Source organism: Haemophilus sp. UMB1048 (assembly GCF_030218125.1).
GTDB lineage: Bacteria > Pseudomonadota > Gammaproteobacteria > Enterobacterales > Pasteurellaceae > Haemophilus_D.
Genome location: NZ_JASOPB010000005.1, coordinates 115,343 through 173,013 on the forward strand (window position 1 = coordinate 115,343; position 57,671 = coordinate 173,013).

The following is a 57,671-nucleotide window of genomic DNA, read 5'->3' on the forward strand; positions in this document are numbered from 1 at the left end:
GAGACTGTGGCGACAATGGCTCGCGTATGTTTAGGTGCAGAAAAAATGCCAAGCATCAATATTTCTAAACACCGTTTAGATCGTGAGTTCAGAGATATTGAAGAATCTGTCGCGATGTCAGCAATGTACGCAGCAAACCACTTAAACGGTATCGCTGCAATCATTACATTAAGCCACTCTGGTCGTACACCATTATTAATGTCACGTATCAGCTCAGGTTTACCAATCTTTGCACTTTCTCGTGTTCAAGAAACATTAAACCGTTGTGCATTATACCGCGGTGTGACACCAGTTCATTTTGATGGTGAATCTCGTAGCTCTGCGGGTGCAAAAGCAGCGATTAACCTATTAAAAGAAAAAGGTTATTTAGTTTCAGGTGATGTTGTTTTATTAACACAAGGTGATGAATCAGAAGGTACAACTAACGTTTGTCGTACTTTAACTGTTGAATAATCAACATTCATGAATAAAAAAGAGCGGTGGATTTTTCTACCGTTTTTTTATATCTAAAATATTGAAAATATTGACCGCACTTTTTTCTTAAAACCACCTCGTATTTGCGGTATCATAAGCACAGTTTTTTAGTTTAAATTGAAATCCTTATGGCATCACAAAGACAAATCCAATCTCCTGATCAGAAAACTGAACAAGTTAGCATCCCGCCTCATTCCACTGAAGCTGAACAAGCCGTACTTGGCGGCATCATGTTGAGTAATCAACATTGGGACGGTATTGCAGAAAGAGTGATCGCTGAGGATTTTTATACTTTTGCACATAAAGCAATCTTCCAAACCATGGAAGAATTAATGCGTAACCAAACACCGATTGATTTAATCACCCTTGATCAAGCCCTTAAAGCAAAAGGCATTAGCGATTCTGTAGGCGGTTTTGCTTATCTCGCTGATCTTTCTAATAACACGCCAAATGCCATTAATATTTTGGCTTATGCTGAAATCGTGCGTGAAAAAGCGATTTTACGTGAGCTTATTGCAGTGGGAAATCGTATCGCAGAAAACAGCTATTCTCCGAAAGGCAAAGACATCAAAATGGTGTTGGATGAAGCTGAAAGAGAAGTGTTTGCTATCGCTGAAAAACGCAGTTCTTCAACTGAAGGGCCACAAAATGTGATCAGCGTGTTGGAAAGTACTATTGCTCGAATTGATACCTTAAGTAAGCTTGAAAATCATAGCGGTGTGACAGGTGTCACAACGGGCTTTGTTGACTTAGATAAGAAAACAGCAGGTTTACAGCCTTCAGACCTCATCATTGTTGCGGCACGTCCTTCTATGGGTAAAACCACGTTTGCGATGAACCTTTGTGAAAATGCCGCCATGGCAAGTGATAAGCCTGTGTTGGTATTCAGTTTAGAGATGCCTGCGGAACAAATCATGATGCGTATGATTGCCTCTCTTGCTCGCGTGGACCAAACCAAAATTCGTACTGGTCAAAATTTGGATGAAACGGAATGGAGCAAAATTGCCAGCGTGTTTGGGATGTTTAAACAAAAAAATAATCTTTATATTGATGATTCATCAGGTTTAACTCCAACAGAATTGCGCTCTCGAGCACGTCGTGTGTACCGCGAAAACAATGGTTTGAGCATGATTATGGTGGATTACCTTCAGTTAATGCGTGCACCGGCATTCTCAGACAACCGAACCTTAGAGATTGCTGAGATTTCCCGTTCGTTAAAAGCATTAGCGAAAGAATTAGAAGTCCCCGTTGTAGCTCTTTCCCAGCTTAACCGTACGTTGGAACAACGTGCAGATAAACGTCCAGTAAACTCAGACTTGCGTGAATCAGGCTCTATTGAGCAGGATGCTGACTTGATTATGTTCATTTATCGTGACGAAGTGTATAACGATAATTCTGAAGATAAAGGGGTTGCTGAAATCATTATCGGTAAACAACGTAACGGTCCGATTGGTCGTGTACGTTTAGCATTTAACGGTCAATTCTCACGCTTTGATAACCTTGCCGAACAGCGTGAATACAGAGATGATTATTAGGCAAGAGATAACGGATTAGAAAAATGAACGTAAAACCGGCAACAGCGAAAATCAGTTCGCTTGCCCTAAAACATAATTTACAAGTTATTAAAGAAAAAGCACCACACAGCAAAATTATTGCCGTGGTAAAAGCAAACGCATATGGTCACGGTGTGGTATTTGTCTCATCCGCTTTAGAAAGCATGGTGGATTGTTTTGCTGTAGCACGTTTGGAAGAGGCGTTATCTTTACGCTCTAACGGTATTATTAAACCGATCTTATTGCTAGAAGGCTTTTTTGATGAAAAAGATCTGCCTATTATTGCAGTAAATAATATTGAGACGGTGGTACATAACCGCGAACAGCTTGAAGCATTAAAACGAGCCGTGGTACCAAGTCCAATCAAAGTTTGGTTGAAGATTGATACCGGTATGCACCGTTTAGGTGTGTCACTTGATGAAGTGGATTATTTTTATCAAGAGCTGAAAAAACTTCCTCAAATTCAACCGCACTTAGGTTTTGTCAGTCATTTTAGCCGTGCTGATGAGTTAGATTCCGATTATACTCAAGTTCAGCTCGCTCGTTTCCTTCAAGCCACAAAAAATAAAGAGGGAGAGCGAACCATTGCTGCATCAGGTGGAATCCTATTCTGGCCAGAAGCGCATCTAGATTGTATTCGTCCAGGGATTATTATGTATGGTATTTCACCAACAGATACTGTAGGTGCTGAATTTGGTTTAACTCCTGTGATGAATTTAACGTCATCTTTGCTTTCTGTACGTGAGCATAAAAAAGGGGAGCCTGTTGGCTATGGCGGTATTTGGACGAGTCCGAAAGATACTAAAATTGGTGTCGTCGCTATTGGTTACGGTGATGGATATCCGCGTGATGTGCCAGAAGGTACGCCAGTTTATCTAAATGGTCGTATTGTTCCTATTGTTGGTCGTGTCTCAATGGATATGCTAACGGTGGATTTAGGTGCAGATAGCCAAGATAAAGTCGGTGATGAAGTGATTTTATGGGGTAAGGAATTACCAATTGAAACGGTAGCTAAATACAGTGGTATTTTAAGCTATGAATTGATTACAAAATTAACCCCTCGTGTTATAACAGAATATGTCGATTAATTGTTTTTGTAAGAAAGCAAAAATGTAAAGAATTCAATTTTTAAAAGGAAATATTCATGAAAAACATCAACCCAACCAATACACAAGCTTGGAAAGCACTTGAAGCTCATCAATCTCAGCTGGCTAATACCACGATTGCTGATTTGTTCAAACAAGAACAAAATCGTTTTAACGATTATTCTTTAAGTTTTGAAAATCAAATCTTAGTGGATTTTTCAAAAAATAAAATTAACCAAGAAACCCTCAAATTGCTTCGTCAATTAGCCAAAGAGTCTGCATTAGATGAAGCGATTAATGCTATGTTTACAGGCGAGAAAATTAATCGCACAGAAAATCGAGCTGTATTACATACCGCACTTCGTAACCGTTCAAATACACCTGTCTATGTAGATGGTAAGGATGTGATGCCGGAAGTAAATGCTGTATTAGCGAAAATGAGCGCGTTCTGTGATCGTGTGATTTCAGGTGAGTGGAAAGGTTATACCGGAAAAGCAATTACTGATGTGGTGAATATCGGTATCGGTGGTTCGGACTTAGGCCCTTATATGGTGACCGAAGCGCTTCGTCCTTATAAAAACCACTTGAATATGCACTTTGTTTCAAACGTAGATGGTACACATATCGCTGAAACATTGAAAAAAGTAAATCCTGAAACCACACTTTTCTTAGTCGCATCTAAAACCTTTACCACACAAGAAACTATGACCAATGCGAATTCTGCGCGTGATTGGTTATTAGCTGCAGCGAAAGATAACAGCGCAGTGGCAAAACACTTCGCCGCACTTTCAACCAATGGTAAAGCCGTAGCAGAATTTGGAATTGATACAAACAATATGTTTGAGTTCTGGGATTGGGTTGGTGGCCGTTATTCTTTATGGTCTGCAATCGGTCTTTCAATCGCACTTTCAATTGGCTTTGATAATTTTGAAGCACTATTAAGTGGTGCGCATGAAATGGATAAACATTTCCGTACTGCACCATTAGAAAAAAATATCCCAGCGACATTAGCGTTAGTAGGCTTATGGAATACTAACTTCCTTGGTGCACAAACTGAGGCAATTTTACCTTATGACCAATATTTACACCGTTTTGCGGCTTATTTCCAACAAGGCAATATGGAATCAAACGGTAAATATGTCGATCGTAATGGCAATGTTATCCGTGATTATCAAACTGGCCCAATTATTTGGGGGGAACCGGGTACAAATGGTCAGCATGCGTTCTATCAATTGATTCATCAAGGTACGATGTTAATCCCGTGTGACTTTATCGCGCCAGCACAAAGTCATAATCCATTAGGTGACCATCACAGCAAATTGTTATCCAACTTCTTTGCACAAACTGAAGCACTTGCTTTCGGTAAAACCAAAGAAGAAGTTGAAGCAGAGTTTGTGAAAGCCGGTAAATCGTTGGATGAGGTAAAAGACATTGTGCCATTTAAAGTCTTTACCGGTAACAAACCGACCAACTCTATTTTAGTGCAAAAAATGACACCATTTGTTCTTGGTGCATTAATTGCGATGTATGAACACAAAATTTTTGCGCAAGGTGTGATTTTCAATATCTTTAGCTTTGACCAATGGGGCGTGGAATTAGGTAAACAACTAGCGAATCGAATTCTTCCTGAATTGGCAGACAAAGAGAAAGTGACAAGCCATGATAGCTCAACCAATGGATTGATTAATCAATTCAAAGCGTGGCGTTAAGATAATGTAAAGTAAAAGAGCGGTCAAAATTGACTGCTCTTTTTCATTTTCACTAAACCGATTTGACTTTCCACATACAGCCTACGCTGATAAAAATTAGTGCCACAGCGATATAAAAAACAGAGTTGTAATGCCAAATTTCCGCAATAATACCCGCAATAGGTCCTCCGATAATCCAACTGCTTTTTGCTGCATTACTAAATAAGGTGGTGGCAGTGCCCATTTTAGTCGGCATTAAGTCTTGGAAATACACCATGCCAATCGTAGCGGTAATACCGATAAAAATTGCGTTAAGCATTTGTAATCCGATAAGCTGCCAAGTTTGCTCTGCGAATAATAAACTTGAATAGAAGGCGAGGCCTGAAATTAAAGCAATCATCATCAAGCGCTTTTTACTGAAATATTTGGTGAGATAGCCCGCAAAAATCATCACAGGAATTTCCAATCCCGCAGCTGTTCCCATTAATGTTCCCGCCAGTTCTTTGTTTAAATGTAATTCATTAATCACAAATAATGGCATATTAATGAGATACATGCTGTTACAGGTCCAAAGCAATAGATTAGCGATGAACAAGTAAATCACACTTTTTCTTGGTGGCGTATTGTCTAAAACCGCTTGATTTTTAACCGCACTTTGACGAGGAATTTTCGGCAATAATTTGCTGACGCCTGCACATAGTAAAAAGGCAGAACCTGCCACCAAATACATGTAATCAAAGCCCCAGTTTAACGCAATGAAAAAAGAAAGCGGTGGCCCAACAATCCAAGCCAATGAGATTTGAGTTCGCATAATTGTGGTGAACATCACCGCTTCACGATGACTACTTTCAGCATATTCTCGCGCTAAAGCAAAAGATTGCGGATTGGCAGATGAACCTAGTCCTAATAGCGTTGTGCCGATAATAATCAACACATAATAATTTCGGCTATAAGCAAAAATCAGACAGCCAAGCACAGCAATCAAACAGCAAACAATCATCACTTTGCGACGGTCATCTTGCTTATCAGAATATTTTGCGAGAATTTGGCTCAAGATAATGCCAATAATGGCATTGACTGAATAGAACAAGCCCACAAAAAAAGGTGAAACTTGAATCTCTTGAGAGAGATATAAACTCAGGGTCGGTGTTTGAAACGCAGATGCAATTCCCGTTAAAAAGGCAATCAATAGAAAATTGAACGCCACAATATTGGATGGCGTTGCGTTTTGTTGTTGAACAAACATAGTCATTAATTTTAATAAAAGAGCGTAGTTGGAAATAAAAGTGCGGTTAATTTTAACCGCACTTTCATGTTTTATTTTGTTGCGTTAGAACGTTTATCTAATTCAGCTTTGATCTTAGCCATATTTTCTTGCGTGAAGAAATTATCAATATTTTTCCAAACAGAATGATAGCCGTAAGGGCCTTGTTGCATTTCACGTTTGGCTTCATTGAGATCCCAATTTTGATAAATCACACGGTAGCTTGCAACAATTAAGCCAGTTCTGTCAGCGCCATGATAACAATGCACTAAAACCGCACCATTTTTTTGGTGTTGTTTGATTTGCCACAGAATATCAGCCACTTCATCTTGACTGATCGACCAAGTTAGTAATGGGGTATTAATCAAGTTGATCTTAGTATGACCAAATGCTTGTTTATCATCATTACGGTCAAAAAAGCGTAAATTCACAATTGTGTGAATATTCAACTTATTTAATAATGTTTCAGATTGCGGCTCTAATTGCTCACTACGGTAAAATTTATCATCAATCTGATATAAATTTTCTTGTTCGCTGATTAGCGTTGCCCAATGTTCTGTATTTTTTGGCGGTTCACTTGGTGTTGTCGTACAGGCGACCAATGAAAAAGCCGTTAAAGCAAAAAGGACATTTTTGCTCATCTTGTATAAATTGAAATGAGTTTGTTTCATAAAAACCTTTTAAATATATTGAATAGCCGGTAAATAACCGATCATTAAATCTAACGGACGATTGCTGGCTATTGTATTCTCTCTGTTCTCAATGAAAAATCTTGATGTCATGGCTTTTTCACCATGATTCAAGAAAATTTCAATAATCGAGCGATCAAAGAAGATCTCAACAGTCTGCAGATTTTCAATTTCGCAGAAACGTTTTGTATCGAATTTCTCCATTAATTCCGTTTGTTCGCTTTGACTGCGATCTAAGCAGATCAAGCCATTTTCGTAAGATAGATGCAGTGATTGTCCTTTTTCATTTTGGAAGAAGGTTAAGTCAAAGGCTTGGTTATTTACCTCAAATTTAAGATACGCACGATCTAAATTAGCAATATCCGCTTTTCCATTGAGATGAAACGCTGAAAGTGCGGTCAGATTTTCGTCTATTTTAGCAATCGGACGTTGATAAATTTTTGTCCCTTCTAAGCGCAATTCTCTTGGCAAGGTTAAAGCAGAATGCCATTTAAATTTATCTGTCGGATAGGTTAAATCTGGTAAACCAATCCAACCGAAAAGCACAGCATAAGTTTGATTATCTAAGCCACCAAACGTTTGTGGTGCGTAGAAATCAAAGCCTTGATCTAATTCGCCGATATATTCTGCTTCAAAGGTTAAATCCGTTAATTTGCCCACTGCATAAGTTGCATGATAATTATTTTGGAATTGATGAGCTTCTCGATCTTTACCTTGTGGCGACCAAATAAAGACATCTTTATCACCGATCTTCAATAGGTCAGGGCATTCCCACATAAACACGTTTTTATTGTCAAAAGCAGGCAAGGAAAGTTCGCCTAATAAACGAGGCGTATCTTCAAGATTGTCCATTTCAAAAATAATGGCTGTTCCTGTGAGGTTTTCTCGCTGTGCACCACAGATAAAACGGATTTTCCCGTCTTCAGTAAAATACGGTTTAGGATCACGAACATGTTCTGTATAACCTTCAGGCGCATTTTCAATTAACGGACGTTTGCTAAGCAATTTCCCATTAAGATTGAAAATTGCTAAATTTTGATAAGGTACGCGTTGATTATTACTTGGTCGACGAGTATTGCCGGTATAGAACATGGCCAATTTGTCACCAACTTTCAAAGCGCCACCAGAATAACAGCCGTGAGACTCAAAAAGCTCACAAGGAATCAGATCATCTGCTGATTGGTAATGTTGGAAGTCTTTCGTTATTAAATGCTTCCAATGTTTCATCCCGTGAATTGAATCGAATGGAAACCATTGGTAGAACAGATGATACTTTTCACCATCAAAGATCAAACCATTCGGATCATTCATTAAGCCAGTTGGTGGGGCAATATGAAAGTGCGGTCGAAAATCTTTGTCTTTTTGCACGGTTTCAGCAATTTCTGCGAGCTCGCCTTTTTCTGCGGCTAGGATGCTTTTGTATTTGCCATTATTGAAAATAATCATCGTGATCGTGCCTCGTTAATGTGATCGGGTATCAAAGGTGCAATAAATAATTTGCACCTTTAATCCTTAGTTGGCTAGGAACGCTGCTAATTGTGCTTTATTGGGTAGCGCAGACATCGCCCCTTTTGCTGTTGTAGCAAGGGCGCCACAAGCATTGGCTTGACGGATAATTTGCACAAGTACATCATTTTCTTTCCAGTTTGGATGCTGTGAAAGCCCCGCAAGCAGACCACCAACGAAGGCATCACCTGCGCCTGTTGTATCAACCGGTTGTAAGGCTTTTCCGGCAATTACATCTTTTTTACCTTCTAAGTGATAGAGTGCACCATCTTTGCCTAAGGTCACGATAATTAGTTTTTCAGGATAAAGTGCGGTCACCTTTTCAAAGGCTTTTTCAAGGCTATCAGTATTGGTTAAAAGCGTTAATTCTTCTTCAGAGAATTTCAATACATCAGCCAATGCAACGGCTTCCATTACCACGGTTTTCATTTCTTCTAGGCTAGACCAAAGTGATTCACGTAGATTTGGATCAAAAGAGAAGAAACCACCAGCAGCTTTAATACGACGAATTGCTTCAAAGGTGGCTTCGCGAGATGGATTATTAATCAGCGCAATAGAGCAGCAATGTAGCCATTCACCTTGTTGGAAAGGCGGTAAATCGCTTGCTTGTAAGAACTGATCCGCACTTGGGTTTACCATAAAGGTAAAGCTGCGTTCGCCATTATCTAAGCCGACTACAACCGTAGAGGTTCGATGTTGCGGATCTAAAATCATATGTTGTGTATTCACATTTTCCGCATTTAAGGTGTCTTGCATAAATTGGCCAAGGGGATCGTTACCTACGCGACCAATAAAGGCACTCGGGCTGCCTAATCGTGCCACTCCAACAGCCACATTTGCAGGGGCGCCACCGGCACAACGTAAATAATGATTTTCACCGTCAGGAATAAGATCGACAACCGCATCGCCTGTTACCCAGATTTTTTGGCTCATATTATTTTCCTTCTATTGTGGATATCAGTTAAAAAATAACCGCACTTAAAAAGAGCGGTCATTTTCATAGGTGTTTTATGCGATGGTCACGCGTGCAAACTTACGTTTACCGACTTGGTAAACATTCGTGCCTTTTGGTGCATTGGCTTTCATGTCTTCGACTTTTTCGCCATTGATTTTCACACCACCTTGCTTCGCTGAGCGAATCGCTTCAGAAGTAGAAGGAACCAGTCCTGCTTCTTTTAATAAGGTTGCTAAACCAATTTCGCCTTCAAAGGTGAATTCAGGCATTTCATCCGGCATCGCACCTTTTTGGAAACGGTTAATAAATTCTTGTTCAGCCGCCTCTGCCGCTGCTTCATCATGGAAACGTGCAATGATTTCTTTGGCTAGTAAAATCTTCACATCACGTGGGTTTTTACCATTTGCTACTTCTGCTTTTAATTCAGCAATCTCAGTGAGTGGACGGAAAGAAAGTAAGTTGTACCAATCCCACATTAAGTCATCCGAGATCGACATGATTTTACCGAACATATCGCTTGGTGCATCTGTCACGCCGATATAGTTGCCTAATGATTTAGACATTTTCTTCTCACCGTCTAAACCAACAAGTAATGGAAGTGTAATCGCTACCTGTGGTTTCTGACCGGCTGATTTTTGTAACTCGCGACCAACCAGTAAGTTAAATTTTTGGTCTGTACCACCAAGTTCCACGTCAGCTTCTAAAGCAACAGAGTCATGGCCTTGTAATAAAGGATAAATAAATTCGTGAATTGCGATAGGTTGGTTGTTACCAAAACGTTTTTTGAAGTCATCACGTTCTAGCATACGCGCTACGGTGTAGTTACTTGCTAAACGGATCATTCCTTCAGTACCCAATTTACCCAACCATTCAGAGTTGAATACGATTTTTGTTTTTTGAGGGTCTAGAATTTTGTAAATCTGTTCTTTATAGGTTTCCGCATTGCGAAGCACATCTTCGCGGCTAAGCGGTGGACGAGTGGTATTTTTACCAGATGGGTCACCGACCATACCCGTGAAATCACCGATTAAGAAATAGACTTCGTGACCTAATTGTTGGAATTGACGAAGTTTGTTTAATACCACGGTATGCCCTAAGTGAATATCCGGAGCAGTAGGGTCTGCACCAAGTTTAATTTTAAGAGGGCGATTTTCTTTCAGTTTTTCGATTAAATCCGCTTCAGAAAGAATCTCATCAGTACCGCGTTTTAGTTCTGCGAGAACGGTATTAATATCAGTCATTCTATTTCCTAATGTTATTTTAATATTAAAGGCTACATTATAGAGAATATGGCTGAAATGAAAAGATTGAGATGAAAAAAAACGCCTATTTGTGGGGAAATAGGCGTGAAGTTGGAGTGATTATCTGTTTGTTTTTGGAATGGCTAGATGATAACTATTATCAAAAACATTGTCAATAATAAAATGCAAATAATTCTCAATTATTTTTTAATCGATGTAAGGTACGCTTTCTGTGAGAGAAAGTGCGGTCGGAATTCCATCTGAGATTTCAAATTTTCCCGCATAAGCATAAGCTTCAACGCCCTGAGATTTGGCGTCTTTTAAAAGGCGATCATATTCAGGATCTACAAACTCAGCGATTTTAAAACGATCGAAACCATCATGTAATCCAGCAAAGAGGACAACCGCTCGATGTCCTTGTTTTTTCATCGCTAGAAGCTCACGAACATGTTTTTGACCACGAGTAGTCACCGCATCGGGAAACATTCCTAATGTACCTTTTACGAAGGTGATTGATTTCACTTCAACATAACAATCTGGCAATCCTTCACCTTTAAGTAAGAAGTCGATACGGCTATTTTCTTCACCATATTTCACTTCAGGATAAATTTCATCATACATAGCCAGTTCCTTGATTTGTTTATTTTGCAAGGCTTCAAAGACTAGCTGGTTGGATCTGTGCGTGTTAATACAAACAAGTTGGCCATTTTCTAGTTGTGTTAATTCCCAACTATGCGGATATTTGCGCGTTTGGCTATCAGAATGAGAGTACCAAACGGTATCACCCTTTTCACCACAGCCAGTCATTGCGCCAGTGTTTGCACAATGAATCGTGATCACTTCGCCATTTGGTAATTCAATATCAGTCAAAAAACGCTTATAGCGGCGAATTAATTTTGCAGATTGTAGGGTAGGGAGTAGCATGGTTGTTCCTCGTTAAAAGAAAATGCGGTCAAATTTAATGATGAAACTGACCGCACTTTATCTTTATGAATGTTTAGTAAATATTAATGATTATTCAATGGCATATTCAATGGTAACGACTAAGCGTGCTTTTTTCTCAATTGTGCTTGTGTCGTAGCTACCAGTGTAATCGCTAGAGTCATCCGCATCGGGATTTGGCGCTTGAATGTAGAATGGCCCTTGTGAAGCGGATTTTAATACGCCAACTTTTACATTACTGGTTTTCGCAAACTCTTCAGCGCGAACATGTGCATCTTGTGTTGCTTTTGAAATTAATTCACGCTTAATTTGTTCAAGATTTTCTAAGTAATAATTTGGATCACCAAAACTAATATCTTGGTTGTTGGCAACCAATTGGTGAATATTGGTGAGGGCTTTCTGTAACTTCGTCAATTCTTTAGTTGAAATTCGGATTGATCTTGATGCATCAAAGCCATTGTCTCTACTTTTGGTTTCACCTTTTTCATTTTCATAATAGTCAGTATGAGTAGAAACATCTAATTCTGTGATTTCTCGATTTTCATCAGCGAAACCTTGTGCTTTAAGGAAACGAACGGCTTCATTCAAGTTTTTTTGATTCGCTGCCATTGCGTCATTATAAGTCGCGCCCCAACCTGTTACGCGGATAACCCATGTACCTTGTGTTGAGGTGTAGTGACTTTCAGCCAATCCTTTTACTGATATAGAGCCGGTTTGGCGTAAATTTTTAAATTGATTACCTAAGATAAACGCTGATGCCATCAATCCAACTGCAAGAATGATGCCAAAAATAGAGAGATAAGATTTTTTGCTGTTCATATAATGTCCATGATGTGGAGTAAATAGAATGCTCATTATAATGTAATTCAGCTTGTTGAGTAAGTTAATTTATTCACTATAACGCATATAAAAAATAACTTTAAAAGTTGACCGCACTTTTACCTTCCTAAATTTAAAAATTAAAACAAATTCTTGATTTACCATTGACTTTTTGACCTATAGCCCTTACTTTACGGATTGATGTTTCATCAACTTTATTCTTTATAAAATAAGGAGCTTTTATGCAATCTCGCATTGTTGTTAATTCACAGGAAGAATCACTACTTAGCACACATAAAGTGCTACGTAATACCTATTTCTTATTGGGATTAACGATGGCATTTTCGGCAGTTGTTGCTTATATTTCTATGAGCTTAAACTTGCCTTATCCAAATCTTATCGTGTTACTTGTAGGTTTTTACGGTTTACTTTTTGTCACAAACCGTTTAGCAAATAGTGCATGGGGAATCTTGGCTGCATTCGCGTTCACTGGATTTATGGGTTATACCATCGGGCCAATTTTAAACATGTATGTGGCGAGAGGAATGGAAGATTTAATTATGCTTGCATTCGCAGGTACAGCAATCGTCTTCTTTGCTTGTTCAGCTTATGTGCTTACAACGAAGAAAGATATGTCTTTCCTTTCTACCGCGATTTTCTCATTATTTATTGTGTTATTGTTAGGGATTGTGGCAAGCTTCTTCTTCCAAATTCCAGCACTAGCGGTAGGGATCAGTGCATTGTTTGTGGTGTTCTCAACAATGACAATCCTCTATGAAACCAGCAATATTATTCACGGTGGCGAAACAAACTATATTCGTGCAACTGTGAGTATTTATGTGTCAATTTACAACTTGTTCATTAGCTTATTAAGATTACTTTCTATCTTCTCAAGCGATGACTAGTCAGTATTAAATTTAAAGACGCTCCTTATTAGGGGCGTTTTTTTGTTTTGAACTAATTTTCTTAAGATAAGTCTTAGCATACAGGTTCGCTTGTCGAATCTATTAATAACAAAACAGGAGTTTTTATGAAATCTTTAAAATCACTTTTAACATTAACATCACTTGCATTAGCCGTATCTGGTTCTGCATTGGCAACGAATACATCTGTATTACCAACAAAAGAATCAGTCGTAACTAATTCAAAATCAATGGTTGAAAGTACAAAAGCTGACGTGAAAAATGCGGCAAATGATAAGCTTAAATCAATGGCTGATAGTGCGAGTTCAACAAAATCAAATGCATTAGATAAAGTAACTGAAGCTAAAGAAAAAGCAACATCTGCGAAAGATGCAATGAAAGATAAAGCAACTTCTGCAAAAGATGCAGTAAAAGAGAAGGCATCTGCTTTAAAAGAAAAAGCGACTGAGAATAATCAACCATCTATGAAAGACAAAGCCACTGAAAAATTAAATTCAGTGAAAGAGAGTGCGAAAGAAAAAGCGTCTGACGCAAAAACAAAAGCCGCAGATAAAGTAAAAGAAGTGAAAGAAAAAGCGACTTCAACAAAAGAGCCAGCTAAAGAGAAAGTGGCTTCTTCTGCTAAAGTAAATATCAATAAAGCAGATGCAGAAACATTACAAAAACTTTCTGGCATCGGTGAGAAAAAAGCACAAGCGATTATTGATTACCGTAACAAAGTGGGCAAAATCAAAAGTGCTGCCGAGCTTTCAAATATTGATGGTATCGGTGAAGCTACAATTGAAAAAATCACCCCATTCTTAACTTTCTAAGAAAACATAGATAAAACTGACCGCACTTTATGTGCGGTTTTTTTATTGAAGTAGATCACAAAATTGTAACAAAGTGTGATTTGAGGATTATTTCTTTTTTTATCCTATGTATAATGGGCGGACAACATCATGTAATACAAGGGGTAGATATGCAGCATTACAATGCCTTTGATGAATGGTTGGCTTCAACCGCTTTAGGTGGTTCTAATCAATCGTATATTGAGGAATTATACGAACGTTATTTAGAAGACCCATCTTCAGTCGATGAAAGCTGGCGTGCCACATTTGATGCATTGCCGAAAACAACCGCAGTAGAGCAACCACATTCACCAGTCCGTGATTATTTCCGTCGTTTAGCGCGAGAAAATACAACAGAAGCCGTGACGGTTATCGATCCAGAAGCCAGTGCAAAATTAGTCAAAGTCCTCCAATTTATCAACGCTTATCGCTTCCGCGGTCATTTAGAAGCAAAACTAGACCCAATCAATTATTATCGTTGGAAAGTCTCCACCGCACCTGAATTGGATTACCGTTATCACGGTTTTACCGAGCAGGATCTCAATGAAACCTTCAATATTAATCACTACGTCTATCATCGCGATAACATCAAGTTAGGTGATTTAGCTGAAATGCTGAAAGAGACCTATTGTGGTTCGATTGGTCTTGAGTTTATGCATGTTCAAGATATGGAGCAAAAAAGTTGGCTACAAAGCAAATTAGAAAGCCAATTAAATAAACCGCTCTTTACCAAAGAAGAAAAAATTAATTTATTAAGTGAATTGACCGCTGCAGATGGCTTAGAACGCTATCTCGGTGCAAAATTCCCGGGTGCAAAACGTTTCTCTTTAGAGGGAAGTGATGCCTTTATTCCATTGATGAAAGAAATTATTCGTCATGCAAGCAAACAAGGTGTACAAGATGTCATGTTTGGTATGGCACACCGTGGTCGTTTAAATATGTTAGTAAACGTGCTCGGTAAGAAACCAGAAGATCTTTTCGACGAGTTTGCGGGTAAACATTCAGGCGAGCGTACAGGTGATGTGAAATACCACCAAGGTTTCTCTTCTGACTTCGCAGTCGGTGAGCGTCGCGTACATTTAACCCTTGCATTTAACCCGTCGCATTTAGAAATTGTTAGTCCAGTGGTTATTGGTGCGGTACGTTCTCGTCAAACGAAAAAGAACGATACAGAGCGTAATCAAGTATTAGCGGTTACTGTTCATGGGGATTCCGCGGTAGCGGGACAAGGTGTTGTACAAGAAACCTTGAATATGTCTAATGCTCGTGGTTATACCGTTGGTGGCACAATCCGTATTGTGATCAATAACCAAATTGGTTTTACCACCTCTAACCCAAATGACACCCGTTCAACAGAATATTGTACTGATATCGCGAAAATGATTCAGGCACCGATTATTCATGTGAATGGTGATGATCCTGAAGCAGTGGCTTTTGCGGCGAGAATGGCGGTGGAATATCGTAATTTATTCAAACGCGATATTTTCATTGATCTGATTTCTTATCGTCGTCATGGTCATAATGAGGCTGATGAACCATTAGCCACTCAACCAATGATGTATAGCATCATTAAAAAACATCCAACGCCACGTAAAGTCTATGCAGATCGTTTAATTGCTGAAGGGGTAATCACCGAAGAAGAAGCCATTGAAATGATGAATCTCTATCGTGATGCTTTAGATAACGGCGATCGTGTAGTGAAAGAATGGCGAGAAATGGATATTGCCCAAATGGACTGGTTGCAATATCTCAACTATGACTGGACATCCCCTTACGAAAGCAAATTCCCACAAGAACGTTTCCAAACTTTAGCGGAGCGTGTTAGTCAATATCCAGAAACCTTACGTGCCCATCCTCGTGTCGAAAAAATCTATGCTGACCGCCGTGAAATGGCAAAAGGCGAGAAATTGTTCGATTGGGGTATGGCGGAAACTATGGCATACGCAACCCTATTAGATGAAGGCGCTAATGTCCGTTTATCGGGTGAAGATGCGGGGCGCGGTACGTTCTTCCATCGCCATGCAGTTGTGCATAACCAAAATGACGGGACAGGCTATGTGCCATTAACACATTTACATGCCAACCAAGGTCGTTTTGAGGTGTGGGATTCAGTATTATCCGAAGAAGCCGTATTGGCTTTTGAATATGGTTATGCGACAACAGATCCAAAAACATTAACCATTTGGGAAGCACAGTTTGGTGACTTCGCAAACGGTGCACAAATCGTGATTGACCAATTTATCAGTTCTGGTGAACAAAAATGGGGGAGAATGTGTGGCTTGGTGATGTTATTACCACACGGTTATGAAGGCCAAGGCCCAGAGCACTCATCCGCTCGTTTAGAACGTTATTTACAACTTTGTGCAGAACAGAATATGCAAGTGTGTATTCCATCTACACCAGCACAGGTTTACCACATGTTACGTCGTCAATCGATCCGTAAAATGCGTCGTCCATTAATTGGTATTTCACCAAAATCTTTATTACGTCATCCACTTGCCGTGTCAAGTTTAGATGAATTAGTAAATGGCACATTCCAAACAGTCATTGGTGAAATTGATAACATCGATCCGAAACAAGTTAAACGAGTCGTCCTATGCTCAGGTAAAGTGTATTACGATCTCTTGGAACAACGTCGTGCGAATAACCAAACCGATGTGGCGATTATTCGTATTGAGCAGCTTTATCCGTATCCACATGAAGATGTGAAGAAAGCATTAGAGCCTTATGCTCATGTGACGGATTATGTATGGTGTCAAGAAGAGCCATTAAACCAAGGCGCTTGGTATTGTAGTAAGCATAACTTTGACAGCTCGCTTCCAGAGCATGTGAAGTTAAAATATGCAGGTCGTCCTGCCTCTGCTTCACCAGCGGTAGGTTATATGTCTTTACACACCAAACAGCAAAAACAATTGGTAGAAGACGCGTTGACACTGTAAAAGTGCGGTCGAAATTTCAGTAATTTTTAAAGAAAGAATAATTTAAAGGAAAATAAAATGATAATCGAAATTCTTGTTCCAGATTTACCGGAATCCGTTGCGGATGCAACTGTTGCAACATGGCATAAAAAAGTTGGTGAAACGGTAAAACGTGACGAAGTATTAGTAGAAATTGAAACAGATAAAGTGGTACTTGAAGTACCAGCCTTAAGCGATGGCGTAGTGACTGAAATTCTTCAAGAAGAAGGTGCAACCGTAGTAAGTAAACAGCTTTTAGGTAAACTTTCTACTCAACAGGCTGGCGATATTTCATCTGAAACAGTGAAAGACAATGAACCAACTCCTGCGGATCGTCAAAGAGCAGCCATTGAAAATAGTCACAATAATTCAGCTGATCAAGGTCCAGCTATTCGTCGTTTATTAGCTGAACACGATTTAGATGCAGAGAAAATTCAAGGCTCTGGTGTGGGAGGCCGTATTACCCGTGAAGATATTGCGCGTGAAGTGGCAAAACGTGATGCTCAAAAAGCAAAACAAGATGTGGCAACAGAGCAGAATACCATTAGCACCGTGGCATATAGCTCTCGTTCAGAAAAACGCGTACCAATGACCCGTTTACGTAAACGTATTGCGGAACGTTTATTGGAAGCGAAAAATACCACCGCAATGCTCACTACATTCAATGAAGTGGATATGCAGCCGATTATGAAATTACGTAAAACATACGGCGAGAAATTTGAGAAACAGCATGGTGTACGTTTAGGCTTTATGTCTTTCTACATCAAGGCTGTAGTTGAAGCGTTAAAACGTTATCCAGAAGTGAATGCCTCAATTGACGGTGATGACATTGTGTATCACAACTATTTTGATATTAGCATTGCCGTTTCAACGCCGCGTGGTTTGGTAACACCTGTATTACGCAACTGCGATAAACTCAGCATGGCGGATATTGAGAAACAAATTAAGGCACTAGCAGAAAAAGGCCGTGATGGTAAATTAACCGTTGAAGATTTAACAGGCGGTAACTTCACCATTACTAATGGCGGTGTATTTGGTTCTTTAATGTCCACACCAATTATCAATCCTCCGCAAAGTGCGATTTTAGGCATGCACGCCATCAAAGAGCGTCCGGTTGCGGTAGATGGTCAAGTGGTGATTCGTCCGATGATGTATTTGGCATTATCTTACGACCACCGCTTAATTGATGGTCGTGAATCAGTTGGTTTCTTAGTGGCGATTAAAGACTTATTAGAAGATCCAACTCGTTTATTATTAGAAATTTAAGCACACAGGCTTTTCTCTTTTGAGGGGAAAAGCCTTTTTTACATTGATGTGAATAAAAGGGCGGGAACAATGCCCGCCTTTTTATAATTAAAATCCAACCTTTATTTAGCTATTTTACGTACTAAGATTGCTAAGATAAAGGTAATGATGATAACAGGGAAAGTCAGACCTAAATCGGTTTCCCAACCTTTTGCCATAAGGAAACGATAGAGTACGAAGCCGACAAACCAAACGCCGAGTCCAACACTATCAACTGATTTTTTAACATCATGCTGTTTGAGCACAAAGAAATCAGCGATAAGCACAGCGATCATTGGCGCGAATACTGAACCAATAAAGAACAAGAAATGTTCGTATTCTGTCACTGGTAAGATTGAGGCTAATATAATGCCCACAATCACGGTAAGTACGGAGATTGGCGTGACTTTTAATTGAGGGAAAATATTGTTTAAACTCATGCCGGTGGAATAGGCGGGAAGTGCAGTGTTAATCATGGTAGAGGCGATGACAATTAATACACCAATAACACTTACACCAGCAAGAGAAAGAATTTGTGAGATTTCAGATTTACCGGTTACTAATGCTGCACCTAAGCCGAGAGCATACATCCAGCAGCTGGTCGCGGTATAAGTCAGCGTTGAAAGTGCGGTCGTTTTAAATGGTGTTTCGCTGTTCTTCGTGTGGTCAGATACTACTGGTAACCAAGAAAGTGGCATGACGGCGGCAATTTCTACAGCAGTACCAAATTTAATATTTTGTGCAACGTCCATGGCAATAAATGGCTTATTAGCTACTTGAATACTTAGCCACAGCATCAGTAAAAACATGGTGACAAGTGAGAGGCTTTTGAAGATACCTAATTTAGTGAAGCCGAGTAGTAGCCAAAGTATGATGAGTATGCCTAAGCCAAGTGTAAGGAATGGAAAGATGGAAGCATCAGCTGTTTGATTTAAGATAGAAATGACTTCAGCCCCCATATAAATCATGACAGCAGTCCATCCCATCAGTTGCATGGCATTGAGTAAAGAGAAAAGGGCAGAACCTTTTTCACCAAATGATATTTGTACCGTTTGCATGGCACTTTTTTGGGTTTTTGCACCGATGTAACCTGCACAGAAAAACATCGAACCACCAATAAAGTGCCCAACGACGATGGCAATTAAACCTTGTTGCCACCCTAGAGGAGCAAACCAAGTACCAGTGAGAATTTCTGCCATTGAAATAGCAGCAGTAAACCAAATGAGCGCAATCGCAAGATTGCTTGATTTTTTTGTTTGCATGTTGTTATCCTTAACATGGATTGTGGTTATTCTGGCTCAGTATATAACTCAATATGTAAAGAGCAAGCCCAGAATTTAAAATAAAACAAAGTGCGGTCAAATTTTTGTTTGTTTCACTAAACAACATCAAAATAGGAAGGAAATATGAATTTACATGAGTACCAAGCCAAGCAGCTTTTTAAGCAATATGATCTGCCTGTGAGTGAAGGTGTCGTATGTCAAACAGCAGACGAAGCTGAAATGGCGCTCTTTCAGCTGAATGGCGATGTTTGGATAGCGAAATGTCAAGTTCACGCAGGTGGACGTGGAAAAGCTGGTGGTGTGAAACTTGTACATAATACCGAAGAAGCGCGTGCTTTTGCGGATAAATGGCTTGGACAGCATTTAGTGACCTTCCAAACCGATAAAAAAGGCCAACCCGTTAATAGCATTTATATTGAAGAAACCTGCCAGATTGATAAAGAACTCTACTTAGGCGCAGTGATTGATCGTGCTTCACAGAAAGTCGTTTTTATGGCGTCTTCAGCTGGTGGCATGAATATTGAAGATGTGGCAAGAGAAACGCCTGAACTAATCCATAAAGTCGCCATTGATCCTTTGGTTGGTGGTATGCCATATCAAGGTCGTGAATTAGCCTTTAAACTAGGTTTAAGTGGCGAGCAAAATAAACAATTTGCTGCTATTTTTGTGAAATTATCGCAGCTTTTTATCGAAAAAGATTTTTCTTTAGTTGAAGTGAATCCACTCGTGGTGACGAAAGAAGGTCACTTAATTTGTCTCGATGCGAAAGTAGGCATTGATGATAACTCACTTTATCGTCATCCTGATTTGCTAGCCTTACGCGATTTAAGTCAAAGTGATTCTCGTGAAGCAGAAGCTGAAAAATATCAGCTTAACTATGTCGCCTTGGAAGGTGATATCGGCTGTATGGTTAATGGCGCCGGACTAGCCATGGGAACCATGGATATCGTGAAATTATATGGCGGTAATCCCGCAAACTTCCTTGATGTTGGTGGTGGTGCAACGAAAGAGCGTGTAGCTGAAGCCTTCAAAATTATTCTCACGGATAAAAATGTGAAATCTGTTTTAGTGAATATTTTTGGTGGAATCGTACGTTGCGATCTTATTGCTGAAGGGGTCGTTGCGGCGATTCAAGAAATCGGTGTAAAAGTGCCTGTTGTGGTTCGATTAGAAGGAACCAATGCTCCACAAGGCAGAGCAATTTTAGCAGAAAGTGGTGTAAATTTAATTGCAGCGCATACATTACAGGAAGCTGCACAAGCGGCAGTGAAAGCAGCAAAAGGAGAATAATCATGGCGATTTTAATTAATAAAGAGACAAAAGTAATTTGCCAAGGTTTCACCGGTGCGCAAGGGACATTTCACTGCGAGCAAGCATTGGCTTATGGCACAAAGTTAGTTGGTGGGATTTCACCGAATAAAGGCGGAACTACTCACTTAGGTTTACCAGTATTTAATACAGTACGTGAAGCAGTAAAAGCGACAGGCGCTACGGCAACCATGATTTATGTACCAGCGCCATTTTGTAAAGATGCAATTTTTGAAGCCATTGATGCGGGTATTCAATTAGTGGTCTGTATTACAGAGGGCATCCCAACATTGGATATGTTGTTGGTAAAACAAAAATTAAATGAAACGGGTGTGGTGATGATTGGGCCGAATTGCCCAGGCGTGATTACACCAGATGAATGCAAGATTGGGATTATGCCGGGCAATATCCATAAAAAAGGCAGAGTAGGGATTGTTTCTCGTTCAGGTACTTTAACCTATGAGGCGGTACAACAGACAACAGATGAAGGTTTTGGTCAATCTACTTGCGTAGGGATCGGCGGCGATCCTATCCCAGGATCCAACTTCATTGATATTCTAAAACGTTTCCAAGAAGATCCTGAAACTGAAGCTATCGTGATGATTGGTGAGATTGGTGGCTCAGCAGAAGAAGAGGCTGCTGCGTTTATTAAATCTCATGTGACAAAACCGGTAGTGGCTTATATCGCTGGCGTGACGGCACCAAAAGGCAAGCGTATGGGACACGCTGGAGCGATTATCAGTGGTGGAAAAGGGACGGCAGAAGATAAAATTGCAGCACTTGAAGCTGCAGGTGTGAAGACAGTGAGAAGTCTTGCTGAAATCGGTTCAGCCCTCCGTGAATTATTGAAATAAAATAATTAAAAAATGGACCGCACTTTGGATTTGTTTTCAAAGTGTGGTCGTTTTTATAACAAATTCTTATAACCTGCCTCTAAATCGGTGTATAATCTCGTCAGTTTTTTTAAGGACAAAATTATGAGCCAATTTTTCTATATCCACCCTGAAAATCCGCAAGCGCGTTTGATTAATCAAGCGGTAGAAATTTTGCGTCAAGGTGGCGTCATTGTGTATCCGACAGATTCGGGCTATGCCTTGGGTTGTATGATAGGCGATAAACACGCGATGGATCGTATTGTGGCGATTCGTAAATTGCCAGAAGGGCATAATTTTACGTTGGTATGTAGCGATTTATCCGAGCTTTCAACCTATGCAACGGTCAGTAACGTGGCTTATCGCTTAATTAAAAACAATACACCGGGACGTTATACCTTTATTTTGACGGCAACGAAAGAGCTTCCTCGTCGATTAATGACGTCAAAACGCAAAACCATTGGCTTGCGTGTACCGGATAATCAAATAGCCTTAGATTTATTGAAGGTATTAGGTGAACCGATTCTATCTTGCTCACTGATGTTGCCTGATAATGAACATATGACTTATTCCGATCCAGAAGAGATTCGTGAATGTTTAGAACGCCAAGTGGATTTAATTATTCATGGTGGTTATTTAGGTCAAGAGCCAACAACGGTGGTAGATTTAACGGAAGAATCGCCAGTCATTTTACGTGAAGGAAGTGGTAGTACCGCTCCTTTCATTTAACTTATTTTAGACGCTTGGGAAAGCGACAAAGGAAAACAGATGAAACCTATTCAAAAAACAGTCAGACAAGAATGTGAAAAACAAGCGGGAAAGCAACCGCACTTTGAGCGTAAAGAACGTAAAAGTGCGGTCAATTCTGACATCAAATCAAGCCCTAAAGCTAAGGTAGCTAAGCCCTCTCGTCAATCTACCGTAGAAGGTGAAAAATTACAGAAAGTGCTTGCGCGTGCAGGGCAAGGCTCTCGTCGTGAAATTGAAGCGATGATTGCTGAAAACCGTGTGAGTGTCGATGGCAAAATGGCGACTCTTGGCGATCGTATTGATGTACATTCTGGTGTAAAAGTGCGTATTGATGGTCGAATCATCAACCTTCAACAAGCACAAAAAGAAGTATGCCGTGTATTAATGTATTACAAACCAGAAGGCGAACTTTGTACCCGCAGCGATCCTGAAGGTCGTGCAACTGTATTTGATCGTTTACCACGCTTAAATGGCGCAAGATGGATTGCAGTCGGTCGTTTAGATATTAATACTTCGGGCTTATTACTTTTCACAACTGATGGTGAATTAGCTAACCGTTTAATGCACCCAAGCCGTGAAGTTGAACGTGAATATTCCGTGCGTGTATTTGGTCAAGTAGACGATGCCATGTTAGCGCGTTTACGTAAAGGTGTGCAGTTGGAAGATGGTCCAGCCAATTTCAAAGAAATCAAATTTGCGGGCGGTGTTGGGATTAACCAATGGTACGACGTGACTCTAATGGAAGGTCGTAATCGTGAAGTGCGTCGTCTATGGGAATCACAAGGTATTCAGGTGAGTCGCTTAATTCGCATTCGTTACGGCAACATTAAGCTAATGAAAGGCTTACCGCGTGGTGGCTGGGAAGAAATGGATCTGGAAAACGTCAACTATCTACGTGAGTTAGTGGGCTTACCACCAGAAACTGAAACCAAATTAGACGTAACAAAACCTCGCCGTCGACCAAAATCAGGTCAAATTCGTAAAGCAGTAAAACGTTATACTGAATTAAGTAAACGCTATAAAAAATAGGTGGTATTCGCGATGAAAATGCAGCAACTCCGCTACATTGTTGAGATTGTAAACCAAAATTTAAACGTGACAGAAGCGGCCAACGCACTTTATACCTCTCAACCCGGTATTAGTAAACAAGTTCGTTTGTTAGAAGATGAATTGGGTTTAGAGATTTTTGAACGTAATGGTAAACACATTAAATCTATTACACCAGCGGGTAAAAAGATTGTAGCTATTGCCCGTGAGCTTTTGGTGAAAGCACAAAGCATTAAATCGGTTGCCAATGAATATACCTGTCCGAATCATGGCGTGTTACGCATTGCGACAACCAATACACAAGCGCGTTATATGCTGCCAGGTGTGGTGGAACGTTTCTCTAAACAATATCCGGATGTGAGCTTGCATATTCATCAAGGTTCACCGACTCAAATTCACGATGCGTTGATTTCTGGCGAAGTAGATTTAGCGATTACGACAGAAGCGCCGTATCTTTTCGATGATTTAATCCAACTGCCTTGCTATTTATGGAATCGTTCGGTGATTGTTAAACCTGATCATCCTTTAGCAAAAGTGAAAGAGCTTACCGTTGAAGAATTAGGTAAATATCCGTTAGTCACTTATACCTTCGGTTTTACCGGTGTGTCTGATTTGGATTATGCGTTTAACCGCGCGGGGATTCTGCCGAATATTGTGTTTACTGCAACGGATGCTGATGTGATTAAAACTTATGTGCGTTTAGGATTAGGTGTAGGTATCATGGCATCTATGGCGCATACACCAGCCGATACGGATTTAGTGGCGATTGATGCAGGGCATTTGTTCCGTGCAAGTATGACGCAAATTGCGTTTAAACACAGCACTTTTTTACGCAACTATATGTATGATTTTATCGAATTTTTCTCACCGCACTTAACGCGTCCAATGGTTGAAAAAGCCGAGAGATTGCGTGATAACAATGCCGTGAAGAAATTGTTTGATAATGTCGAATTAGATGTGAAGTAAAATAGCAAAAATAAAAGAGCGGTCAGAATTTAAGGCGAATTCTGACCGCTCTTTTTTACAATAAAAATAAATGTGGCACTAAGTTCATGACGATGACTGTTGCGATAGAAAGCAATAATCGTGATGAGCCAAAGATAAAGCCTCGATTGGTACCATTATCAAATTTTACTAATAAATTCGCCATCGCCGTTAAAGCATAGACTTCAATCACCGTGAAGATGACTAAGTAAATATAAGCAGAAACCACAGAAATATATTTCAACGTAATAAACCAAGGCAAGATAATACCAACAACCAAGATTGGTGCCACCCATAGGGTTTGTTTAATCGTTAAATTAATTTTTCGAGAAAAATAACTTTGTAATGACATGGTCAGTAAACCATTTACGAAAAGTGCAATGGGGGAGTGTTCCGGCATGCCTAATTTGTTATCAAACAGGAACGGGAAGATTACAAAGAATGATGTTGAAATGGAAAGAGGAATAAACAACATCAAATGTACCAATAAAAATTCTTTGGTGATGATTTCTTTTATTTGGGCAAAGCGAAATTTCACTAAGGTTTGCAAAGTTTGGATTTGATAAAACGGTTTTACCATTAAGGCAAAGAGAACCGCTTCCATCGCAAAGCAGACCCAAATCAACCATTCAATATGATTGTATTTGATAAAAGGAATCACCAATAAAGGTGCAAACATAGACGACATAGAGGAGACTTTTAAATATTTTCCCTGTAATCGAGTTTTCTCTTTGTATTCTTCGCCTGCGAGCACCAATAGGCAGGCTTTCGCATTGGTACCAAACAAACAGCTGCCTAAGCCAAAACAGGTAGTGGCAATTAAAAGCAGAATGTAATTGTCTGCAGAGAGAAAGAAAATGTAGGCGATCACATCTAAAAAGCATCCAAGCAACATCATTTTGGCCAGTCCAAAACGATCGCCCCAGATACCGGCTAAAATGGCTAATGCTTGGTTGCAGAAGAAAAGCAACGAGAGTGAAAAGGCTATTTCACTGTTACTTAAGCCTTTTCCTTGTAAATAGATGAAAAATACCGTTTGCATGGAAAAGAATGCAAGGGTAGAAAAGAAACGACGAGTCAGTAAAAGTTTTTGTAAATTCATTGTGTTATTAAAAAAAAGAAAAGCACGCGTTAAGAACGCGCGCCAGTAATTTGGTAAGTGCGGTCAAAATTCACGACGATTCTTAACCGCACTTGAGATTAAAAAGAATCGTGATGTTTCACTAAATCTTCGCGGCTAATGGCAAATACACCTAGACCGCCATTTTTTAGTTCAACCCATTCAAATGGCACATCTGGATATTGTTCAATGAGACTTACCATGCTGTTGCCCACTTCGCAAACGAGCATGCCATTGGGCGTTAAATAATCCGGCGCTTGTTTTAAAATTTGTTTCGTGATTTCTAACCCATCAACACCGGAACCTAAGGCTAATTCAGGCTCATAATGGAATTCTTCTGGCATATCTGCCAAATCTTCTTCATCCACATAAGGTGGGTTGGTTACAATTAAATCATATTGTTGACCGAATAGATTTTGGAATAAATCTGATTGAATCGGGAAAACACGGTGTTCTAATTGGTGGCGTGCAATATTGATTTCCGCCACATTTAACGCATCCACAGAAAGATCGACTGCATCCACTTCAGCCTCAGGAAAGGCTTCAGCAGTAGCAATCGCGATACAACCACTTCCTGTACAAAGATCTAAAATACGTTTTGGTTCAGATTTTAAAAGCGGAGCAAATTTATCTTGGATTAATGCACTGATTGGTGAGCGAGGAATAATCGTACGCTCATCCACATAGAATTCTAATCCACAGAACCACGCACTATTCGTTAAATAAGCGACAGGCACACGTTGTTCAATTCGGCTTAAGACTAACTGTACTAAGGTTTCTTTTTCTGAAGGAGTGAGTTTGCTGCTGAATAAATCTTGCGGTAAATCGAGCGGTAATTGAAGTCCAGCTAGGACTAATTGAAGACTTTCATCCCACGCATTGTCATGGCCTTGTCCGTAATAAATATCAGAACGGTTAAATGTGCTGTATGTCCAGCGTAAAAAATCTTGAATGGTTGTTAATTCACTTGCCACATTATCTTCTAAGATTGTTGCAACAAGTTCTTGATTGTGTAAGGTTTCCATTTTGTGCCTCAATAAAAATTTTGGCTAGTTATACCATAGAATAGATGTGCTATCATTAAGCAAAATAACAAATTGAGAAAAATAATGACAGAACCAGATGATTTCGATCTTTTTCGGGCGGAAACAAAAGGGATCAAACCCATCAAACAAGATACCTTTGTGGCGCTGCGTCAAAAGAGCGGTCAAAAAAAATCCCATTTACGTGATATTCGAGAAAAAGAAGATACGCTTTTCTATTTTTCCGATGAATATGAACCATTGCTAAATGAACATGATGGTGTCATCAAATATTTACGCGAAGGAGAAGATAGCCATTTATTGAAACAACTTCGTCGTGGCGATTTTTCACCCGAATTATTTTTGGATTTACATGGTTTAACCCGTGAGCAAGCCAAAATGGAATTAGCGGCATTGCTGTTAGCTTGTGAAGATGAGCATGTTTATTGTGCAAGCATCATGACGGGCTATGGAACATTCACGTTGAAAAAACAAATTCCACGTTGGTTAGTTCAGCACCCTAAAGTCCGAGCGTTACACCAAGCTCCCAAAGAGTGGGGCGGAGAAGCAGCGATACTCATTTTAGTGGATATATAAAGAAAAAGTGCGGTCAAAATTGACCGCACTTTTTTTACATTTTTTCGATTGTCTTAATGCCTAATAACTCTAGGCCTTGTTTTAAGGTTTTCTCTGTAAGAGAAGCGAGTTTTAAACGGCTTAATTTTACATTTTCATCTTCTGCATTTAAGATTGGGCAGTGTTCATAGAATGAGGAGAACACACCCGCCAACTCATATAAATAAGCACAGAGTACATGCGGTGTACCTTCTTTGCCCACAGTTTGAACGGCTTCTTCAAATTGAAGCAATTTGATGGCTAATGCACGTTCTTTTTCATCAGAAAGCTGAATCTTCGCTTCGGCAAGTGCGGTTGGATTTACATCTGCTTTATTGAAGATAGAACGAATACGCGTGTAAGCATATTGCATATAAGGCGCGGTATTACCTTCAAAGCTGAGCATATTATCCCAATCGAATACATAGTCAGTCGTGCGGTTTTTAGAAAGATCCGCATATTTCACCGAGCCAATACCTACCGCTTCAATAACCGCTGTTTTTTCATCGTCAGATAAATTGGTATTTTTCTCGTTGATTAATACCGTTGCACGCTCAATCGCTTCATCTAATAAATCTGCTAATTTTACGGTGCCGCCAGTACGAGTTTTGAATGGTTTACCATCTTTACCTAACATCATGCCAAAGTTTTTATGTTCAAGTGAGAAACTGTCTGGCACATAACCTGCTTTACGCGTAATTAACCAAGCTTGTTGCATGTGTTGGCTTTGACGAGTATCAGAGAACACTAATGCACGATCCGCTTTTAAGGTTTCATAACGATATTTAGCAGCAGCAATGTCAGTAGTAGTATAAAGGAAGCCGCCATCTTTCTTCTGAACGATAACGCCCATTGCTTCGCCTTCTTTATTCTTGAATTCATCAAGATAAACGACTAATGCCCCTTCATCTTCAACGGCTAAACCTTGTTTTTTCAGATCTTCAACGATAGCAGGTAACATTGGGTTATAAAGACTTTCACCCATTACATCTTTTTCGGTCAACGTGACATTTAAGCGATCATAGTTGCGTTGATTTTGTTGCATGGTGATATCGACTAATTTTTTCCACATCGTGCGGCAATATTCATCTCCACCTTGCAATTTCACCACATAGTTACGTGCTTTTTCAGCGAACGCTTCATCTTCATCATAGTGTTTTTTCGCTTCGCGATAGAACGCTTCAAGATCTTGAAGTTCCATTTCGCTCGCATGTTCATTTTCCATTTTTTCAAGATAAGCAATGAGCATACCAAATTGCGTACCCCAGTCCCCCACGTGATTAGCACGAATAACGTTGTGACCTAAAAATTCAAGGGTACGAACAACGGCATCACCGATAATGGTAGAACGTAAGTGACCTACGTGCATTTCTTTCGCAACGTTTGGTGAAGAATAATCAATCACGATAATTTGTTTTTCATTTGTGCTTACACCAAGATTTTGATCTTTTAATGCAGCAGAAACATTATTCGCTAACCAAGTTGGATTTAAGAAAATGTTGATAAAACCCGGACCTGCAATTTCAGTTTTTTCAGCGACATCAGAAAGATCGGCATGATCTAAAACTTTTTGTGCAAATTCACGTGGATTTAATCCTAGTTTTTTAGCCGCAGCCATAATTCCGTTTGCTTGGTAGTCACCAAATTGCGGTTTGCCAGATTGACGAATAAGCGCATCGCACTGTTCATCTGCACCAGCTGCAATCATCGCTTGTTTAATTTTATCGGATAAAATAGATTGAATATTCACGGTTTTTCCTAATCTTGAAATTGAATAATGAAAATAATCGGCTATGATACCGTTGTTTATAGATTTCTCAAAGTAAGAGCAGGAGAAAATGTCAAATTTAATGGAAAAATCGACCGCACTTTATCAAGAATTGCCTTTATTCCAGGAAAAAATTCAGCAATTAGCTGCCGTAATGAAAGTGAATTTGAGTGATTATCAAATCGATCATTTAGCTTTAAGAGCAAATAGTGAAGAAAAAGCAAAAAATTGGCTGACAGAGTTATTAAAGTGCGGTAGAATTTTAAGCGATAATATCGTCAATGGGCGTCCTATCTATTTGATTGAATTAGATGAGCCAGTTGATTTCATTGGTCAGCCTGTCGATGTTATTGAATTACCGTTTCCTAAAAATAAACAATATCCCCAAGAAACTTGGGAACATATTGAAATTGTAATGCCGTTTTTATCTCATGAATCTGTTGAGGATTGGGTTAATCGGATTTGCAATACATTTTTATGGAAGGAACTAACTCAATTAACCATGAAGGTGAGCGAACCTAAGGTGGAAGGGGAGCAATTGCCCAATCCATCAATTGCAGTGAGTTTTGTTGATAAAACAGAAAATCATGTTTGCATAAAGGTTCATCCTTATACAATAAAGAAAATACTCGAGGTTTAGTGTAATGAAAAAAATTACCTTAGCATTAACTGTCTTATTAAGTTTAGGTTTATCAGCTTGTTCATCTCAATCACAAAAAGATGAAAGCGCTTATAAAGGTCAAGTTATCTTCACCGAATTACAAGGTGATGATGTAAAATTAACCGTTCGTAAAAACGACTGCTCATACAAACAAGAAGGTGAAACCGAAGTTATCGTTCACAAATACGATTCAACTTTAGTAACTGGTGCTTGTGTGAAAGTATCTGACAACGGTCAAGGAGTGAAAAACGTTTCTACTTGGTCTCCAAGAAACCCAATCTAATTCATTTTTAGAAGGTTAGCTTTATGAAAAAAGTAACAGTAGCATTAGCTCTTATGATGTCTATTGGTTTGACTGGCTGCGCAAATACTGATGTTTTTAGCGGTGATGTTTATTCAGCTGATCAAGCAAAAGAAGCGCGTTCAATTAGCTATGGTACAATCGTATCAGTTCGTCCTGTTAAAATCCAAGCTGATAACAATGGTGTAATTGGTTCTGTTGGTGGCGGTGCTTTAGGTGGTATTGCCGGTGGTACAATTGGCGGTGGTACAGGTCAAGCTATTGCAACTGTTGTTGGTGCGATTGGTGGTGCCATTGTAGGTAGCAAAATTGAAGAAAAAATGAGCCAGGTTAATGGTGCAGAGATTGTTATCAGAAAAGATAACAGAGAAGAAATCGTTGTGGTTCAAAAAGCAGATCCAAGCTTCCAAGCAGGTCGTCGCGTAAGAATCGTTGGCGGTTCATCATTAAATGTTTCTGTTATTAACTAACTAAACGAAAAATAGAAAAAAGCGAACCATTAGGTTCGCTTTTTTTATGCTTAAAATCAAAAGAAAGTGCGGTTGTTTTTTGCTTGAAAGTCAAAAATATGATAAAACTATCAACCGTTATTTCACATCGACAATAGGAAGCAAAATGTCAAATTTACAACAAATTATTGAAGCAGCATTTGAAAAACGTGCAGAAATCACGCCTAAAACAGTTGACGCACAAACTCGTGCTGCAATCGAAGAAGTGATCGAAGGACTAGATAGCGGTAAATACCGTGTTGCAGAAAAAATTGATGGTGAATGGATTACTCACCAATGGTTGAAAAAAGCAGTATTATTATCTTTCCGTATCAATGATAACCAAATCATTGATGGCGCAGAAACTAAATACTATGACAAAGTGGCATTAAAGTTTGCTGACTATACAGAAGAGCGTTTTGCTCAAGAAGGTTTCCGTGTCGTACCTTCTGCAACAGTACGTAAAGGGGCATACATTTCTAAAAACTGTGTATTAATGCCATCTTATGTAAATATCGGTGCATATGTGGGCGAAGGTACCATGGTTGATACATGGGCAACTGTTGGTTCATGTGCGCAAATTGGTAAAAACGTACACTTATCTGGTGGTGTAGGTATCGGTGGTGTGTTAGAGCCATTACAAGCAAACCCAACTATTATCGGTGATAACTGTTTTATCGGTGCACGTTCTGAAGTCGTTGAAGGCGTGATTGTGGAAGATGGTTGTGTGATTTCTATGGGCGTATTTATCGGTCAATCAACTAAAATCTATGATCGTGAAACTGGTGAAGTATTCTATGGCCGCGTTCCTGCTGGTTCTGTAGTGGTATCAGGTAGCCTTCCATCTAAATGTGGTAAATACAGCTTATACTGTGCAGTAATCGTGAAAAAAGTTGATGCAAAAACTTTAGGTAAAGTAGGTATCAACGAATTATTACGTTCTATTGAAGAGTAATTAAAATCCTATAAAAAAATGACCGCACTTTATATAACAAAGTGCGGTCATTTTCTTTTCTAAATTAGCGAATTATTTTTTTCTTGCTAACATTGTTGCAAATTTTAATTTAATACGATTGCCGTTTTCATCGGTTTTATGTAATTCGCCCATATTTTCGTTATATTCTAAGAATTCCCAATCTTTGTAATATTCTTTTAATTCACCTTCAGAGAATGTAAATGAGAACGGAAGTGGACAAGGCACTTCAGGTGTAGACATAGCTGCTACAATTAAGTTATAACCACCTGGGTTGGTGTGTTCTTGCATATTCTTAATAATGGCTGGAATACGCTCACGATTTAAGAACATAAATACCACAGTAGATAAAATGAAGTCGTAGTTTTCTTGAATATTGGCGGTGTTAATATCATAAACAGCGGTCTTAATATTCAAATTTTCTTTATCTTTGGTTTCGTTTAAGAAGGCAATACTGTTTTCGTTGTGATCCCAAGAGGTTACATCATAGCCTTTTAAGCTTAAATAAAGCGAATTACGACCTTGTCCGCAGCCTAAATCTAGCACTTTACAAGGTTTGATAATTTTAGCTGCATCAACCACATCACCATGCGTTGCAGTCATATTATATTTTTTGCTGAAGTAATCTTCTTTTGTGCAATAGAAACCAAGCGTACATTCTAAGTCATCAGAAAGTGCTTCAACTCGATGCCATGCTTGTGGCTCAACAAACGGAATATTGCTTTCCGGCGTGAAAATATGCTCAGCAATCACATCACCATTTTCGGTCAGCTCATAAAATTTAAGTTTACCTTTTAGTACGGTGAGTTTGCCCCAAGTTCCCACTTTGGTATTGTGTTTTTCTTGGAACATTTTAGGTAATTTATCTTTTGTCCAAACTGGCATTTGTTTATAGCAGATAAGTTCGTTTGTCATAATGAATTCCTTTTAATTTGCGTGATAAATAGCTGATTGACATGGTAGGGTATTTGATTCTATTTGGCAATAAAAAAGGCGACTGAAGTCGCCTAAATATTAAATTATTTTACTTGCATACCCGCAGTAACACCGCTATCAGCTGAAAGTAAGAATAAATCACTTCCGCCAGTACCAGCAGAAAGAATCATCCCTTCCGATACGCCGAATTTCATTTTACGCGGTGCAAGGTTTGCAACCACAATAACAAAACGATCTTCTAATTCTTCAGGTTTGTTGTAAGCTGCTTTAATGCCAGAGAACACTTGGCGAGTATGGTCACCTAAATCTAATTCAAAACGTAGGAGCTTATTAGATTCTGGTACCGCTTCGCATTTCAGTACTTTTGCCACACGCATATCGATTTTAGCAAAATCATCAATGGTAATGGTGTCAGCAATCGGTTCAACATTTGAAAGTGCGGTCGGTTTTTCCGCTGTTTTTTCTGTTGCTTTGTTTGCTTCAGCGAAAAGAGCTTTAGTTTCTTCTACAACAGCATCAATTTGTTTTTTCTCTAAGCGCGAGAAAAGCGCTTTAAATGGAGTAAGTTGATGACCTAATAGTGGCTGTGCAATATTATCCCATGTTAGTTCTGTTTGTAAGAACGCTTCTGCACGTTCAGCCAGTTTTGGAAGAACCGGTTTTAAGTAAGACATCAATATACGGAAAAGCTCGATACCCATTGAGCAAACCGCTTGTAATTCTGCATCTTTACCTTCTTCTTTTGCAATCACCCAAGGCGCTTTTTCATCAATATATTTATTGGCTTTATCGGTTAATGCCATAATTTCACGGATGGCTTTGTTGTATTCACGGCTTTCATAGTAAGCAGCAATTTGTTCAGCTTGTGCAGTAAATTCAGCAAAAAGTGCTTCGTCTTCTAATTTATCTGCTAATTTGCCTTCAAAACGTTTTGTGATAAAGCCCGCATTACGAGACGCTAAATTGACTAATTTATTAACGATATCTGTATTGACTCGTTGAACGAAATCTTCCAAATTGAAATCGAGATCTTCGATACGATCGTTTAATTTTGCTGCGTAGTAGTAACGCAAACATTCCGGATCAATGTGATTTAAATAGGTGCTAGCTTGGATAAATGTACCGCGTGATTTTGACATTTTGGCGCCATCTACGGTGACATAACCGTGAGCAAACACATTGGTTGGTTTGCGGTATTCGCTCCCTTCTAACATTGCCGGCCAGAATAGGCTGTGGAAATACACGATATCTTTACCGATAAAGTGATAAAGTTCTGTATCGCTGTTTTCTCCCCAGAATTCATTAAAATCAATGCCTTCACGATCGCAGAGATTTTTAAAAGAAGCTATGTAGCCAATTGGCGCATCCAACCAAACATAGAAGAATTTATCTTTAGCTCCTGGGATTTCAAAACCAAAATAAGGTGCATCACGAGAGATATCCCATTGTTGTAAGCCACTTTCAAACCATTCTTGCATTTTATTTGCAATTTCAGGTTGAAGTGAACCAGAGCGAGTCCATTCTTTTAACATGCCTTCAAAAGCAGGTAAATCAAAGAAAAAATGTTCAGACTCTTTAACAATTGGTGTTGCACCTGACACAGCAGAACGTGGATTAATTAAATCCATTGGGCTATAAGTGGAAGCACAAACTTCACAGTTATCACCGTATTGATCTTCAGCTTTACATTTTGGACAAGTCCCTTTGACGAAACGATCCGGTAAGAACATATTCTTTTCAGGATCGAATAACTGAGAAATGACTTTAGTTTTAATGAAGCCTTTTACTTTTAATTTATTGTAAATGTCAGCCGTGATTTGTTTATTTTCTTCACTGTGAGTAGAGTGGTAGTTATCAAAACTAATATTGAAACCAGCAAAATCACGTATGTGATCGGCTTTTGCTTTTGCGATTAATTCTTCTGGTGTAATGCCTAATTTATCGGCATTAAGCATAATTGGGGTACCGTGCGCATCATCTGCACAAACAAAATGAATTTTATTGCCACGCATACGTTGGAAACGTACCCAAATATCCGCTTGAATATGTTCTAACATGTGGCCTAAATGAATGGCGCCATTTGCATAAGGTAATGCACAAGTGACTAAAATTTTACGAGGTTGAGTTGTCATTATTTTTCTCTTATTCTTTTTGCAAAAATTGCGAGTATGTTACCCGATTAGTACGATTTTTTCTAGTTTAGTTATACTTTTAGCTTAACATTTGAGGTGTAAAAAGGGTAAAATATCCCTGACAAATTTACTCTACTACCTACTACTATTAAAGGAATATTATGGCAACTGCTTTTTCTGAAACTTTAACGGCAGAACAACAATCTCAAGTTCTGCAAGTTTTCCAACAATTCCAACATCCAAGTTTGCAAAAAGACTTAATCGCATTAAATACTTTGAAGAAAGTAGAAAAAGGCGGTGACGTATTACGCATTGAATTACAATTGCCTTTTGCATGGAACACTGGTGTGGAGCAAGTGAAACAGCAACTTTCTGATGCGTTATTAAAAGCAACAGATAGCAAAGAAATCAAATGGGTGGTGAATTATCAAATTGCAACCTTAAAACGTGCGAATAATCAACCTGCTGTAAAAGGCGTGAAGAACATCATCGCGGTGACTTCAGGTAAAGGTGGGGTAGGTAAATCCTCTGTTTCGGTGAACCTTGCCCTTGCTTTACAAGCTCAAGGTGCTCGTGTGGGTATTTTAGATGCGGATATTTACGGTCCATCTGTTCCGCATATGTTAGGTGCACCACACCAACGCCCAACTTCACCAGATAACCAACACATCACCCCGATTAAAGCACACGGTCTATCTGCAAACTCGATCGGTTTCTTAATGGATGAAGATAATGCAACCATTTGGCGTGGTCCAATGGCAAGCAGTGCATTAAGTCAGCTTTTAAATGAAACCTTATGGGATAGCTTAGATTACTTAGTGATCGATATGCCACCGGGTACGGGTGATATCCAATTAACGCTTTCACAACAAATTCCTGTAACTGGGGCAGTTGTGGTCACAACACCACAAGACATTGCGTTATTAGATGCGGTGAAAGGTGTATCGATGTTTGAACGTGTATCTGTGCCAGTGTTAGGTATTGTGGAAAATATGTCTATGCATATTTGTAGCAATTGCGGCCATCACGAAGCGATTTTCGGTACGGGTGGTGCAGAAAAAATGGCACAAAAATACAATGTGAAAGTATTAGGCCAGTTACCGTTGAATATTCAAGTTCGTCAAGATTTGGATGCAGGTAAACCAACTGTGGTTGCTGCACCAGATAGTGAAATTGCGAAATCTTTCTTAGATTTAGCAGAGAAAGTGTCAACTGAGCTTTACTGGCAAGGTTCTGTGATTCCAAGCGAGATTTTATTCCGCGAAGTGAAATAATCACAAAAACATCATAAAAATTAACCGCACTTTAGGTCATCCAAAGTGCGGTTATTTTTTTAGCGAAATTTGCTTATTTTAAATGATCCGCATCATTCATTTTCTCAACGCGAAAACCGTTCTCATCATCATAATGTACAACACTAATTGAGGTATTAATGAGCGATACCGATTTATCTTCATCACGGTGATTTTGCCACGTTGCGCCGTTTAACAAGGCAAGCAATAAACGCAAGGTATGACCATGCGACACAATGAGAATATTACCTTGATCGTGGATCTTAATAATATCTTGCAATGCTTTCATCGCACGTTCGCCTAATTGTTCGAATGTTTCTCCGCCATTTACTTGAGCTTTGTAATTAGCAGGATCTTTAATGAGCTGTTTAAATTCAGGGTGTTCTCTTAACGTATCGACAACTAAACCTTCCCAAGAACCAAAATACTGTTCATTTAAACCTTGGTGATGGAAAAGGGGAATATTACGTTCACCAATAATATGGGATGCAGTCTCAATAGTTCGGTTTAATACGCTGGAATAAGCGGCAATGAAAGGAATATGATTAAGTGCCACACCTGTTTTTTTCGCACCATTAATGCCTTCTTCAGTCAAAGGGGAATCGCCATGACCTTGCATCAAACCTTCTGTATTCCAAACGGTTTTACCGTGACGAATGAAATAAAAAGTCAGCTGTTTTTTCATTTTTCATATCCATAAAAAATTAAGGAAGCCGAAACTTCCTTAATCATGATTTTAACGAGAGTAATAACCTGCCATTGAGCTATATACGGCATTTTCTGCTTGAATAATGTTGTATTTCGCATTCAAGATAGAAAGTTGAGAGCTTTTCTCTGTATTTGCTGCGGCGAGCCATTCACGTAATTCAGATACACCAGCATTGTAACGATCACGATAGTATTTGGTGATACGTTGGTTATAGCTGTGTGTTTTTTGCAAGTTAGCAAAGGCACTTTGTGCTTGTGTATAGGCGAAGTAGTTGGTATCTACATTATTCAAGGCTTTAGTGATGCTTTGCTCGTAGTTTAAACGTGCGGTTTCATAATCGGCTTCAGAGATTTTCACGTTCCATTTTACGGTATTCCAGTTGAGGAATGGTAGGCTAATGCCGATTAAACCTGTACCAACTGGATTGTGCAATGCATTACCGACTTTAGTACCACTTGATGTTAAACTTCCGCCTAAAGTGACTTCAGGGAACCAGCCTTTTTCAGTTGCTTTCGCATTTTTGAATGCACTGCTTAAGCGATATTGATAGCCTTTCACATCAGGACGATTCGCAATCACAGAAACAGGTACGTTTAAATTTACGCCCACATTTTTTACATTAAGAATGTGTGGGAAGTTGATATTTAATGCTTCTTCTGGTTTTAAGTTCAGTAAGTTACGTAAAGTTTGTTCTGCTGTTTTACGTTGTGTTTGATAGTTGATCAAGTTATTACGTGCGTTCAATACCGCTTGTTGTGCTTGATCTACACTTGCGCTGTCCGCAACACCTTGTGATAAACGGCGTTGCATAATGCTGCTAATATCGTTGTAGTATTTAATGCTTTCTTGCGTGGTGCTGATCGCATCATTCAAGTAGGCAATTTGATAATAGCTTGTTACAACAGAGTTGATGAGTGAAAGCTTCGTTGCTTCTAAATCTTCAGCCGTTGCTTTGTGTGACCATTCTGCGGCATCTGCTGTATCCGCTAAACGTTGCCATAGATCTAAGGTATAGCTCACATTTAAGGCACCTTTATGACTGATGGTTGAGTTGCCACCAGTTTTCAGATTTTTACCCGCAGAAGATTGGGTTGAACCGCTAAATGCCGGAATTAAATTCGCGCCTGCAAGGTTTGCATTATATAAAGCACGGTTTACGGCGACAGAAGCTTTAGCTAAATCTTTGTTGTTGACTAATGCTTGTTCTACCACACGATTTAATTGTGAATCATTGTAAAGCGCCCACCAGTTTTCTTTTACATTAAATTGTTTGGTGATTTCCGCATAATTTTGGTAATCCTGCTGGCTCGCTTTATAAGAATCGCCGATGTTAGCACAACCTGCTAGAGCAGTTGCCATCGCGATTGCTAAGGTTAATTTTTTCATTTTTAACATGGATTTTTCCTTTCTTTTTAATTAAAGTGCGGTCAAAAATTAGTAAGAATTTTAACCGCTCTTTTGTGTTTTACAAAATTTCTTTATTCTCTCGCAAGGGCTGTAATTGGATCTAATTGTGCCGCACGTTTTGCCGGCATATAACCGAAGATCACACCAATCAGGGTAGAGAAGACCACCGCTGCAACAATTGAGCCAGTTGAGAATGCCATCGTAAAGTCAGTCATAAATACGTTAAATACCAGACCGATTAAGCCCGAAAGCAGAATGCCCGTCACGCCGCCAATTAAACAAATCAACACGGCTTCAATTAAAAATTGTTGCAGAATATTAAATTGTCTTGCGCCAATAGCCATGCGGACACCAATTTCTTTGGTTCGCTCTGTCACGGAAACCAACATAATATTCATTACACCAATACCACCAACAATCAATGAAATAAAGGCAATGGAAGAAATAAGCAATTTCATTGTGCCAGTGGTACTTTCAACGGTTTGTTTAATCGTATCACTATTCATGATGAAGAAATCTTTTTTACCATGACGCATGGTGAGCAGTTCAGTAATTCCTTTTTCAGCGACAGTCGTATTGACGGAATCATCCACTTTAACGGTAATTGAACCAATTTTTTTACTGCCCGAAATACGATTCATCACGGTGGTGTAAGGTGCATACAGATTAAGTGAACTGCTTGCTCCGCCCATTTGTTTATCAGATACCACACCAATAATACGTAATGGACGTTTATTAAACATCACAATTTTGCCGATAGGATTTTCATCCGGGAAAATCGACTTTTTCGCACTTTCATCGATTAATGCTACTTGATTGTTATCAGCCACATCTTGAGCAGAAAATAAATTACCGGATTTTAGTTTTAATCCATCTACATCAAAATATTGTTCGCCTACACCTTTTAAACTGGTTGAGGAGAAAGTCTGGTTACCATAAATTAATGTGCCACTTGATGAGCTATTTGGCGTGACACTTTGTACATAGCTTTGTTGATTTAAGGCTGTGGCATCATTAATCGTCAGATTTTGCATCTGTTCAGCACGACGATCACCAAAGCCTGTACCATTAAAAATCGTTATGGTGCTTGTCCCAATTCCTCGAATATTTTCCAAGATTTTTTGTTGTGAACCATTTCCCAATGCCACGACGGAAACCACGGAGGTAATCCCGATAATAATGCCCAGCATAGTTAAAAGAGAACGCATTTTGTGGGCAATAATCGCACTCACAGACATACGAAAGGCTTCAATAAATTGATCTTTGCTAAACCCAAAGTGCGGTTTAGATTTGGTTGGATTTTCGACCGCACTTTTTACAGTTTCTTTTTGCGTATCGCCAATGATTTGGCCGTCTTTAATTTCAATTACGCGATTCGCACTGGCGGCAATTTCTCGGTCGTGGGTTACCATAATAATGGTGTGGCCTTCTGCGTGTAATTGGCGCAGAATTTCCATCACATTTTGACCGCTTTGTGAATCCAATGCACCAGTGGGTTCATCGGCTAAAATAATTTCACCGCCATTCATCAACGCACGCGCAATACTCACACGTTGTTGCTGACCACCAGAAAGCTGGCTTGGTTTATTTTGCCATTTATCGCCTAAGCCCAATTTTTCTAAAAGTTGTTTTGCACGAGAAAGACGTTTTTCTTGCGACATCCCCGCATAAATTGCAGGCAAGGCGACGTTTTCTGCTGCGGTCAAGCTCGACAATAAGTTATAGCGTTGGAAAATAAAGCCGAATTTTTGGCTACGTAAATCTGAAAGTTGATCTTTGCTTAATTCAATGGTTTCTTTCCCATTGATTTTGTAAGAACCACTGGTTGCCGTATCCAAGCATCCGATGATATTCATCAAGGTCGATTTACCGGAACCTGATTGCCCAATAATCGCGACGAAATCGCCTTTTTCTATATTTAAAGAGATATTCTTTAAAATATGAACACGATTTTCGCCTTCACCGAAGTAACGGTTGAGATCCTTAATTTCAATAATATTCATTAATTTTCTACCGCACTTTTAGAACATTCTTGGACCACGAGGCATAGAGCCAACTTGTTCACCATTCGCAACTTGCGACACGATGACTTTTTCACTTTCGTTTAAACCCGATTTGATTTCAGTTTTGAAATCATTTTGAACACCGATTTCAACTTCACGCGGTTCAGGTTGATTTTTATCATTCAATACATTTACAAAGCTTTTGCCATCACGTTTTTGAATAGCCATATTGGAAACTAATAACACATCTTTCGCGTTGGCAATTTTGATGTTGTTTTCTGTCGTCATTCCGATGCGTAAAGTACGATCAGGGTTATCAATCAAAACATTGGCGTAATAGTAGATCGCACTGGTCGTTGAGCTGCTTGAGCTACTTAAAGATGATGTTGAAGAGCTATCACTTGTCGTGGTATTGGCTGGATCAACAGAATCAATGACGGAGTGATATACGGTTTGGCTATCTGATAAAATAGTAAAGCTCACTTCTTGACCTGCTTTGACTTTGGTAATGTCACCTTCCGAAATCTCAGGCTTAATTTTCATTTTACTTAAATCAGCAATGGTCACAATTGTTGGCGTCGTTTGGTTGGCATTAACGGTTTGACCTTCAGAAACGGGAACTGAAATAACTGTGCCATCCATTGGTGCAGTGATTTTGGTGTAGCCCACATTGGTTTCAGCGGTATTCACTTCAATTTCAGCTTGTTTGATATTGGCTTCAATGGCTTCCATTTCTGCTTTTGCATTATCAAGGGTGCTTTTTGCCGTATTTACACTATCTAAAGATGTCGCTTTTTGCGTATAAAGTTTTGATAAGCGGTTATAGCTTGAAAGGGCAACATCATAAGCGGTTTTCTTCGCTTTTAATTGTGCTTGATAGCTTACCAATGCGGCTTTTTTGGTATTTAAGGTATTAATTTGGGTTGTGGAATCAATATCTGCGATCATTTCGCCTTTCTTGATTTCTTGCCCTAACTTGACATAGAGTTTGGTGATTTTACCCGAAGCTTGGGCACCGACATCAACTTCATTCACGCTTTCAACTGAACCAGAAGCGACAACTGTTTTTTCAACATTGCCACGGGTAACCGATTCAGTAAGATAAGTCGTTTCTTGTTTGCTATTGCTAGAGAAAAAATAATAAGCTGCACCGGCAGCGACGAGTAATCCGAGTAAAATAAAAAAGCGTTTTTTCATAAAGACTTTGTCATCCTAAATAAAAAAATGAACGTTTGTTCAGTAGAAGTGTATTCTAAAGGTAAACTTTTCAGTTTGCACGAAAAATCTTCAAATTAGACCTAAAAATCCTAAAAAATTCAGTGTTAATTCGATGAAAGTGCGGTTAGTTTTGGGATCAAATTCACAACGCCTGACTTTTCGTATAGAATGGGGAAATTATTTTCAATTTATTGAGAAATTTATGAGCAATACAGAACACACTCTAGAAAATGCGGAAAATACCCGCACACACAATTTCATTACTCAAATTATTGATGAAGATTTAGCTTCTGGTAAACACAAAAGCGTTCATACTCGTTTTCCACCTGAGCCGAACGGCTATTTACATATCGGTCATGCCAAATCAATTTGCTTAAACTTCGGCTTGGCAAAAGAATATAACGGTTTATGTAACTTACGTTTTGATGATACCAATCCAGTGAAAGAAGACGTGGAATATGTGGATTCCATCAAAGCCGATGTGGAATGGTTAGGCTTTAAATGGGAAGGCGAACCGCGTTATGCGTCTGATTACTTCGATGCACTTTATGGCTATGCCATTGAGTTAATCGAAAAAGGTTTAGCGTATGTGGATGAACTTTCTCCAGATGAAATGCGTGAGTATCGTGGTACTTTAACCGAGCAGGGCAAAAACAGTCCATATCGTGATCGTAGCGTAGAAGAAAATCTCGCGTTATTCGAAAGAATGAAAAACGGTGAGTTTGCGGAAGGTACGTTAAGTCTTCGTGCGAAAATTGACATGGCTTCACCATTTATGGTCATGCGTGATCCCGTGCTTTATCGTATTAAATTTGCCAGCCATCACCAAACTGGTGACAAATGGTGCATTTACCCAATGTACGATTTCACTCACTGTATCTCTGATGCGATTGAGTGTATTACACACTCTCTATGTACATTAGAGTTCCAAGATAACCGTCGTTTATATGACTGGGTGTTGGACAATATTAGTATTGAACGTCCATTACCGCATCAATATGAATTCTCACGTTTGAATTTAGAAGGCACGTTAACGTCTAAACGTAAATTATTGAAATTAGTGAATGAAGGCATTGTGGATGGTTGGAACGATCCGCGTATGCCAACGATTTCAGGTTTACGTCGTCGAGGTTATACACCGGCTTCATTACGTGAATTCTGCCGTCGTATCGGTGTGACTAAACAAGATAACGTCGTAGAGTATTCTGCACTTGAAGCTTGCATTCGTGAAGATTTAAACGAAAACGCACCACGTGCAATGGCGGTGATTGATCCTGTTCGCGTAGTGATTGAAAACTTTGAAGGTGAAGAAACCTTAACGGCGCCAAACCACCCGAATCGTCCTGAATTAGGTGAGCGTCAATTACCGTTCACGAAAGAGCTTTATATTGATCGTGCAGACTTCCGTGAAGAAGCAAACAAACAATATAAACGTTTAGTGTTAGGTAAAGAAGTGCGTTTACGTAACGCTTACGTGATTAAAGCTGAACGTGTCGAAAAAGATGCAAATGGTGAAATCACCACGATCTTCTGTACTTACGATCCAGAAACGTTAGGTAAGAATCCAGCAGATGGTCGCAAAGTAAAAGGGGTAATTCACTGGGTATCTGCAGTACATAATCACCCAGCAGAGTTCCGTTTATACGAGCGTCTTTTCACCGTACCAAACCCAGGTGCAGAAGAAGAAATCGAAAGCGTGTTAAATCCAACCTCTTTAGTGGTAAAACACGGTTTTGTAGAACAAAGCCTCGCAAATGCGGAACCAGAAAAAGGTTACCAATTTGAACGCGAAGGTTATTTCTGTGCGGATAACAAAGATAGCCGCCCAGAGCACTTAGTGTTTAACTTAACGGTAAGCTTAAAAGAAGGCTTCTAATTCTAAACAACAAAGTGCGGTCAAAAATCACGTAAATTTTGACCGCACTTTTTTATTGGTTTCACTATGCAATTTGAATCTCATTTTTGGCAAAAAAAATCGCTCCTTGAAATGACAGAATCCGAATGGGAAGCCTTATGTGATGGCTGCGGAAAATGCTGTTATCGAAAATATATCCAAGGGCGGGGCAAGCGTGAAAAACTCTATTACACGCGCATTGCTTGCAATCTATTAGATGTGGAAACAGGGAAGTGTCGTAATTATCCTGAACGTTTTAAAATCGAAAGTGATTGTACGAAATTAACCAAAAAGAATTTGCCTGATTTTGGTTGGCTGCCGAATACCTGTGCATATCGTTTATTGTATGAAGGTAAACCTTTGCCCGAATGGCATCCATTAGTCAGTGGCGATTCTGATTCAGTGAAAAAAGCAGGCATTTTAATTCAAGATGGCGTGCATGAAGAAGACGTCATTGATTGGTTTGAATTTGTCATTGAAACCGAATAATTCTGATTTAGGTGCTTTTTTATTCTCTTCAAACTTCGTTTTTTGATTTAGGTCACAATTTGCTAGATTGGCAATTGTATTTCAACTGTGCTTACCTATAATACTTAATAAGTATTATGTAGATGTATTATCAGGTGTATGCATATGACCTCATCCATTAAACAATCCGCTGAAAAACTTGGCATTTCACTTTCCCATTATGATATTGACGGGCATTTAATTTATGCATCGCCCAGCTCTATTGATTATTTTATCGAGCAGTTGCAATTTCCGCCGAATACTGGTCAAAATCAACTGTTCCAAGATGTAATATGTGCCTTTGAAAACGAACCGATTCAGTATGATTTAACGTCGTTTTCTTCTCCTCCTGATGCTTCTTTGCGTTATCAATTGCTCGACGAGCAAAATCAAATTCAGTTTGAAAAAACAATTCCATATTCAACCGCACTTTCGTTGCCTGCTTTGCCTTTTGGCTATTATCGTTTGGTGATTTTTATCGCCCAACAAACTTTCTCGGTTCAAATTTTGGTTTCACCAAGAACAGCGTATCAACCGCCTTTATTAGAACAACAAAAAGCCTGGGGTGTGAATGTTCAGCTTTATAGCCTACGTTCAAAACATAACTGGGGTATTGGTGACTTTTCAGATTTAGCGTATTTGATTGAGAAAAGTGCTGAACATGGCGCGGATTTTGTCGGGATTAATCCGTTACATTTACTTTATCCATCTGTACCAGAATGGGCGAGTCCTTATAGCTCTTCTTCTCGTCGTTGGTTGAACTTTATTTATCTTGATGTAACGGCATTGCCTGAATTTAAATTGGCAAAATCGGTACAAAATTGGGTTAACTCTGCGGATATCACTAACTTAATTCAATCTTTACGTAATCAAGATACAGTCAATTACAGCGCGGTAACTGAATTAAAACTAACCGCACTTGAGCAACTTTTTGCCTTTAGTCAACGCAGTAAATCAGCCGCAATTATCAAACGTCGTGAAGCGTTTGCAGCTTATCAAAAAGAGCAAGGCGAGGCATTGGTTTTACAAGGCTTATTTAATGTTTTAGACAAAATTGAACATGCTGATCAACAAGCTGAAGAAAATACTATCGGTTGGTTAGGTTGGCGTGAAGAATGGCAATATCTCACTGCTGCAAAACGTAAAGCATTAATTAAACAACATAAATCGGAAATTGACTTTTTCGCCTGGTTGCAATGGCTAACCGAACAACAATTAAATGACCTAAAACATCTTTGCCAAAAAGTAGGCATGCGTTTAGGTATCTATGGTGATTTGGCTGTGAATAGCTCACGCGGTAGTGTAGATGTGTGGTCGCAACCTGAGCTTTATTGCGTGAAGGCCTCGGTAGGTGCACCACCAGATCCGCTTGGTCCAGTCGGTCAAAACTGGAATTTACCACCTTACAACCCAAGCCAATTAAAAGCAACAGGCTTTGCCGCAGTGATCACAATGCTTCGTGCCAATATGCAGCATTTTGGTATTTTACGTATCGATCACGTAATGGGCTTGTTCCGTTTATGGTTAATTCCAGAAGGCAAAACAGCGGCTGATGGTGTTTATGTGCATTATCCGTTTGATGAGTTGATGGCAATTCTCGCTATTGAAAGCCAACGCAATCAATGTTTAATCATCGGTGAAGATTTAGGTACAGTGCCAGATGAAGTGCGGTGGAAATTAAACGAGTTTCGAATTTTCTCGTATTTTGTATTGTATTTTGCTCAATGCAATCGCCAATATCCACATGCGAATGAATTCCCACGTAATGCTTATGCGACGATTGGTACACATGATGTGCCTTCCTTGCAAAGTTTCTGGCATTGCCGTGATTTAGCGTTGTTTGATGAACTCAATATTTTAAAAGGCGATGTACTAAAAGAAAAATATGATCAACGGGTCATTGATAAACAAGCCATGATTGATAGTTTACATCGTGACGGCTATTTACCACCAGATTATCACGGTGACGCTTTAAGTATGGCGATGCACGATAATCTTAACCGCCAAATTCATCGCTATTTGGCCAACAGTCAAAGCGCTTTAATTGGTGTTCAATTAGAGAACTTAATCGGACAAGAAATTTCATTCAATCTGCCGGGGACTTCCACAGAATATCCAAACTGGCAGAAGAAACTCGGACAATCCTTAGAGCTGATTTTTAATGACGAAAACCTAAAAACATTTTTTGCTCAAATTAATCAAGCTCGCAAAGCATAAAGGAGTATGTAATGACGAAATTAGTCGCCCAATCAGTAATCAATTCATTTTTTGATGGCAAACAGGCAGATCCTTTTGCAGTATTAGGCATGCATGAAACACACAATGGTATTGAGATCCGCGCTTTATTACCTGATGCAGATAAAGTGGAAGTGATTGATAAAGAAACTCAATCCATGGTGGTTGCTTTAGAAAGAGTGGATGAGCGAGGCTTTTTCTCCGCTATTGTGCCAAATGTGAACCACTTTTTTGCTTATCAATTTAAAGTGTATTGGGGATTGGATGTGCATCTTATTGAAGATCCTTACCGTTTCCATCCAATGATTAATGATTTAGACCAATGGCTGTTGGCTGAAGGTTCGTTATTACGTCCGTATGAAGTATTAGGTGCACACTTTACCGAATGTGATGGTGTGCCAGGTGTGAATTTCCGTGTATGGGCTCCGAATGCTAAACGTGTTTCGTTGGTTGGTGATTTCAACTATTGGGATGGTCGCCGTCATCCAATGCGCTTCCATCCAGCAAGTGGTGTGTGGGAATTATTCTTACCAAAAGCTAGCCTTGGTCAACGCTATAAATTTGAATTAATTGATTGCTATGGCAACCTTCGTTTAAAAGCCGACCCTTATGCATTTAGCTCAGAATTACGTCCGGATACTGCGTCAGAAATCAGCATGTTGCCAGATGTGGTAGAAATGACAGAGGAGCGTCGTAAGGCGAACCAACGTAACCAACCTATTTCTATCTACGAAGTACATTTGGGCTCATGGCGCCGTAACTTAGAAAATAATTTCTGGCTTGATTACGACCAAATTGCCGATGAGCTTATACCTTATGTAAAACATATGGGCTTTACCCATATTGAGTTTTTACCGATTTCCGAATTCCCATTTGATGGTTCTTGGGGTTATCAACCGATTGGTCTGTATTCACCGACCAGCCGTTTCGGTACACCAGAAGGCTTTAAACGCTTAGTTGAAAAAGCACACAAAGCAGGCATTAATGTGATTTTAGACTGGGTGCCAGGACATTTCCCAAGTGATACTCATGGTTTAGTGGCATTTGATGGTACAGCCTTATATGAGCACGCTGACCCTCGTGAAGGCTATCACCAAGACTGGAATACCTTGATTTATAACTATGGCCGTAATGAAGTGAAAAACTTCTTATCTAGTAATGCACTGTATTGGCTTGAACGCTTTGGCGTGGATGGTATTCGTGTGGATGCGGTAGCGTCAATGATTTATCGCGATTACAGCCGTGCTGAAGGGGAATGGATCCCGAATCAATATGGTGGTCGTGAAAACTTAGAAGCTATTGAGTTCTTAAAACATACCAACTGGAAAATCCATTCTGAGGTGTCTGGTGCTATTTCCATTGCGGAAGAATCGACTTCTTTTGGTGGCGTAACCCATCCGACAGAAAATGGCGGGCTTGGATTTAATTTCAAATGGAACATGGGCTGGATGAACGACACCCTAAGTTATATGCAACTTGATCCAGTTTATCGTCGTTATCATCATGACAAAATGACCTTCGGGATGATTTATCAATACAGTGAAAACTTTGTATTGCCACTTTCTCACGATGAAGTGGTACACGGCAAATGCTCGTTACTCGGCAAAATGCCGGGCGATGCATGGCAAAAATTCGCTAACTTGCGTGCTTACTACGGTTATATGTGGGGCTATCCAGGCAAGAAATTGTTATTCATGGGTAATGAATTTGCTCAAGGTCGTGAATGGAATTATGAAGAAAGTTTGGATTGGTTCTTACTTGACGAAAATCATGGTGGTCCATGGCATAAAGGCGTATTGCAATTAGTTAAAGATTTGAACGGCGTTTATCAAAACAATGCACCGCTCTTTGAGTTAGACGGCGAACCTGAAGGATTTAATTGGTTAGTCGTAGATGACGCTGAAAATTCAGTCTTTGCTTTTGAACGTAAAAGTAGTAATGGCGAACGCATTATCGTGATCAGTAACTTCACACCTGTGCCACGTGAAGGTTACCGTATCGGTGTGAATGCAGCGGGTGAATACGAAGAAATTTTGAATACTGACTCAATGTATTATCAAGGTTCAAACGTAGGTAACTTTGGCTTAGTAGAAAGCGAAGAGATTGCAAGTCACGGGCGTGACAATTCGATTAGCGTGACAATTCCGCCATTAGCAACGATCTATTTAAAATATAAAGCATAACAATAGCGAAGAACACGATGTTTAGTATTTATAACAATGGCAAACCTTCCCCAATGGGGTATTCGAAAACGCTGGAAAATGGACTAAAAATTTCGAATTTTGCGCTGTTTTCTAGTGAGGCAGATGCCATTGAACTTTGCTTGTTCCGTGATGGCAAAGAAAGCCGTTTTGCCATGAGCAGAACCGATGATATTTGGCATGTGGCAATTGAAGGTGTTGAGCTGAATGATGAGTATGCTTTCAGAATCACAGGCAAAAATGACCGCACTTTAGCCAATCCGCAAAAGTTAATGCTTGATCCTTATGCGAAAGCGGTCACTCATAAACCAGATTTAAGTTCACCAGAAGCCCGCTCAATTTTCTTGTTAAATGATGAACGAGATAATGCATCAGTTGCGCCTAAAGGTCGTGTTGTGGATGAGCGTTTTGATTGGTCAGGGGATTGTAAGCCGTCTATTCCTTGGGCTCAAACCATTGTGTATGAACTGAATGTTAAAGGATTTAGCCAATTAAACTCATGTATTCCAGAAAATATTCGGGGGACTTATGCGGCTTTAGCACACCCTGAAAATATTGCTTATTTTAAATCATTGGGTATTACTAGCCTTGAATTGCTTCCAGTGAATTTCTTCATTGATGAACCACATTTGCAAGAAAAAGGATTACGTAATTATTGGGGCTACAATCCACTAGCCATGTTTGCCTTAGAACCAAGTTATGCGGCGGATCAAAAACAGCCTTTGAATGAGTTTAAGAGCATGGTAAAAGTCTTGCATCAAGCGGGCATTGAAGTGATTTTGGATGTCGTATTTAACCATACGGCAGAATCTGAAAAAACATTCCCAACATTTTGTCAGCGCGGTATTGATGATAAAACCTATTACTGGCAAAACGAGCATGGTGACTACACCAACTGGACAGGCTGCGGCAACATGCTCAATCTTGCCAATGATGTCACTCGAAAATGGGTATTAGATTGCTTACGTTATTGGGTGACTGAATGCCATGTAGATGGTTTCCGCTTTGATTTAGCCACGGTGCTTGGTCGTGAAACACCTGATTTCAATCCAAATGCACAATTGTTTGCGGAAATGGAACAGGATGACGTTCTACAACAAATTAAATTAATCGCAGAACCTTGGGATATTGGTCATTACGGCTATCAGGTAGGGTATTTCCCTGCTTATTTTTCTCAATGGAATGATCGTTTCCGTAATGATATGTGCCGTTTTTGGTTATGGCAAAGTGGTGAAGTGGGGGCATTTGCAGAGCGTTTTGCGGGCTCTAGCGATATCTTTAATCGCGAAGGCAGATTACCACATGGCAGTTTGAATTTTATTACAGCTCATGATGGTTTTACGTTGCGAGATTTAGTGAGCTATAACCATAAACATAATGAAGCTAACGGTGAAGAGAACCGTGATGGTCGCAATGAAAATTATAGCTACAATCATGAAGTTGAAGGTTCTCAACTGGATTTAGCAGATGAATGGCAAAGTGCGGTCGAAAATAACCGTGTTTTATCAGAAAAAGGCTTATTAGGCTCTTTATTACTGGCAAATGGTGTACCTATGCTGCTTGCCGGAGATGAGTTCGGCAACAGCCAATATGGCAATAACAATGCCTATTGCCAAGATAACGAAATTACATGGTTAAAGTGGGATGATTTTAACCAAACCTTATTTGACTTTACCAAGCAAACCATTGCATTACGAAAAAAAATTCAAAGTTTGCAGCAGGACGCTTGGTGGTCGGATGAAAATGTCGCGTGGTTGAATTGTGGTGGAAGCCCGATGACCCTAGACGATTGGCATAATCGGGAAAGAAAAGCCTTACAAGTGATGTTGGATGGTCGCTACCTTTTCTTAATTAATGCAAAAACTGAAGCGCAATCTTTTTATTTACCAAATGGAAGATGGAAAAAGATTGCAGAAATTGGAAACAGAGTGATTCAACAATGTGATGTGAGTGGTGTGGCATTTGAAGTGTTGGAACATATGGAGGATTAAAACTATGGAGTTTGTTATGAAAAGTGATCTTAATAAATATGAATTGGTTAAAGATACTTTAGTGCTTATTTTAGCCGGTGGTCGTGGTTCTCGTTTACATGAATTAACAGATAAACGTGCGAAACCTGCATTATATTTCGGCGGTAATCGTCGCATTATTGACTTTGCGCTTTCCAACTGTATTAACTCCGGTCTTAATCGCATCGGTGTCGTGACTCAGTATGCTGCTCACTCTTTGTTACGCCACTTACAAACTGGTTGGTCATTCTTACCGCAAGAGCGCGGTGAATTCGTTGATATGTTACCGGCTCGCCAACAAATTGATGACTCCACTTGGTACCGTGGTACGGCGGATGCGGTGTATCAAAATATGGCGATTATTCGCAATCACTATCGTCCGAAATACATTTTGATCCTTGCGGGCGACCATATCTATAAACAAGATTACAGCGTGATGTTAATGGATCACGTGAAAAGCGGTGCAAAATGTACGGTGGGTTGTATTGAAGTGCCTCGTTCTGAAGCAAGTGAATTTGGTGTGATGGCAGTAAACGAAAATCTGAAAGTGAAAGCATTCGTTGAAAAACCGAAAGATCCACCAGCAATGGTTGGTAAACCAGATACTTCATTAGCGTCTATGGGTATTTATGTCTTTGATGCTGAATATCTTTATAAAATGCTAGATAGAGAAGTGAATACACCTTGCACATCACATGACTTTGGTAAAGATGTGTTACCAAAATGCTTAGAAGAAGGCGTGCTTTATGCACATCCGTTCAGCCGTTCTTGCATGGGTCGTAACACTGAAGGTGAAATTTACTGGCGTGATGTGGGTACCCTTGATAGCTTCTGGCAATCTAATATCGACTTAGTTTCAGAAAATCCACAATTAGATATTTACGATCAAAGCTGGCCAATTCGTGGTAATCCAGTACAGGCTTATCCATCTAAATTCTTCTATAAAAAAGCCAATGTAAAACCGGTAGATAACTCCCTTATCGGTGGTGGTTGCGTGATTACCGATGCCTCAATCAGTAACTCGGTGTTATTCGACAGAATTAAAATTAATGAAGGCTCTTCTGTAGATCACTGTGTCGTGTTACCGCAAGTACACATTGGTAAAAATTGTACGTTGAAAGATTGCATTATTGATCGCCATTGTATTATTCCAGATGGTATGGAAATCGGTGTAGATAAAGCCCTAGACAGTAAACGTTTCCGTGTAAGTTCTACCGGTAAAGTTGTACTTGTTACATCAGCAATGTTGAAAAGATTGCAGGGTGAAGAAGTCGATAACGAAGAACATTTGGATTAAAGTGCGGTCAATTTTGACTGTGTTTTTTAAGTGGACTAAAAAGATTGTGCTGTTATTCGTGACAGCACAATTTTAAGTATAGAAGGAAAATTATGAGAGTTTTACATGTTTGCTCGGAATTGTATCCCTTATTAAAAACCGGTGGACTCGCTGATGTTTTAGGGGCACTCCCTTTTGCTCAAAAAGAAATTGGTATTGATACACGTATTTTATTGCCGGCTTATCCTAAAATTTCAGCGGGCATTGAGAATACGCATGTTGTGACAGAATTTGATAATTTTGCAGGTCATGTTGTATTACGTTACGGCGAATACAATGGCGTAGGGATTTATTTAATTGATGCACCGCATCTCTATTGGAGAGAAGGGAATCCTTATCACGATACAGATTACAATGATTATGCCGATAACTATAAGCGTTTTGCTTTATTAGGCTGGGTAGGCGCTGAGCTTGCGACGGGGTTAGATAGTTGGTGGCGAGCTGAAGTGGTGCATGCGCATGATTGGCATGCAGGTTTAGCGGCAGCTTATCTCTTCAATAAAGGTCGTCCAGCAAAATCGGTATTTACGATTCATAATCTTGCTTATCAAGGACAATTCGCACATCGTCACCTATATGAAATTGGCTTACCGGAAGGCATGTTCCATGTTGATGGTCTAGAGTTGTTTGGTCAAATTTCGTATTTGAAAGCAGGACTTTATTATTCCGACATGGTGACAGCTGTGAGTCCAACTTATGCGAAAGAAATTACTACACCAGACTTTGCGTATGGCTTACAAGGGTTGTTAACAGATTTACGTGAAGCGGGTAAGTTGACGGGGATTTTAAATGGGGTGGATCAAGAAATTTGGCACCCAAGCTGTGATCCTTATATTCAGCATCACTATAAATTAAAATCCATCGCGGGTAAGAAGAAAAATAAAGCCGATTTACAAGCTTATTTCAATCTACCACAACAGCCAGATGCGCCAGTATTTGTGATGGTAACGCGCTTAACAGAACAAAAAGGCGTGGATTTATTGATTGCAACAGCGGATGAAATTGTGAAACAAGGTGGTCAATTAGCGATTCTCGGTTCCGGTGCTAAACATTTGGAAGAGGGAATTTGTCAATTAGCACAACGTTATCCAGAAAATATTGCAGTAAAAATTGGTTATGACGAAGCGCTTTCACATTTAATGGTTGCGGGTGGTGATGTCATTTTAGTACCAAGCCGTTTTGAACCTTGTGGATTAACTCAATTGTATGGCTTGCAATATGGCACATTGCCGCTTGTTCGTGCAACTGGAGGATTAGCCGATACTGTCACGAACAGTACAAGCGAAACTATTAAAGAGCGTACTGCAACAGGCTTTGTATTCCAAAAAGCCGAAGCAGATGATTTACGAAACGCTATCCAACATGCTTTTGCATTATGGAAAAAACAACGTGTTTGGGCGATGGTTCGTAATAACGCCATGGCACAGGACTTTAGTTGGAAAAATGCCGCCGCTCAATATGAGCAACTCTATTTAAGCATTTTAAACCAATAATTCAATGGATTGACTCTCCCTTCAAAAATAATCGCCTTTGAAGGGGGATTTTTATTGTTTTTTTTCTAAAAAAGCTTAAAATTTGCGCGGTTTTTTTTATTGAGGTTTTACTTTCTATGATCATGGACAATTTTGATTCGCCATTTCTTTATAATCGACCTAGCGTTGATGTTGAAGGCGTAAAAAAAGCAATTGTTTATAAATTAATTTTCTTAATCGGTCGTTCGCCAAAAGAGGCGAGTCAACGTGACTGGCTAAATGCGACGCTTCATGCGGTACGTGATTTAGTGACAGAAGGTTGGATTACGACTGCACGCCAATCTCGTGCAGAAGAAACTCGCCGTGTTTATTATCTTTCTATGGAATTTTTAATCGGCCGTACACTTTCTAATGCGATGATCGCAGAAGGCATTTATGATGTGGCACAAAAAGCTTTGGCTGAATTAAATGTTGATTTAGAAGAGATTATTGAAAAAGAAGTGGATCCTGGTTTAGGTAATGGTGGTTTAGGTCGTCTTGCTGCTTGTTTTATGGACTCACTTGCAACATTAGCGATTCCAGCAATGGGTTACGGTATTCGTTATGAATACGGTATGTTCCGTCAAAAAATTGAAAATGGCCAACAGGTTGAACGCCCAGATGATTGGTTAGAAAAAGGCGCACCTTGGGAATTTATGCGTCCATCAAAACGTTTCAGCATTGATTTCGGTGGTCATATTTATTTTGAAGGCAAAAAATGTATTTGGAATCCGGCTGAAAAAGTGACCGCACTTGCATACGACCAAATGATACCTGGCTATAAAAATGATTCAGCATCAACGTTGCGTTTATGGTCTGCTCATGGTGGTGAGGTGTTTGATTTAGCCGAGTTTAACCGTGGTGATCACTTAGCTGCAGTTGCAACGCGTTCAGCTAACCAAAACCTTTCTCGTGTCCTTTATCCAGACGATTCTACCTGGAATGGTCGTGAATTACGTTTACGTCAAGAATACTTCTTAGTATCAGCGTCTTTACAAGATATTCTTCGTCGTCATTTTAGAACACATGGCACGTTAGATAACTTAGCAGATAAAGTAGCGATCCACTTGAATGATACTCACCCAACATTAGCGATTCCTGAGTTAATGCGTATTTTAATCGATTTACACGGTTACTCATGGCAAAACACTTGGGATGTGACTCGTCGTATCTTCTCTTATACTTGCCATACTTTAATGTCAGAAGCATTAGAAACCTGGCCGGTAGAAATGATGGCGAAAATCTTACCTCGTCACTTACAAATGATTTTTGAAATCAATGATCATTTCCTTGAGTATGTGAAAACTTATGTCACCACCGATATGGAATTTATCCGTCGTGTATCGCTTATCGAGGAAGGACATCAACGTAAAGTTCGCATGGGCTGGTTGTCTGTTGTTGGTTCTCATAAAGTAAACGGTGTAGCAGCAATTCACTCCGATCTTATGGTTTCTTCAACCTTTGCTGATTTTGCCCGTATCTATCCAGAACGTTTCACCAATGTGACAAATGGTATTACACCACGTCGTTGGCTTGCAGTAGCGAACCCTAAATTAGCGGCTTTATTTGATCAATATATCGGTTCTGAATGGCGTTGCGATTTAAGCCAAATTGAAAAACTTAAAGCGTTTGCAGATAAAGGTGAATTTAAGCGTGCTGTCGCAGATATCAAATACGATAACAAAGTGAAATTAGCACAATATGTGAAGAAAACACTTAACATCGATTTAGATCCACACGCATTATTTGACGTTCAAGTAAAACGTATTCACGAATACAAACGTCAAATGCTTAATGTGTTACACATTATCGCTCGTTACAACGAAATGTTGGCACACCCAGAAAAAGATTGGCAGCCACGCGTATTTATTTTAGCGGGTAAAGCGGCTTCGGCTTACTATGCGGCAAAACAAACCATTCGTTTAATTAACGATGTCGCGAATATCATCAATAATGATGAGCGCTTAAAAGGTCGTTTAAAAGTCGTATTTATCCCGAACTACAGCGTAAGTCTTGCACAATTAATCATTCCAGCAGCAGATATTTCTGAACAAATCTCTCTTGCAGGAACAGAAGCATCAGGTACCAGTAACATGAAGTTTGCCTTAAATGGTGCGTTAACATTGGGTACGCTTGATGGTGCGAACGTTGAGATTTTAGATAACGTTGGTAAGGATCATATCTTTATCTTTGGTAATACGGTTGAACAGGTTGAAGCATTACGTCGCGAAGGTTATCGTCCGTTTGATTATTATCAAAATGACGAGCAGTTACGTGAAGTCATTGACCAAATCATTCGTGGTGATTTCTCACCGGAAGAACCGAACCGTTATCACTCTCTCATTCAAGGTTTACAATATCACGATTATTATCAATCCTTTGCTGATTTCCGCAGTTATGTGGAAGCGCAAAAAGCGGTAGATAAAAAATATCAAGATCGTGATGCATGGATTGCAAGTACCATTCAAAATATGGTGAACATGGGCTTCTTCTCATCAGACCGTACGATTCTTGAATATGCGAAAAATATCTGGAAAATTGAACCGTTAAAACTCGAGAAGTAAGTTCTTTTCCACTCATAGAAAACCCTGTCGGATTATTTCCACAGGGTTTCTTTTTATGCTAAAATCCACCGTCAAATTTATTGTTCATTCAGATTAGGAAAAAGTATGAAAGTTTTAGAAGGTGCGGTAGCTGCGCCAAATGCTAAAATCGCAGTGGTGATTGCTCGTTTTAACAGTTTTATTAATGAAAGTTTATTAGAAGGTGCGGTAGATGCATTAAAACGTATCGGCCAAGTGAAAGATGAGAATATCACAATTGTTCGAGCACCAGGTGCGTATGAACTTCCATTAGTAGCACGTCGTTTAGCTGAAAGCAAAAAATTTGATGCAATCGTGGCATTGGGTACGGTAATCCGTGGTGGTACAGCTCACTTTGAATATGTAGCGGGTGAAGCAAGTAGCGGTTTAGGTCAAGTAGCAATGCAAGCTGAAATTCCAGTAGCATTCGGTGTTTTAACAACTGAAAACATTGAACAAGCTATCGAGCGTGCAGGTACTAAAGCAGGTAATAAAGGTGCAGAAGCAGCATTAACTGCACTTGAAATGGTGAACCTTTTACAACAAATTGATGCGGCATAATTCCAATGACAGAGAAAAAAGAACCTGTAAAAAAAGTATCGCCACGTCGTAGAGCGAGAGAATGTGCAGTCCAAGCATTATATTCTTGGGCGCTCTCTGGTAACGCACCAGAACAAGTGGAACTCACTTTTGTGGTGGATCAAGATTTAAAAGGTGTAGATAAACCTTATTTTAGCCGCCTTTTCCGTCAAACTGTCGCGAATGTGGACGCTGTTGATTTTTCAATGAGCCATTATTTAGATCGCACGTTGGATGAATTAGATCCGATTGAAAAAGCGATTTTACGTTTAGCGGTTTATGAACTTCAATTTGAGCCAGATGTGCCGTATAAAGTGGCGATTAATGAGGCAATTGAAGTAGCGAAAGTGTTTGGTGCAGATGAAAGCCATAAATACATTAACGGTGTATTGGATAAAGTCGCTCCTGCATTAGGTCGCAAATAATTATTCAAATGTAGGGTAGACAAATGTCTGCCCTTTGTTTTTTGGTGCGCAGATAAAATGAGTACAGGTGAATTTGATCTTATAGGGCGATACTTCTCAATACAAAAAGGCAATCAACACTTTGTTGATTTCAGTATTGGGGATGATTGTGCGATCACTCATATTCCAGAAGGCTATCAGCTTGCGATTACCACCGATACAATGGTCGAGGGTACGCATTTTTTATCTTCCATTTCTCCAAAAGATTTAGCGTATAAAGCTATCGCGACAAATCTAAGTGATTTAGCTGCTATGGGTGCGAAACCTGCTTGGATTTCTCTTGCAGTGACATTACCTGAAGTTGATGAAAACTGGCTAAGCCAATTTAGTCAAAGTCTGTTTGATACATTAAATCAATATGATGTGACGTTAATTGGTGGCGATACAACAAAGGGCCCACTTTCTGTAACTATTACGGCACAAGGTTTCGTACCAACAGGAAAGGCTTTATTCCGACATAACGCGAAGGTTGGAGATTTAATTTATGTATCGGGCACGTTAGGTGATAGCACGGCGGGTTTAAATTGGATCTTACAGGGTAAAAGTGCGGTCGATTTTGATACTGAATTTTTAGTAAAACGCCATTTTCACCCGACACCACGCGTTGAATTAGGCCAAGCATTAGTGAATGTAGCACATTCATGCATTGATATTTCAGATGGTCTTGTCGCTGATTTAGGACATATTTTAACGAGAAGCCAATGTTCTGCAGAGATTGATTTATCCTTCTTGCCTTTATCTACATCACTCAAAAAAACATATCGCTTAGAAAAAGCAGAAGCGTTTGCATTAAGTGGCGGGGAAGATTATGAGCTTTGCTTTACGGTTCCCGCAAATAAAAAATCTGAGATTGAGAAGTTATCTCAATCGTTGAATGTACCTTGTTCTTGTATCGGAAAAATCGTTCCGCAAAATAGCAATCAGATTACTTTTTTAAAAGATGGATGTGTAATCAATTATCAAGCACCATCTGGCTTCGATCATTTTAAGGATAAATAATGAATAGTTCACCTCTTGATAAAGTTAGCTTAAAAAATCCAGTTCATTTACTTGCATTAGGTTTTGGTTCAGGACTCATTCGTCCTGCTCCGGGCACATGGGGAAGTTTAGCTGGAACGATTTTAGGTTCGGCATTATTAGCTTGTCTTGGACTAAAAATCTTCCTAATTTTGACTGCACTTTGCTTTGCTCTTGGCTGTTATCTATGCCAAAAAACCGCAGATGATATGGGCGTTCATGATCACGGTTCCATTG

At 39.5% G+C, this 57,671-nt stretch carries 48 protein-coding genes (2 of these 48 running past the window's edge); 31 read left to right on the forward strand and 17 right to left on the reverse strand.

Annotated elements, in window-relative coordinates:
* From pyk to pgi, 4 genes are all read left to right on the forward strand, one after another.
* Positions 1–453, forward strand: partial view of a pyruvate kinase gene (gene pyk / locus QP437_RS06000; RefSeq protein WP_285267275.1) — the 3' portion only. The gene continues 984 nt to the left of window position 1, outside the view; the window shows 453 of its 1,437 coding nt (coding positions 985–1,437); the start codon falls outside the window, past its left edge; the stop codon is at positions 451–453.
* 149 nt (positions 454–602) lie between these two features.
* Positions 603–2,009, forward strand: coding sequence for a replicative DNA helicase (locus QP437_RS06005; protein WP_065244803.1), 1,407 nt, complete (start codon positions 603–605; stop codon positions 2,007–2,009).
* Between the two features lie 23 nt (positions 2,010–2,032).
* Positions 2,033–3,115: an alanine racemase gene (alr, locus tag QP437_RS06010; protein WP_285267276.1), complete on the forward strand. Its 1,083-nt coding sequence runs from the start codon at positions 2,033–2,035 to the stop codon at positions 3,113–3,115.
* Between the two features lie 56 nt (positions 3,116–3,171).
* On the forward strand, positions 3,172–4,821 hold the full coding sequence (gene pgi / locus QP437_RS06015; RefSeq protein ID WP_285267277.1) for a glucose-6-phosphate isomerase: 1,650 nt from the start codon (positions 3,172–3,174) through the stop codon (positions 4,819–4,821).
* 52 nt (positions 4,822–4,873) lie between these two features.
* Here pgi and QP437_RS06020 read toward each other — a convergent pair whose 3' ends face one another.
* From QP437_RS06020 to QP437_RS06050, 7 genes are all read right to left on the reverse strand, one after another.
* On the reverse strand, positions 4,874–6,046 hold the full coding sequence (locus QP437_RS06020) for an MFS transporter (protein WP_155512099.1): 1,173 nt from the start codon (positions 6,044–6,046) through the stop codon (positions 4,874–4,876).
* Positions 6,047–6,117: 71 nt separating this feature from the next.
* A complete protein-coding gene (locus tag QP437_RS06025; RefSeq protein ID WP_285267278.1) occupies positions 6,118–6,735 on the reverse strand; it encodes a dual specificity protein phosphatase family protein in 618 nt (205 codons plus the stop codon).
* Between the two features lie 9 nt (positions 6,736–6,744).
* On the reverse strand, positions 6,745–8,199 hold the full coding sequence (locus QP437_RS06030) for a glycoside hydrolase family 32 protein (RefSeq protein ID WP_285267279.1): 1,455 nt from the start codon (positions 8,197–8,199) through the stop codon (positions 6,745–6,747).
* 66 nt (positions 8,200–8,265) lie between these two features.
* Complete coding sequence (locus QP437_RS06035; protein ID WP_128787361.1) at positions 8,266–9,192, reverse strand: aminoimidazole riboside kinase; 927 nt, start codon at positions 9,190–9,192, stop codon at positions 8,266–8,268.
* Between the two features lie 75 nt (positions 9,193–9,267).
* Positions 9,268–10,455: a tyrosine--tRNA ligase gene (gene tyrS / locus QP437_RS06040; protein WP_197541968.1), complete on the reverse strand. Its 1,188-nt coding sequence runs from the start codon at positions 10,453–10,455 to the stop codon at positions 9,268–9,270.
* Between the two features lie 207 nt (positions 10,456–10,662).
* Entirely contained in the window at positions 10,663–11,379 is a 717-nt protein-coding gene (gene sfsA, locus QP437_RS06045; protein WP_285267280.1) for a DNA/RNA nuclease SfsA, read from the reverse strand.
* 90 nt (positions 11,380–11,469) lie between these two features.
* Entirely contained in the window at positions 11,470–12,216 is a 747-nt protein-coding gene (locus tag QP437_RS06050; RefSeq protein ID WP_285267281.1) for an SIMPL domain-containing protein, read from the reverse strand.
* Between the two features lie 242 nt (positions 12,217–12,458).
* Here QP437_RS06050 and QP437_RS06055 point away from each other — a divergent pair, with 242 nt between their 5' ends.
* From QP437_RS06055 to odhB, 4 genes are all read left to right on the forward strand, one after another.
* The gene (locus QP437_RS06055) at positions 12,459–13,121 is read left to right on the forward strand and encodes a Bax inhibitor-1/YccA family protein (protein WP_005699490.1); all 663 of its coding nucleotides are present in this window, start codon (positions 12,459–12,461) and stop codon (positions 13,119–13,121) included.
* A 125-nt stretch (positions 13,122–13,246) separates the two neighbouring features.
* Positions 13,247–13,951 (forward strand): ComEA family DNA-binding protein, encoded by a 705-nt coding sequence (locus QP437_RS06060; protein ID WP_285267282.1) that lies wholly within the window; start codon positions 13,247–13,249, stop codon positions 13,949–13,951.
* A 149-nt stretch (positions 13,952–14,100) separates the two neighbouring features.
* Positions 14,101–16,908, forward strand: a complete 2,808-nt coding sequence (sucA, locus tag QP437_RS06065; RefSeq protein ID WP_285267283.1) for a 2-oxoglutarate dehydrogenase E1 component — start codon at positions 14,101–14,103, stop codon at positions 16,906–16,908.
* A 57-nt stretch (positions 16,909–16,965) separates the two neighbouring features.
* On the forward strand, positions 16,966–18,192 hold the full coding sequence (odhB, locus tag QP437_RS06070; RefSeq protein ID WP_285267284.1) for a 2-oxoglutarate dehydrogenase complex dihydrolipoyllysine-residue succinyltransferase: 1,227 nt from the start codon (positions 16,966–16,968) through the stop codon (positions 18,190–18,192).
* A 101-nt stretch (positions 18,193–18,293) separates the two neighbouring features.
* Here the strand turns inward: odhB and cytX are convergent, their stop codons facing one another.
* Positions 18,294–19,472 carry a putative hydroxymethylpyrimidine transporter CytX gene (cytX, locus tag QP437_RS06075; protein WP_285267285.1) on the reverse strand — a complete coding sequence of 393 codons (1,179 nt, stop codon included), beginning with the start codon at positions 19,470–19,472 and terminating at the stop codon, positions 18,294–18,296.
* A 144-nt stretch (positions 19,473–19,616) separates the two neighbouring features.
* Between cytX and sucC the strand changes: the two genes are divergently transcribed.
* The 5 genes from sucC (at position 19,617) to cysB (ending at position 24,436) form a co-directional block, all read left to right on the forward strand.
* A complete protein-coding gene (gene sucC, locus QP437_RS06080) occupies positions 19,617–20,783 on the forward strand; it encodes an ADP-forming succinate--CoA ligase subunit beta (RefSeq protein ID WP_111316014.1) in 1,167 nt (388 codons plus the stop codon).
* Between the two features lie 2 nt (positions 20,784–20,785).
* Positions 20,786–21,655 (forward strand): succinate--CoA ligase subunit alpha, encoded by an 870-nt coding sequence (sucD, locus tag QP437_RS06085; RefSeq protein ID WP_054419373.1) that lies wholly within the window; start codon positions 20,786–20,788, stop codon positions 21,653–21,655.
* Positions 21,656–21,778: 123 nt separating this feature from the next.
* Positions 21,779–22,402, forward strand: a complete 624-nt coding sequence (locus QP437_RS06090) for an L-threonylcarbamoyladenylate synthase (protein ID WP_049380919.1) — start codon at positions 21,779–21,781, stop codon at positions 22,400–22,402.
* A gap of 39 nt (positions 22,403–22,441) precedes the next feature.
* Positions 22,442–23,452, forward strand: a complete 1,011-nt coding sequence (gene rluB, locus QP437_RS06095; RefSeq protein ID WP_285267286.1) for a 23S rRNA pseudouridine(2605) synthase RluB — start codon at positions 22,442–22,444, stop codon at positions 23,450–23,452.
* A 12-nt stretch (positions 23,453–23,464) separates the two neighbouring features.
* Entirely contained in the window at positions 23,465–24,436 is a 972-nt protein-coding gene (gene cysB / locus QP437_RS06100; RefSeq protein ID WP_054419379.1) for an HTH-type transcriptional regulator CysB, read from the forward strand.
* A gap of 55 nt (positions 24,437–24,491) precedes the next feature.
* Here cysB and QP437_RS06105 read toward each other — a convergent pair whose 3' ends face one another.
* Complete coding sequence (locus tag QP437_RS06105; RefSeq protein WP_285267287.1) at positions 24,492–25,556, reverse strand: MFS transporter; 1,065 nt, start codon at positions 25,554–25,556, stop codon at positions 24,492–24,494.
* A gap of 98 nt (positions 25,557–25,654) precedes the next feature.
* Entirely contained in the window at positions 25,655–26,599 is a 945-nt protein-coding gene (prmB, locus tag QP437_RS06110) for a 50S ribosomal protein L3 N(5)-glutamine methyltransferase (protein WP_265469733.1), read from the reverse strand.
* Positions 26,600–26,683: 84 nt separating this feature from the next.
* On the opposite strand from prmB, the gene smrB reads away from it, so the two are divergent.
* Positions 26,684–27,193, forward strand: coding sequence for an endonuclease SmrB (gene smrB, locus QP437_RS06115; RefSeq protein WP_285267288.1), 510 nt, complete (start codon positions 26,684–26,686; stop codon positions 27,191–27,193).
* A 34-nt stretch (positions 27,194–27,227) separates the two neighbouring features.
* Here the strand turns inward: smrB and argS are convergent, their stop codons facing one another.
* Positions 27,228–28,961, reverse strand: coding sequence for an arginine--tRNA ligase (argS, locus tag QP437_RS06120; protein WP_285267289.1), 1,734 nt, complete (start codon positions 28,959–28,961; stop codon positions 27,228–27,230).
* Between the two features lie 88 nt (positions 28,962–29,049).
* Here argS and QP437_RS06125 point away from each other — a divergent pair, with 88 nt between their 5' ends.
* The 4 genes from QP437_RS06125 (at position 29,050) to dapD (ending at position 31,384) form a co-directional block, all read left to right on the forward strand.
* Entirely contained in the window at positions 29,050–29,619 is a 570-nt protein-coding gene (locus QP437_RS06125; RefSeq protein ID WP_285267290.1) for a VOC family protein, read from the forward strand.
* 4 nt (positions 29,620–29,623) lie between these two features.
* Positions 29,624–29,923 (forward strand): hypothetical protein, encoded by a 300-nt coding sequence (locus QP437_RS06130; RefSeq protein ID WP_049365853.1) that lies wholly within the window; start codon positions 29,624–29,626, stop codon positions 29,921–29,923.
* A gap of 23 nt (positions 29,924–29,946) precedes the next feature.
* Positions 29,947–30,411, forward strand: coding sequence for a glycine zipper 2TM domain-containing protein (locus QP437_RS06135; RefSeq protein ID WP_054419391.1), 465 nt, complete (start codon positions 29,947–29,949; stop codon positions 30,409–30,411).
* Between the two features lie 145 nt (positions 30,412–30,556).
* Entirely contained in the window at positions 30,557–31,384 is an 828-nt protein-coding gene (gene dapD, locus QP437_RS06140) for a 2,3,4,5-tetrahydropyridine-2,6-dicarboxylate N-succinyltransferase (RefSeq protein WP_285267291.1), read from the forward strand.
* 72 nt (positions 31,385–31,456) lie between these two features.
* Here the strand turns inward: dapD and tehB are convergent, their stop codons facing one another.
* Together tehB and metG are read right to left on the reverse strand one after the other, a co-directional pair.
* Entirely contained in the window at positions 31,457–32,317 is an 861-nt protein-coding gene (gene tehB / locus QP437_RS06145; RefSeq protein WP_285267292.1) for an SAM-dependent methyltransferase TehB, read from the reverse strand.
* A 104-nt stretch (positions 32,318–32,421) separates the two neighbouring features.
* Positions 32,422–34,470 carry a methionine--tRNA ligase gene (gene metG / locus QP437_RS06150; protein WP_285267293.1) on the reverse strand — a complete coding sequence of 683 codons (2,049 nt, stop codon included), beginning with the start codon at positions 34,468–34,470 and terminating at the stop codon, positions 32,422–32,424.
* 161 nt (positions 34,471–34,631) lie between these two features.
* Between metG and apbC the strand changes: the two genes are divergently transcribed.
* Complete coding sequence (gene apbC / locus QP437_RS06155; protein ID WP_285267294.1) at positions 34,632–35,744, forward strand: iron-sulfur cluster carrier protein ApbC; 1,113 nt, start codon at positions 34,632–34,634, stop codon at positions 35,742–35,744.
* Positions 35,745–35,817: 73 nt separating this feature from the next.
* Here the strand turns inward: apbC and QP437_RS06160 are convergent, their stop codons facing one another.
* From QP437_RS06160 to QP437_RS06175, 4 genes are all read right to left on the reverse strand, one after another.
* Positions 35,818–36,447, reverse strand: a complete 630-nt coding sequence (locus QP437_RS06160; protein ID WP_285267295.1) for a histidine phosphatase family protein — start codon at positions 36,445–36,447, stop codon at positions 35,818–35,820.
* A 51-nt stretch (positions 36,448–36,498) separates the two neighbouring features.
* Complete coding sequence (locus tag QP437_RS06165; protein WP_285267296.1) at positions 36,499–37,866, reverse strand: TolC family protein; 1,368 nt, start codon at positions 37,864–37,866, stop codon at positions 36,499–36,501.
* A gap of 83 nt (positions 37,867–37,949) precedes the next feature.
* Entirely contained in the window at positions 37,950–39,881 is a 1,932-nt protein-coding gene (locus QP437_RS06170; RefSeq protein WP_285267297.1) for a MacB family efflux pump subunit, read from the reverse strand.
* 18 nt (positions 39,882–39,899) lie between these two features.
* Positions 39,900–41,078, reverse strand: coding sequence for an efflux RND transporter periplasmic adaptor subunit (locus tag QP437_RS06175; RefSeq protein WP_285267298.1), 1,179 nt, complete (start codon positions 41,076–41,078; stop codon positions 39,900–39,902).
* A 223-nt stretch (positions 41,079–41,301) separates the two neighbouring features.
* Here QP437_RS06175 and glnS point away from each other — a divergent pair, with 223 nt between their 5' ends.
* The 12 genes from glnS to QP437_RS06235 all read left to right on the forward strand — a co-directional run.
* A complete protein-coding gene (glnS, locus tag QP437_RS06180) occupies positions 41,302–42,975 on the forward strand; it encodes a glutamine--tRNA ligase (protein WP_285267299.1) in 1,674 nt (557 codons plus the stop codon).
* A 66-nt stretch (positions 42,976–43,041) separates the two neighbouring features.
* Complete coding sequence (locus QP437_RS06185) at positions 43,042–43,482, forward strand: YcgN family cysteine cluster protein (protein ID WP_285267300.1); 441 nt, start codon at positions 43,042–43,044, stop codon at positions 43,480–43,482.
* A 138-nt stretch (positions 43,483–43,620) separates the two neighbouring features.
* A complete protein-coding gene (gene malQ / locus QP437_RS06190; RefSeq protein ID WP_285267301.1) occupies positions 43,621–45,717 on the forward strand; it encodes a 4-alpha-glucanotransferase in 2,097 nt (698 codons plus the stop codon).
* Between the two features lie 11 nt (positions 45,718–45,728).
* Positions 45,729–47,918 (forward strand): 1,4-alpha-glucan branching protein GlgB, encoded by a 2,190-nt coding sequence (glgB, locus tag QP437_RS06195; RefSeq protein ID WP_285267302.1) that lies wholly within the window; start codon positions 45,729–45,731, stop codon positions 47,916–47,918.
* A 17-nt stretch (positions 47,919–47,935) separates the two neighbouring features.
* Entirely contained in the window at positions 47,936–49,927 is a 1,992-nt protein-coding gene (glgX, locus tag QP437_RS06200; RefSeq protein ID WP_285267303.1) for a glycogen debranching protein GlgX, read from the forward strand.
* A 16-nt stretch (positions 49,928–49,943) separates the two neighbouring features.
* The gene (gene glgC / locus QP437_RS06205; protein ID WP_054419608.1) at positions 49,944–51,242 is read left to right on the forward strand and encodes a glucose-1-phosphate adenylyltransferase; all 1,299 of its coding nucleotides are present in this window, start codon (positions 49,944–49,946) and stop codon (positions 51,240–51,242) included.
* Between the two features lie 92 nt (positions 51,243–51,334).
* Complete coding sequence (gene glgA, locus QP437_RS06210; protein WP_285267304.1) at positions 51,335–52,774, forward strand: glycogen synthase GlgA; 1,440 nt, start codon at positions 51,335–51,337, stop codon at positions 52,772–52,774.
* Between the two features lie 116 nt (positions 52,775–52,890).
* Positions 52,891–55,356, forward strand: a complete 2,466-nt coding sequence (locus tag QP437_RS06215; RefSeq protein ID WP_285267305.1) for a glycogen/starch/alpha-glucan phosphorylase — start codon at positions 52,891–52,893, stop codon at positions 55,354–55,356.
* Between the two features lie 105 nt (positions 55,357–55,461).
* A complete protein-coding gene (gene ribE / locus QP437_RS06220; protein WP_005695997.1) occupies positions 55,462–55,935 on the forward strand; it encodes a 6,7-dimethyl-8-ribityllumazine synthase in 474 nt (157 codons plus the stop codon).
* A 5-nt stretch (positions 55,936–55,940) separates the two neighbouring features.
* The gene (gene nusB, locus QP437_RS06225) at positions 55,941–56,378 is read left to right on the forward strand and encodes a transcription antitermination factor NusB (protein ID WP_049383999.1); all 438 of its coding nucleotides are present in this window, start codon (positions 55,941–55,943) and stop codon (positions 56,376–56,378) included.
* 57 nt (positions 56,379–56,435) lie between these two features.
* Entirely contained in the window at positions 56,436–57,416 is a 981-nt protein-coding gene (gene thiL / locus QP437_RS06230; RefSeq protein WP_285267306.1) for a thiamine-phosphate kinase, read from the forward strand.
* A protein-coding gene (locus QP437_RS06235; RefSeq protein WP_285267328.1) for a phosphatidylglycerophosphatase A crosses the window boundary here: on the forward strand, positions 57,413–57,671 show its 5' portion. Its footprint extends 239 nt past the window's final position; only the first 259 of its 498 coding nucleotides appear in the window; it begins with the start codon at positions 57,413–57,415; the stop codon falls past the right edge of the window. The genes thiL and QP437_RS06235 overlap by 4 nt, the downstream gene beginning before the upstream one ends.

Coding starts and splice junctions, on each gene's coding strand:
- sfsA (WP_285267280.1), bottom strand. CDS start 11,379: ATGCTACTCCCTACCCTACAATCTGCAAAATTAATTCGCCGCTATAAG.
- prmB (WP_265469733.1), bottom strand. CDS start 26,599: ATGGAAACCTTACACAATCAAGAACTTGTTGCAACAATCTTAGAAGAT.
- glgX (WP_285267303.1), top strand. CDS start 47,936: ATGTTTAGTATTTATAACAATGGCAAACCTTCCCCAATGGGGTATTCG.
- QP437_RS06055 (WP_005699490.1), top strand. CDS start 12,459: ATGCAATCTCGCATTGTTGTTAATTCACAGGAAGAATCACTACTTAGC.
- metG (WP_285267293.1), bottom strand. CDS start 34,470: ATGACAACTCAACCTCGTAAAATTTTAGTCACTTGTGCATTACCTTAT.
- glnS (WP_285267299.1), top strand. CDS start 41,302: ATGAGCAATACAGAACACACTCTAGAAAATGCGGAAAATACCCGCACA.
- QP437_RS06160 (WP_285267295.1), bottom strand. CDS start 36,447: ATGAAAAAACAGCTGACTTTTTATTTCATTCGTCACGGTAAAACCGTT.
- sucD (WP_054419373.1), top strand. CDS start 20,786: ATGGCGATTTTAATTAATAAAGAGACAAAAGTAATTTGCCAAGGTTTC.
- QP437_RS06005 (WP_065244803.1), top strand. CDS start 603: ATGGCATCACAAAGACAAATCCAATCTCCTGATCAGAAAACTGAACAA.
- QP437_RS06135 (WP_054419391.1), top strand. CDS start 29,947: ATGAAAAAAGTAACAGTAGCATTAGCTCTTATGATGTCTATTGGTTTG.
- odhB (WP_285267284.1), top strand. CDS start 16,966: ATGATAATCGAAATTCTTGTTCCAGATTTACCGGAATCCGTTGCGGAT.
- dapD (WP_285267291.1), top strand. CDS start 30,557: ATGTCAAATTTACAACAAATTATTGAAGCAGCATTTGAAAAACGTGCA.
- cysB (WP_054419379.1), top strand. CDS start 23,465: ATGAAAATGCAGCAACTCCGCTACATTGTTGAGATTGTAAACCAAAAT.
- QP437_RS06030 (WP_285267279.1), bottom strand. CDS start 8,199: ATGATTATTTTCAATAATGGCAAATACAAAAGCATCCTAGCCGCAGAA.
- QP437_RS06060 (WP_285267282.1), top strand. CDS start 13,247: ATGAAATCTTTAAAATCACTTTTAACATTAACATCACTTGCATTAGCC.
- QP437_RS06025 (WP_285267278.1), bottom strand. CDS start 6,735: ATGAAACAAACTCATTTCAATTTATACAAGATGAGCAAAAATGTCCTT.
- glgC (WP_054419608.1), top strand. CDS start 49,944: ATGAAAAGTGATCTTAATAAATATGAATTGGTTAAAGATACTTTAGTG.
- rluB (WP_285267286.1), top strand. CDS start 22,442: ATGAAACCTATTCAAAAAACAGTCAGACAAGAATGTGAAAAACAAGCG.
- QP437_RS06125 (WP_285267290.1), top strand. CDS start 29,050: ATGTCAAATTTAATGGAAAAATCGACCGCACTTTATCAAGAATTGCCT.
- smrB (WP_285267288.1), top strand. CDS start 26,684: ATGACAGAACCAGATGATTTCGATCTTTTTCGGGCGGAAACAAAAGGG.
- ribE (WP_005695997.1), top strand. CDS start 55,462: ATGAAAGTTTTAGAAGGTGCGGTAGCTGCGCCAAATGCTAAAATCGCA.
- QP437_RS06170 (WP_285267297.1), bottom strand. CDS start 39,881: ATGAATATTATTGAAATTAAGGATCTCAACCGTTACTTCGGTGAAGGC.
- thiL (WP_285267306.1), top strand. CDS start 56,436: ATGAGTACAGGTGAATTTGATCTTATAGGGCGATACTTCTCAATACAA.
- QP437_RS06105 (WP_285267287.1), bottom strand. CDS start 25,556: ATGAATTTACAAAAACTTTTACTGACTCGTCGTTTCTTTTCTACCCTT.
- cytX (WP_285267285.1), bottom strand. CDS start 19,472: ATGCAAACAAAAAAATCAAGCAATCTTGCGATTGCGCTCATTTGGTTT.
- apbC (WP_285267294.1), top strand. CDS start 34,632: ATGGCAACTGCTTTTTCTGAAACTTTAACGGCAGAACAACAATCTCAA.
- malQ (WP_285267301.1), top strand. CDS start 43,621: ATGCATATGACCTCATCCATTAAACAATCCGCTGAAAAACTTGGCATT.
- glgB (WP_285267302.1), top strand. CDS start 45,729: ATGACGAAATTAGTCGCCCAATCAGTAATCAATTCATTTTTTGATGGC.
- alr (WP_285267276.1), top strand. CDS start 2,033: ATGAACGTAAAACCGGCAACAGCGAAAATCAGTTCGCTTGCCCTAAAA.
- QP437_RS06090 (WP_049380919.1), top strand. CDS start 21,779: ATGAGCCAATTTTTCTATATCCACCCTGAAAATCCGCAAGCGCGTTTG.
- tehB (WP_285267292.1), bottom strand. CDS start 32,317: ATGACAAACGAACTTATCTGCTATAAACAAATGCCAGTTTGGACAAAA.
- pgi (WP_285267277.1), top strand. CDS start 3,172: ATGAAAAACATCAACCCAACCAATACACAAGCTTGGAAAGCACTTGAA.
- QP437_RS06050 (WP_285267281.1), bottom strand. CDS start 12,216: ATGAACAGCAAAAAATCTTATCTCTCTATTTTTGGCATCATTCTTGCA.
- QP437_RS06035 (WP_128787361.1), bottom strand. CDS start 9,192: ATGAGCCAAAAAATCTGGGTAACAGGCGATGCGGTTGTCGATCTTATT.
- QP437_RS06175 (WP_285267298.1), bottom strand. CDS start 41,078: ATGAAAAAACGCTTTTTTATTTTACTCGGATTACTCGTCGCTGCCGGT.
- sucC (WP_111316014.1), top strand. CDS start 19,617: ATGAATTTACATGAGTACCAAGCCAAGCAGCTTTTTAAGCAATATGAT.
- QP437_RS06185 (WP_285267300.1), top strand. CDS start 43,042: ATGCAATTTGAATCTCATTTTTGGCAAAAAAAATCGCTCCTTGAAATG.
- glgA (WP_285267304.1), top strand. CDS start 51,335: ATGAGAGTTTTACATGTTTGCTCGGAATTGTATCCCTTATTAAAAACC.
- nusB (WP_049383999.1), top strand. CDS start 55,941: ATGACAGAGAAAAAAGAACCTGTAAAAAAAGTATCGCCACGTCGTAGA.
- QP437_RS06165 (WP_285267296.1), bottom strand. CDS start 37,866: ATGTTAAAAATGAAAAAATTAACCTTAGCAATCGCGATGGCAACTGCT.
- tyrS (WP_197541968.1), bottom strand. CDS start 10,455: ATGACTGATATTAATACCGTTCTCGCAGAACTAAAACGCGGTACTGAT.
- QP437_RS06020 (WP_155512099.1), bottom strand. CDS start 6,046: ATGTTTGTTCAACAACAAAACGCAACGCCATCCAATATTGTGGCGTTC.
- sucA (WP_285267283.1), top strand. CDS start 14,101: ATGCAGCATTACAATGCCTTTGATGAATGGTTGGCTTCAACCGCTTTA.
- QP437_RS06130 (WP_049365853.1), top strand. CDS start 29,624: ATGAAAAAAATTACCTTAGCATTAACTGTCTTATTAAGTTTAGGTTTA.
- QP437_RS06215 (WP_285267305.1), top strand. CDS start 52,891: ATGATCATGGACAATTTTGATTCGCCATTTCTTTATAATCGACCTAGC.